The organism is Paenibacillus montanisoli, from assembly GCF_003268025.1.
Classification (GTDB): domain Bacteria; phylum Bacillota; class Bacilli; order Paenibacillales; family Paenibacillaceae; genus Paenibacillus_Z; species Paenibacillus_Z montanisoli.
Genome location: NZ_QLUW01000009.1, coordinates 1 through 54,227 on the forward strand (window position 1 = coordinate 1; position 54,227 = coordinate 54,227).

At 50.5% G+C, this 54,227-nt stretch carries 71 protein-coding genes and 1 other annotated feature (1 of these 72 running past the window's edge); of the genes, 3 read left to right on the top strand and 68 right to left on the bottom strand.

Going from position 1 to position 54,227, the window contains the following annotated elements; genetic code table 11:
* Nucleotides 1–191 precede the first annotated feature (191 nt).
* Complete coding sequence (locus DL346_RS28165; protein ID WP_112885733.1) at nt 192–413, bottom strand: hypothetical protein; 222 nt, start codon at nt 411–413, stop codon at nt 192–194.
* Nucleotides 414–581: 168 nt separating this feature from the next.
* Nucleotides 582–1,196: a stage II sporulation protein M gene (locus DL346_RS28170; protein ID WP_112885734.1), complete on the bottom strand. Its 615-nt coding sequence runs from the start codon at nt 1,194–1,196 to the stop codon at nt 582–584.
* 108 nt (nt 1,197–1,304) lie between these two features.
* On the opposite strand from DL346_RS28170, the gene pdaB reads away from it, so the two are divergent.
* The gene (gene pdaB, locus DL346_RS28175) at nt 1,305–2,108 is read left to right on the top strand and encodes a polysaccharide deacetylase family sporulation protein PdaB (RefSeq protein ID WP_112885735.1); all 804 of its coding nucleotides are present in this window, start codon (nt 1,305–1,307) and stop codon (nt 2,106–2,108) included.
* A gap of 13 nt (nt 2,109–2,121) precedes the next feature.
* On the opposite strand, the gene DL346_RS28180 is transcribed toward pdaB, so the two are convergent.
* The gene (locus DL346_RS28180; RefSeq protein WP_165822713.1) at nt 2,122–2,757 is read right to left on the bottom strand and encodes a KinB-signaling pathway activation protein; all 636 of its coding nucleotides are present in this window, start codon (nt 2,755–2,757) and stop codon (nt 2,122–2,124) included.
* 157 nt (nt 2,758–2,914) lie between these two features.
* Between DL346_RS28180 and gerD the strand changes: the two genes are divergently transcribed.
* Nucleotides 2,915–3,622, top strand: a complete 708-nt coding sequence (gene gerD / locus DL346_RS28185) for a spore germination lipoprotein GerD (protein WP_165822714.1) — start codon at nt 2,915–2,917, stop codon at nt 3,620–3,622.
* Nucleotides 3,623–3,698: 76 nt separating this feature from the next.
* Here the strand turns inward: gerD and DL346_RS28190 are convergent, their stop codons facing one another.
* From DL346_RS28190 to DL346_RS28500, 63 genes are all read right to left on the bottom strand, one after another.
* On the bottom strand, nt 3,699–4,832 hold the full coding sequence (locus DL346_RS28190; RefSeq protein ID WP_112885794.1) for a P-loop NTPase: 1,134 nt from the start codon (nt 4,830–4,832) through the stop codon (nt 3,699–3,701).
* A 103-nt stretch (nt 4,833–4,935) separates the two neighbouring features.
* Nucleotides 4,936–5,733, bottom strand: coding sequence for an N-acetylmuramoyl-L-alanine amidase CwlD (gene cwlD / locus DL346_RS28195; RefSeq protein WP_112885737.1), 798 nt, complete (start codon nt 5,731–5,733; stop codon nt 4,936–4,938).
* Nucleotides 5,734–5,836: 103 nt separating this feature from the next.
* The gene (gene sat, locus DL346_RS28200; RefSeq protein WP_112885738.1) at nt 5,837–7,003 is read right to left on the bottom strand and encodes a sulfate adenylyltransferase; all 1,167 of its coding nucleotides are present in this window, start codon (nt 7,001–7,003) and stop codon (nt 5,837–5,839) included.
* 34 nt (nt 7,004–7,037) lie between these two features.
* Complete coding sequence (locus tag DL346_RS28205) at nt 7,038–7,730, bottom strand: phosphoadenylyl-sulfate reductase (RefSeq protein WP_112885739.1); 693 nt, start codon at nt 7,728–7,730, stop codon at nt 7,038–7,040.
* A 148-nt stretch (nt 7,731–7,878) separates the two neighbouring features.
* The gene (gene rpsI, locus DL346_RS28210) at nt 7,879–8,271 is read right to left on the bottom strand and encodes a 30S ribosomal protein S9 (RefSeq protein ID WP_090986288.1); all 393 of its coding nucleotides are present in this window, start codon (nt 8,269–8,271) and stop codon (nt 7,879–7,881) included.
* A gap of 18 nt (nt 8,272–8,289) precedes the next feature.
* A complete protein-coding gene (gene rplM, locus DL346_RS28215; protein ID WP_112885740.1) occupies nt 8,290–8,727 on the bottom strand; it encodes a 50S ribosomal protein L13 in 438 nt (145 codons plus the stop codon).
* Between the two features lie 223 nt (nt 8,728–8,950).
* Entirely contained in the window at nt 8,951–9,691 is a 741-nt protein-coding gene (gene truA / locus DL346_RS28220; protein WP_112885741.1) for a tRNA pseudouridine(38-40) synthase TruA, read from the bottom strand.
* A 118-nt stretch (nt 9,692–9,809) separates the two neighbouring features.
* Nucleotides 9,810–10,172 (bottom strand): 50S ribosomal protein L17, encoded by a 363-nt coding sequence (gene rplQ / locus DL346_RS28225; protein WP_112885742.1) that lies wholly within the window; start codon nt 10,170–10,172, stop codon nt 9,810–9,812.
* 52 nt (nt 10,173–10,224) lie between these two features.
* Nucleotides 10,225–11,169, bottom strand: a complete 945-nt coding sequence (locus DL346_RS28230) for a DNA-directed RNA polymerase subunit alpha (protein WP_112885743.1) — start codon at nt 11,167–11,169, stop codon at nt 10,225–10,227.
* A 126-nt stretch (nt 11,170–11,295) separates the two neighbouring features.
* Nucleotides 11,296–11,691: a 30S ribosomal protein S11 gene (rpsK, locus tag DL346_RS28235; protein WP_112885744.1), complete on the bottom strand. Its 396-nt coding sequence runs from the start codon at nt 11,689–11,691 to the stop codon at nt 11,296–11,298.
* 19 nt (nt 11,692–11,710) lie between these two features.
* Nucleotides 11,711–12,079, bottom strand: a complete 369-nt coding sequence (gene rpsM / locus DL346_RS28240) for a 30S ribosomal protein S13 (protein ID WP_112885745.1) — start codon at nt 12,077–12,079, stop codon at nt 11,711–11,713.
* Between the two features lie 17 nt (nt 12,080–12,096).
* On the bottom strand, nt 12,097–12,210 hold the full coding sequence (rpmJ, locus tag DL346_RS28245; protein ID WP_003333770.1) for a 50S ribosomal protein L36: 114 nt from the start codon (nt 12,208–12,210) through the stop codon (nt 12,097–12,099).
* A gap of 50 nt (nt 12,211–12,260) precedes the next feature.
* Nucleotides 12,261–12,476, bottom strand: coding sequence for a translation initiation factor IF-1 (infA, locus tag DL346_RS28250; RefSeq protein WP_015847200.1), 216 nt, complete (start codon nt 12,474–12,476; stop codon nt 12,261–12,263).
* A gap of 2 nt (nt 12,477–12,478) precedes the next feature.
* Nucleotides 12,479–12,751: a KOW domain-containing RNA-binding protein gene (locus tag DL346_RS28255; protein WP_112885795.1), complete on the bottom strand. Its 273-nt coding sequence runs from the start codon at nt 12,749–12,751 to the stop codon at nt 12,479–12,481.
* Nucleotides 12,752–12,765: 14 nt separating this feature from the next.
* Nucleotides 12,766–13,527 carry a type I methionyl aminopeptidase gene (gene map, locus DL346_RS28260; RefSeq protein ID WP_112885746.1) on the bottom strand — a complete coding sequence of 254 codons (762 nt, stop codon included), beginning with the start codon at nt 13,525–13,527 and terminating at the stop codon, nt 12,766–12,768.
* Nucleotides 13,524–14,177, bottom strand: coding sequence for an adenylate kinase (locus tag DL346_RS28265; protein ID WP_112885747.1), 654 nt, complete (start codon nt 14,175–14,177; stop codon nt 13,524–13,526). The genes map and DL346_RS28265 overlap by 4 nt, the downstream gene beginning before the upstream one ends.
* A gap of 86 nt (nt 14,178–14,263) precedes the next feature.
* Nucleotides 14,264–15,562 carry a preprotein translocase subunit SecY gene (gene secY / locus DL346_RS28270; protein ID WP_112885748.1) on the bottom strand — a complete coding sequence of 433 codons (1,299 nt, stop codon included), beginning with the start codon at nt 15,560–15,562 and terminating at the stop codon, nt 14,264–14,266.
* Nucleotides 15,563–16,003 carry a 50S ribosomal protein L15 gene (rplO, locus tag DL346_RS28275; protein ID WP_112885749.1) on the bottom strand — a complete coding sequence of 147 codons (441 nt, stop codon included), beginning with the start codon at nt 16,001–16,003 and terminating at the stop codon, nt 15,563–15,565.
* Nucleotides 16,004–16,122: 119 nt separating this feature from the next.
* Nucleotides 16,123–16,308, bottom strand: a complete 186-nt coding sequence (gene rpmD, locus DL346_RS28280) for a 50S ribosomal protein L30 (protein ID WP_090986308.1) — start codon at nt 16,306–16,308, stop codon at nt 16,123–16,125.
* A 13-nt stretch (nt 16,309–16,321) separates the two neighbouring features.
* Nucleotides 16,322–16,819, bottom strand: coding sequence for a 30S ribosomal protein S5 (rpsE, locus tag DL346_RS28285; protein ID WP_112885750.1), 498 nt, complete (start codon nt 16,817–16,819; stop codon nt 16,322–16,324).
* 31 nt (nt 16,820–16,850) lie between these two features.
* Nucleotides 16,851–17,219, bottom strand: coding sequence for a 50S ribosomal protein L18 (gene rplR, locus DL346_RS28290; RefSeq protein WP_112885751.1), 369 nt, complete (start codon nt 17,217–17,219; stop codon nt 16,851–16,853).
* Nucleotides 17,220–17,284: 65 nt separating this feature from the next.
* Complete coding sequence (rplF, locus tag DL346_RS28295) at nt 17,285–17,827, bottom strand: 50S ribosomal protein L6 (protein ID WP_112885752.1); 543 nt, start codon at nt 17,825–17,827, stop codon at nt 17,285–17,287.
* Nucleotides 17,828–17,857: 30 nt separating this feature from the next.
* Entirely contained in the window at nt 17,858–18,256 is a 399-nt protein-coding gene (rpsH, locus tag DL346_RS28300; protein WP_112885753.1) for a 30S ribosomal protein S8, read from the bottom strand.
* 30 nt (nt 18,257–18,286) lie between these two features.
* Complete coding sequence (locus tag DL346_RS28305; protein ID WP_090583249.1) at nt 18,287–18,472, bottom strand: type Z 30S ribosomal protein S14; 186 nt, start codon at nt 18,470–18,472, stop codon at nt 18,287–18,289.
* 22 nt (nt 18,473–18,494) lie between these two features.
* A complete protein-coding gene (gene rplE / locus DL346_RS28310) occupies nt 18,495–19,037 on the bottom strand; it encodes a 50S ribosomal protein L5 (RefSeq protein ID WP_112885754.1) in 543 nt (180 codons plus the stop codon).
* A gap of 31 nt (nt 19,038–19,068) precedes the next feature.
* Complete coding sequence (rplX, locus tag DL346_RS28315; protein WP_112885755.1) at nt 19,069–19,422, bottom strand: 50S ribosomal protein L24; 354 nt, start codon at nt 19,420–19,422, stop codon at nt 19,069–19,071.
* Between the two features lie 45 nt (nt 19,423–19,467).
* Nucleotides 19,468–19,836: a 50S ribosomal protein L14 gene (gene rplN, locus DL346_RS28320; RefSeq protein ID WP_090583243.1), complete on the bottom strand. Its 369-nt coding sequence runs from the start codon at nt 19,834–19,836 to the stop codon at nt 19,468–19,470.
* Nucleotides 19,837–19,879: 43 nt separating this feature from the next.
* Nucleotides 19,880–20,143: a 30S ribosomal protein S17 gene (gene rpsQ, locus DL346_RS28325; protein ID WP_112885756.1), complete on the bottom strand. Its 264-nt coding sequence runs from the start codon at nt 20,141–20,143 to the stop codon at nt 19,880–19,882.
* 48 nt (nt 20,144–20,191) lie between these two features.
* Entirely contained in the window at nt 20,192–20,392 is a 201-nt protein-coding gene (gene rpmC, locus DL346_RS28330; RefSeq protein WP_090583239.1) for a 50S ribosomal protein L29, read from the bottom strand.
* A complete protein-coding gene (gene rplP / locus DL346_RS28335; protein ID WP_112885757.1) occupies nt 20,382–20,816 on the bottom strand; it encodes a 50S ribosomal protein L16 in 435 nt (144 codons plus the stop codon). Before rplP ends, rpmC begins: the two co-directional genes overlap by 11 nt.
* Before the next feature lie 2 nt (nt 20,817–20,818).
* Entirely contained in the window at nt 20,819–21,481 is a 663-nt protein-coding gene (rpsC, locus tag DL346_RS28340) for a 30S ribosomal protein S3 (RefSeq protein ID WP_112885758.1), read from the bottom strand.
* A 13-nt stretch (nt 21,482–21,494) separates the two neighbouring features.
* A complete protein-coding gene (gene rplV, locus DL346_RS28345; protein WP_112885759.1) occupies nt 21,495–21,830 on the bottom strand; it encodes a 50S ribosomal protein L22 in 336 nt (111 codons plus the stop codon).
* 44 nt (nt 21,831–21,874) lie between these two features.
* Entirely contained in the window at nt 21,875–22,156 is a 282-nt protein-coding gene (rpsS, locus tag DL346_RS28350; RefSeq protein ID WP_112885760.1) for a 30S ribosomal protein S19, read from the bottom strand.
* Nucleotides 22,157–22,224: 68 nt separating this feature from the next.
* Nucleotides 22,225–23,055, bottom strand: a complete 831-nt coding sequence (gene rplB / locus DL346_RS28355) for a 50S ribosomal protein L2 (protein ID WP_112885761.1) — start codon at nt 23,053–23,055, stop codon at nt 22,225–22,227.
* 64 nt (nt 23,056–23,119) lie between these two features.
* Complete coding sequence (gene rplW, locus DL346_RS28360; protein WP_112885762.1) at nt 23,120–23,410, bottom strand: 50S ribosomal protein L23; 291 nt, start codon at nt 23,408–23,410, stop codon at nt 23,120–23,122.
* Nucleotides 23,410–24,033 (bottom strand): 50S ribosomal protein L4, encoded by a 624-nt coding sequence (gene rplD / locus DL346_RS28365; protein WP_112885763.1) that lies wholly within the window; start codon nt 24,031–24,033, stop codon nt 23,410–23,412. The genes rplW and rplD overlap by 1 nt, the downstream gene beginning before the upstream one ends.
* Before the next feature lie 25 nt (nt 24,034–24,058).
* Complete coding sequence (gene rplC, locus DL346_RS28370) at nt 24,059–24,676, bottom strand: 50S ribosomal protein L3 (RefSeq protein WP_112885764.1); 618 nt, start codon at nt 24,674–24,676, stop codon at nt 24,059–24,061.
* 40 nt (nt 24,677–24,716) lie between these two features.
* Nucleotides 24,717–25,025 (bottom strand): 30S ribosomal protein S10, encoded by a 309-nt coding sequence (rpsJ, locus tag DL346_RS28375; protein WP_005544556.1) that lies wholly within the window; start codon nt 25,023–25,025, stop codon nt 24,717–24,719.
* 588 nt (nt 25,026–25,613) lie between these two features.
* Nucleotides 25,614–26,804: an elongation factor Tu gene (gene tuf, locus DL346_RS28380; protein WP_112885765.1), complete on the bottom strand. Its 1,191-nt coding sequence runs from the start codon at nt 26,802–26,804 to the stop codon at nt 25,614–25,616.
* A gap of 115 nt (nt 26,805–26,919) precedes the next feature.
* Complete coding sequence (gene fusA / locus DL346_RS28385; protein WP_112885766.1) at nt 26,920–28,998, bottom strand: elongation factor G; 2,079 nt, start codon at nt 28,996–28,998, stop codon at nt 26,920–26,922.
* Nucleotides 28,999–29,027: 29 nt separating this feature from the next.
* Nucleotides 29,028–29,498, bottom strand: coding sequence for a 30S ribosomal protein S7 (gene rpsG, locus DL346_RS28390; protein WP_112885767.1), 471 nt, complete (start codon nt 29,496–29,498; stop codon nt 29,028–29,030).
* Between the two features lie 68 nt (nt 29,499–29,566).
* Nucleotides 29,567–29,986, bottom strand: a complete 420-nt coding sequence (rpsL, locus tag DL346_RS28395; protein WP_090583216.1) for a 30S ribosomal protein S12 — start codon at nt 29,984–29,986, stop codon at nt 29,567–29,569.
* A gap of 134 nt (nt 29,987–30,120) precedes the next feature.
* Nucleotides 30,121–30,351: a ribosomal L7Ae/L30e/S12e/Gadd45 family protein gene (locus DL346_RS28400; protein ID WP_112885768.1), complete on the bottom strand. Its 231-nt coding sequence runs from the start codon at nt 30,349–30,351 to the stop codon at nt 30,121–30,123.
* Between the two features lie 231 nt (nt 30,352–30,582).
* Nucleotides 30,583–34,230: a DNA-directed RNA polymerase subunit beta' gene (rpoC, locus tag DL346_RS28405; protein WP_476739442.1), complete on the bottom strand. Its 3,648-nt coding sequence runs from the start codon at nt 34,228–34,230 to the stop codon at nt 30,583–30,585.
* A 133-nt stretch (nt 34,231–34,363) separates the two neighbouring features.
* On the bottom strand, nt 34,364–37,927 hold the full coding sequence (rpoB, locus tag DL346_RS28410) for a DNA-directed RNA polymerase subunit beta (RefSeq protein WP_206098600.1): 3,564 nt from the start codon (nt 37,925–37,927) through the stop codon (nt 34,364–34,366).
* 403 nt (nt 37,928–38,330) lie between these two features.
* Nucleotides 38,331–38,933 carry a class I SAM-dependent methyltransferase gene (locus DL346_RS28415; RefSeq protein ID WP_112885771.1) on the bottom strand — a complete coding sequence of 201 codons (603 nt, stop codon included), beginning with the start codon at nt 38,931–38,933 and terminating at the stop codon, nt 38,331–38,333.
* 93 nt (nt 38,934–39,026) lie between these two features.
* Nucleotides 39,027–39,389 carry a 50S ribosomal protein L7/L12 gene (rplL, locus tag DL346_RS28420; protein ID WP_112885772.1) on the bottom strand — a complete coding sequence of 121 codons (363 nt, stop codon included), beginning with the start codon at nt 39,387–39,389 and terminating at the stop codon, nt 39,027–39,029.
* Nucleotides 39,390–39,540: 151 nt separating this feature from the next.
* The gene (gene rplJ / locus DL346_RS28425) at nt 39,541–40,038 is read right to left on the bottom strand and encodes a 50S ribosomal protein L10 (RefSeq protein ID WP_112885773.1); all 498 of its coding nucleotides are present in this window, start codon (nt 40,036–40,038) and stop codon (nt 39,541–39,543) included.
* A gap of 59 nt (nt 40,039–40,097) precedes the next feature.
* Nucleotides 40,098–40,258 (bottom strand) — a sequence feature (ribosomal protein L10 leader region).
* Between the two features lie 15 nt (nt 40,259–40,273).
* A complete protein-coding gene (rplA, locus tag DL346_RS28430) occupies nt 40,274–40,966 on the bottom strand; it encodes a 50S ribosomal protein L1 (protein ID WP_112885774.1) in 693 nt (230 codons plus the stop codon).
* A gap of 136 nt (nt 40,967–41,102) precedes the next feature.
* Nucleotides 41,103–41,528 carry a 50S ribosomal protein L11 gene (gene rplK, locus DL346_RS28435; protein ID WP_090583195.1) on the bottom strand — a complete coding sequence of 142 codons (426 nt, stop codon included), beginning with the start codon at nt 41,526–41,528 and terminating at the stop codon, nt 41,103–41,105.
* A gap of 51 nt (nt 41,529–41,579) precedes the next feature.
* Nucleotides 41,580–42,113: a transcription termination/antitermination protein NusG gene (gene nusG / locus DL346_RS28440; RefSeq protein WP_112885796.1), complete on the bottom strand. Its 534-nt coding sequence runs from the start codon at nt 42,111–42,113 to the stop codon at nt 41,580–41,582.
* A 32-nt stretch (nt 42,114–42,145) separates the two neighbouring features.
* Complete coding sequence (gene secE, locus DL346_RS28445) at nt 42,146–42,355, bottom strand: preprotein translocase subunit SecE (protein WP_112885775.1); 210 nt, start codon at nt 42,353–42,355, stop codon at nt 42,146–42,148.
* Between the two features lie 23 nt (nt 42,356–42,378).
* Entirely contained in the window at nt 42,379–42,528 is a 150-nt protein-coding gene (gene rpmG, locus DL346_RS28450) for a 50S ribosomal protein L33 (RefSeq protein ID WP_090583192.1), read from the bottom strand.
* 332 nt (nt 42,529–42,860) lie between these two features.
* Complete coding sequence (sigH, locus tag DL346_RS28455; RefSeq protein ID WP_112885776.1) at nt 42,861–43,511, bottom strand: RNA polymerase sporulation sigma factor SigH; 651 nt, start codon at nt 43,509–43,511, stop codon at nt 42,861–42,863.
* Nucleotides 43,512–43,793: 282 nt separating this feature from the next.
* Nucleotides 43,794–44,315: an NYN domain-containing protein gene (locus tag DL346_RS28460; RefSeq protein ID WP_112885777.1), complete on the bottom strand. Its 522-nt coding sequence runs from the start codon at nt 44,313–44,315 to the stop codon at nt 43,794–43,796.
* A gap of 2 nt (nt 44,316–44,317) precedes the next feature.
* Nucleotides 44,318–45,085, bottom strand: coding sequence for a 23S rRNA (guanosine(2251)-2'-O)-methyltransferase RlmB (gene rlmB / locus DL346_RS28465; protein ID WP_112885778.1), 768 nt, complete (start codon nt 45,083–45,085; stop codon nt 44,318–44,320).
* Between the two features lie 15 nt (nt 45,086–45,100).
* Entirely contained in the window at nt 45,101–45,559 is a 459-nt protein-coding gene (locus tag DL346_RS28470; protein WP_112885779.1) for a Mini-ribonuclease 3, read from the bottom strand.
* Nucleotides 45,556–46,959, bottom strand: coding sequence for a cysteine--tRNA ligase (gene cysS, locus DL346_RS28475; RefSeq protein ID WP_112885780.1), 1,404 nt, complete (start codon nt 46,957–46,959; stop codon nt 45,556–45,558). Before cysS ends, DL346_RS28470 begins: the two co-directional genes overlap by 4 nt.
* Nucleotides 46,940–47,623 carry a serine O-acetyltransferase EpsC gene (gene epsC / locus DL346_RS28480; RefSeq protein WP_112885781.1) on the bottom strand — a complete coding sequence of 228 codons (684 nt, stop codon included), beginning with the start codon at nt 47,621–47,623 and terminating at the stop codon, nt 46,940–46,942. Before epsC ends, cysS begins: the two co-directional genes overlap by 20 nt.
* A 407-nt stretch (nt 47,624–48,030) precedes the next feature.
* A complete protein-coding gene (gene gltX, locus DL346_RS28485; protein WP_112885782.1) occupies nt 48,031–49,488 on the bottom strand; it encodes a glutamate--tRNA ligase in 1,458 nt (485 codons plus the stop codon).
* A gap of 43 nt (nt 49,489–49,531) precedes the next feature.
* Nucleotides 49,532–50,017, bottom strand: coding sequence for a 2-C-methyl-D-erythritol 2,4-cyclodiphosphate synthase (gene ispF / locus DL346_RS28490; RefSeq protein ID WP_112885783.1), 486 nt, complete (start codon nt 50,015–50,017; stop codon nt 49,532–49,534).
* Entirely contained in the window at nt 50,014–50,736 is a 723-nt protein-coding gene (gene ispD, locus DL346_RS28495) for a 2-C-methyl-D-erythritol 4-phosphate cytidylyltransferase (protein WP_112885784.1), read from the bottom strand. The genes ispF and ispD overlap by 4 nt, the downstream gene beginning before the upstream one ends.
* Nucleotides 50,737–50,810: 74 nt before the next feature.
* Nucleotides 50,811–51,905: a PIN/TRAM domain-containing protein gene (locus DL346_RS28500; protein WP_112885785.1), complete on the bottom strand. Its 1,095-nt coding sequence runs from the start codon at nt 51,903–51,905 to the stop codon at nt 50,811–50,813.
* Between the two features lie 186 nt (nt 51,906–52,091).
* Between DL346_RS28500 and DL346_RS28505 the strand changes: the two genes are divergently transcribed.
* Nucleotides 52,092–52,487 carry a nucleoside triphosphate pyrophosphohydrolase family protein gene (locus DL346_RS28505; protein ID WP_112885786.1) on the top strand — a complete coding sequence of 132 codons (396 nt, stop codon included), beginning with the start codon at nt 52,092–52,094 and terminating at the stop codon, nt 52,485–52,487.
* Between the two features lie 91 nt (nt 52,488–52,578).
* Here DL346_RS28505 and pssA read toward each other — a convergent pair whose 3' ends face one another.
* On the bottom strand, nt 52,579–53,334 hold the full coding sequence (gene pssA, locus DL346_RS28510; protein WP_112885787.1) for a CDP-diacylglycerol--serine O-phosphatidyltransferase: 756 nt from the start codon (nt 53,332–53,334) through the stop codon (nt 52,579–52,581).
* A gap of 161 nt (nt 53,335–53,495) precedes the next feature.
* Nucleotides 53,496–54,227, bottom strand: partial view of a DNA integrity scanning diadenylate cyclase DisA gene (gene disA / locus DL346_RS28515; RefSeq protein ID WP_112885788.1) — the 3' portion only. The gene runs 345 nt beyond the window's last position; the window shows 732 of its 1,077 coding nt (coding positions 346–1,077); the start codon falls outside the window, past its right edge; its stop codon occupies nt 53,496–53,498.

Below are 54,227 nucleotides of genomic sequence, written 5' to 3' on the forward strand. Positions count from 1 at the left end.
AAGTGACTAACATCGTTTCACCGTTTTTAAAACCTTTTGACAGGTCGCTCATTGTTCAGTTTTCAAGGAACAAATTCATTCGTTTCGTTCGCCCATGTCTCAGCGGCGACTTGATTAATATATCACAGGGTTTATAAACAATGCAAGAGGTTTTTTAAAAAAATTATGCACATGTTCATAAACCTGTGATATCAGCGGTACGATCGCATATTCAGCGCATACCGCGACAGTTCCTTCGGTGAAGCAATCCGGGCATACATGCGGAAAATGACCTTATATCGTTTGGCGATCGCCGTTTTGATATCGCCGTCTAGCCGGGAATCGTTCAAATCGAGCAGCATTTCGTCAAGTTCTTTGCGTAGGACGTAGTCGAGTTCTTTACATTCTTTGTCGTTGAACAAAATTCCAAGCATAACGCCAGCGGCCCCCTTCAATTGATCAGCCGTAAACATCGGCCGATAAGATGAAACCCGCTTCTGTTCGAAAGGCTGTGCAAACCGGTTCCATCTTACAAAAACGGCGCTTATCGCATGTCGCGATAACCGCCGCTTTATTGTTATGCTCAATTAATTGGAAATTTATTACTTCCCGAGCAACCAAACTGTCACAGTGCTTTCAATAACGGCCGCAATTATTAACATGATTACAATTAGCACCATGACAGGCAGCGTTCGCAGAACATATTGCTCAAGCTCTTGTCCCCAGCCGCTGCGCCTTGTAAAGAGGGTTCCGAGCCCTTTTAGCATCATTCTGCCGAATCTAAGCCCGTACGCGCACGCTATAACAATGGCTGCAAGCTCGATGATTCCATGAGGAAGCAAGCCTTTGACCACAATCGTGAATAGTTCCGCGCTTCCTTGCTCCGCCATCTTGTTGATCAAATAGCCGAGCATCATTCCATTAATGGCCAAAAACACAATCGGCACGATGCCAAATAACGATCCTATGTACATGACGAGAATCGCTTTGATCGCATTATTAAAGAAAATAAACAGCATTAAATACAAGGTCGGATTGGAGCTTTCATTAATATTTTGCGCGATTTGCCGGAGGCCGCTCATCTGGCTGTTGATAAAGGCTTCCAAAGCTGGATTGGTCGCGCCTACAACGATGCCTGCCAATAGAAATATCGTACTGAACGCTATATAATGCCGCATCGACTGCAAATGACGAAACACTTCTCTCGGGGCGAACATGGCTTAAAATCACCTCTTTGGGCTGTTTTTAAGAAACGAAGAATAAGTTGGTGGTACGAGCATAGATTGTACTAGAACAAGCCCTAATCGGAGAGGAGCGCTAGTGGGATGAATATGTTTTATGTGATGAACGGACGAAAGCTGAAGCGTTATTTTCTTGCCACGGTCGGCATTTTGTTCGCTGCCGGTGTCATCTACGCGGAGAAAGACAATATTACCGTATTTGCCCCGAACCAGCCTGCGGCCATTTACAGTGTGCCGACCGACAAGAAGGTCATCGCTTTGACGTTTGATATCAGCTGGGGGGAGAAACGAACGGAACCGATTCTGGAGGTCTTGAAACAGAAAGAAGTGAAGAACGTGACGTTCTTCCTCTCCTCTCCTTGGAGCCAAACGCATCCGGATATCGTCAAAAAAATCGTGGATGCCGGCTACGAGATCGGCAGTCACGGCCACAAGCACGACAATTACAGCACATTTAGCGATGAAGAAATCCGCAATCAAATCGAGACGGCTCAAAATATTTTAACGTCCGTTACCGGCAAAACGCCGAGCTTGATCCGCTTGCCGAACGGCGATTTCGATAAACGGGTTCTACGCATCGCAGAACAGATGAATTATAAAGTAATCCAGTGGGATACCGATTCGCTCGACTGGATGAATATCGGTACGGAGAAAATCATTAACCGCGTGGTCAGCAAAGCTCACCCTGGCGATATTATTTTGATGCATGCCAGCGATTCCGTAAAGCAGACGCATGAAGCGCTGCCGGCGATTATCGATCAGCTGCGTTCCAAAGGCTATGAATTCGTCACGGTATCGGAGTTGATTGCCCAAACCGAAGTCCAAGGCAAAACGGTGCAGGATAAAACGACCATGTTCGAGCAGCTTGACGCTTCAGCCATGCAATAGTTCATCAGGTAAATTAAACAGCCGGCTTCGCATTCGATGCGGAGTCGGTTGTTTGTTCTTTGCGCACGAGCCGGTGCAGCAGCAGAATTTGGTAGGCATTACATGCGAACATCGGAATGATCATAAAGATGATTGCCGTCACGTTGCTCTCCTCGCCCCGAATGGTTTGCCATGATTCAAGCAGCGTCACCACAATCATAAGAAATAGCGTCGGAACAAACGCGTTTTTGTTCGTCAGCTTGGCCTTATAGGAAGCAACGGCCCATGATGCAAACAGCAAACCAAGCGGAAGCACCCAGTAAATCAAGTTGTTCTCCAGCTTAACGCGGTCTAGGTACAACAGGTACCCGATCATGCCGAGCATAAATAGCGTCGTGTAAGCCTGCAGCGCGTTCCAAAGGTAGTTTTTGCGAATAACGCCAAGGGCGATGTAATTCAAGGTTAAGTAGGCAAAGAAGCCCATTTGGCTGAAGGCACCAAACAGGAGGCCGACCAGCGCCATCATGAGAGCGTTAAAGCCCGCAGCCTCAAAGCCCATAAAGCCAAAGGAAGCATCGGTCCACTGCATCACGCTTCCGACAATCGTCGTGACGACTCCGCCTACTGCCATTGTGCTCCAAAATAAGAAGAACCATTTTCGTAAATTCACGTTTTTCCAACTCCACCATGTTCATAATGTCTACACTATCCTTCATTTTACCATGTCCGATGCAAAAAGCCATGTCGCTTCCATGATAATACGTTGAACATTGTCGCATACTACAAACACCAACATGCCGCAATTCCAGAAGGGAGACACTGACATCATGTTAAAACGATCTGCATGGCTTAGTGCCCTCATCGTCCTGACATTCATCCTGTCAAGCTGCGGTTCGGCGCCGACCAGCACAGCCAGCGAGCCCATCAGCTATAAAGACATGAAGTCCATGGTAATTGACATACTGAAGACCGAAGACGCCCAAAAGGCGCTCCAAGAGTCTGCTACCGCTTCGCTAGGAGGCAGCGGATCAGGTATAAAGCTGCTGTCCGTACAAGATCAGGAGCAAGTCCGATTAGCCGTTAAAGAAACGCTCGTTTCGCCGGAATACGATAAGGTGATCCAGAAGCTGATGACCGATCCCCGCTTCGCCGGTGAATTCTCGAAGGCCGTGAACAAGCAAAACAAACAAATTCATAAGGATTTATTGAAGGATCCTACGTACCAAAAAGACCTAATCCAGGTTATGAAAAGTCCAGAGATGGACAAAATGATCCTCGAAGTGCTGCAAAGCACCCAATATCGCAAGCAAGTGATGACCATTATGCAGGAATCGATGCAAAGCCCGCTTTTCCGTTTGGAAATTCTAGACCTTCTGAAGAAGGCCGTCAATGAAGAACTTAAACCGAAACCGGACGAGAAGGTTCAAAAGCAAAAAAGCGGCGGTGAAGGCGAAGGCCAAGGTGAAGGTGAAGGCGAAGGTGACGGCGGCGGCGAGGGCGAAGAAGGCGGTATGGGTGATCAAGGCGGCGGTTGATTAAGTCTAGATAGCAAAAAGCCAGTACTCCGCATGCGGAATACTGGCTTTTTTTGTTAAGGCTTGTATAAGGCTCTTAGGCCTCGCACTTGGCGATCACGCGCTCGGCGATGTCTAAGTATAGACGGCCTGTATCGGTATCGGCCTTGTATACGGATGGAGCAAAATCCGGCTCGGACACATGGTTGTCCGGCGCGCCGAGCGGAATTTGCGCCAGCAGCTCGGCATTGAGCGACTCCGCCAGCCTTGCCCCGCCCCCGCGGCCGAAGACGTATTCATGCTCGCCGCTTTTGCTTACGTAGTAGGACATGTTTTCCACGATCCCGATAATCTCGTGCTCGGTCTTAATCGCCATCGCGCCTGCGCGTGCCGCAACGAATGCGGCCGTTGCATGCGGCGTCGTCACGATGATTTCCTTGCTATGCGGAATCAGCTGATGCACATCCAATGCGACGTCGCCCGTACCCGGCGGCAGATCAAGCAGCAGGTAGTCGAGCTCGCCCCATTCAATTTCCGCAAAGAAATTGCGGAGCATCTTGCCGAGCATAGGGCCCCGCCAAACGATCGGCGCATTATCTTCGACGAAGAAGCCCATCGACATAACGCGAACGCCGAACTTCTCAATCGGAATGACGCGTTCGTTCACGACCTGCGGGCGCTCCTCGATGCCCATCATATCAGGTACGCTGAAGCCGTAAATGTCGGCATCGATTATGCCGACTCGCTTGCCCTTGCGGGCTAAGGCGACCGCGAGATTGACGGTCACCGTGGACTTGCCGACGCCGCCCTTGCCGCTGGCGACGGCAATGAACTGCACCCCGCTGCTGGCGTTCAGCAGCGGGTGTGCCTCCAGCCCGGCCCCGTGCCCTCGTACGGGGCCTGGGCCTGCGGCCTGCTGCGGCGCTGCCTTGGCGGCGCCGCCAGGGCCTGGGCCGCCCGCGGCGGCCTGCGCAGCCGCGGGCTGCTGCGCCGCAGGCGCGCCTTCGCCGGCGCGAAACCGGCAGTGCACGGTTTCGGCGCCGGCGGCTGCAAGCGCCGCTTGCAGCGCAGCCTCAAGCGCGTGCTGCGCGCCAGCGCCTGCTCCTAGGACCGTCAACGATACTTGACCGTCCTTAACCATCACATCGCGGAAGGTGATACGGCTGCCTTCCGCATTATATGGGGCCGCCGCAGCTTCGGCGGCCTCTAATGCTTCTACGCGGGTCAACATGATCATTCGTCTCCTCTTGTCCTTGAATAATTGCGCTTATATCAGCTCATAAGGATGTACTTGCTCCATTATATCAAGACCAAGACCCTGTTCCAAGCCGCGGTTATTCGCTGCCGGCCGCGTCAGCCCCGGCATCCGCCCCGGTGGAAGTCCCCCACTTCTCTCCTGCCGTAAACCGCAGGATACCCTGATAAATCGACGCGGCCACCTTTTTCTGGTATTCCGCATCCGCCAGCCTTGCCGCCTCGCCCGGATTGGACAGGAAGCCAACCTCCACGAGCGCGCTGGGCACCTCGTCCATCGCCTTGAGCAGATAGACGGTATTTACCGTAGCCGCAACCCGGTCCGTATTCGCCAGGTTCCTCCGGATCTCGTCTTGAATCAGCGAAGCGAGCACCGCATTTTCCGGCAGGTTCGGGTAGAAGAAGGTTTGCGCGCCGGACCATCGCGGCGATGGTATGCTGTTCATGTGAATGCTAAGCAGCAAGGAGGCGTTCTTGTCTTTAATGAATTTCACCCGATTGACGAGGTCCTGCGTCTTCCGCTTGCTGATCTTGGACGTCCCTTCATCCGCCAAATCATAATCGCCCTCCCGCGTCATGACGACGATCGCCCCGGCCTGCTGCAAGTAATCCCGCAGTTGCAAGGCAATGGCCAAATTGAGGTCCTTCTCCACCATCCCCTGCTTGCTGACCGCGCCTCCGTCTACACCGCCGTGTCCTGCATCAATCGCAATGATTTTGCCGGATAAAGGCAGTGTCCAGTACGTCCATGTTCGCGAGGCGGGCACTTTCTGCGTCAGCAGGATCACGGTTAACATCACCGCAACCACGCCCAAAGAAATGCGTACAGCTCCGCGGTACGTTATCCAGATGACGAAACGCTTTCGTACTCCACGCATACAAAAAGCCACCCCAATCTCCATGCGATGATCATGCACAGGAGTTGTCCTGTACTCTTTATCATCCTATGGGACGAGGTGGCCCGTTATGCGAACCTGGAAATTAATTCACTGGTTGTTCGGCCATGCCTTCAATCAAAATTTTCGCCACTTCCGGACGCGAGAATTCCGGAGGAGGGCAAACGCCGTCGCGCAGCAGCGCGCGTACTTTCGTACCGGACAGCGTCAAGTGGTCTTCTTTGCCGTGCGGGCACGTTTTGCTTGAAGCCATATTGCCGCACTTTGTGCAGAAGAAGCTGTGCTCGAAGTACAGCGGGGTAATGCCGAGCTCTTCAGGCGTAAACGTGCGGAGCAGCTCCTGCGCCTCGTACGTGCCGTAGTAGTCGCCTACGCCTGCGTGGTCGCGGCCTACGATAAAGTGCGTGCAGCCGTAATTTTTGCGCACCATCGCATGGAAAATCGCTTCGCGCGGGCCTGCATAGCGCATAGCCGCAGGGAATACGCCAAGGAACGTGCGATCGGCTGGGTAATAGTTCTCCAGCAAAGCAATGTAGCTTTTCATCCGAACGTTAGCAGGAACGTCATCCGATTTCGTTTCGCCAACAAGCGGATTCAGGAACAGCGCATCAACGATTTCCATTGCGCACTTCTGGATATACTCATGCGCGCGGTGTACCGGGTTGCGCGTTTGGAAACCGACAATCGTGCGCCAGCCTTTCTCTGCAAAGATTCTTCTCGTCTCAGCCGGATCAAAATAGAACTCATTGAACTTCTCCGGCACCGGACGGTTCAATACCGTGATTGGACCGCCTACATAGGTGTTAGGACGGCCGTAAAGCTTCGCAACGCCAGGGTGCGCAATATCGTCCGTCTTGAACACGTTCACCGCTTCGTGCTTCTGATCGACGCTGTAGATGCTTTCGATATCGATAGTGCCATATACAATGCCGTCTTCGCCAACTAGCGCAGCACGCTGTCCAGCGGAAAGCTCGGAAGCCTTCGCTTCTTCGACGGCAAGCGTGATCGGAATGCTCCAAACCGTTCCGTCAGCAAGGCGCATCCGCTCAACGACCGAACGGTAATCCGCTTCATTCAAAAAGCCGGTCAGCGGGGAAAACGCGCCGACGCCGATAAGATCCAAATCCGATACTGCCCAAGTATTCAAAATGATGACCGGTAGTGCTGCTGCCTCTGCCAGCAGCGCATCGCGCTCTGCTCCGCTTGCGACTCGGTTGACGAGTACGCCGCCGTGTGGCTTAATGCTGCTCATAGCTCCTGTTGCCTCCTAAAAGTTTTTCAATTTCTTATTTATGCAGTCCGCATTCAGTTTTCTCTTGACCCGACCAACGTCCGGCACGAGGATCTTCGCCCGGCATAACCTGGCGCGTGCAGTACTCGCAGCCGATGCTTGGATAGTGGTTGTCATGCAGCGGATTGTAGAAAACGTTATTTTCGCGGATGTATTGCCATACATCCTCGGATGTCCAGTTTGCAATTGGGTTGAATTTCACCAAACCGAATTTCGTATCGTACTCGATCTTCTTCGCATTCGCACGAGTAGGCGCTTGGTCGCGGCGGATGCCTGTGATCCAAGCTTCATATTTGGAAAGAATTTGCGTGAGCGGATCCACCTTGCGGATATTGCAGCAGTGTGTTGCATTCGATTTCCACAACTCTTCGCCAAATTGCGCGGCTTGCTCTTCCGGCGTAATCGCTGGAGATACGCGCACGAATTTCAGGTTGTAGATTTCCTCCAGCTTATCGCGCGTCTCATACGTTTCTTTGAAGTGAAAGTCCGTATCCAGATAGAAAATATCTGTCTTCGGGCTGATTTTTTGCAGCATATCGACAAGCACGACATCTTCCGCGCCAAAACTGCATGCGAAGGTAATGTTCGGGAATGTTTCAACGGCGAACTTAATAATTTCCTGTGGCGTCGCGGTTTCGAGTTCTTCCGCTTTTTGCTTGATGAGCGCTTCTTTTTCAAACAAGTTCATGATGATGCCCCTCCATATTAAATTCCTAGTAAATCAATCTACATTAAATTATACGTCCATTGCGCGAATTGTTCAATGTTTTAAATCAGCCAATATGATGAAAAAATGCCTCCTCTGCAAGCAGAGAAGGCATTCGAGTAAGGCTGTATTAACGTTTCGAGAATTGTGGCGCGCGACGTGCCGCTTTAAGACCGTATTTTTTACGTTCTTTCATACGTGGGTCACGAGTCAGGAAGCCCGCACGTTTAAGTGCTGGACGGAATTCCGGATCTGCTTTAAGCAGAGCGCGGGAGATGCCGTGACGGATAGCGCCGGCTTGACCGGAGATACCGCCGCCGTGTGCGATAACCAAGATGTCGTATTTGCTTGCTGTCTCAGTAAGAGCAAGCGGTTGTTTAACGATCAGCTTCAGTGTTTCCAAACCGAAGTAATCATTCAGGTCACGTTTGTTGATAATGATTCGTCCTTCACCCGGCACGAGACGTACACGTGCTACAGAGTGTTTACGACGACCGGTTCCATAGTATTGAACTTGTGCCATGAAACTGTCCTCCCCTTATTAACCGCGAAGTTCGTAAACTTCTGGATTTTGTGCTGCATGCGGGTGTTCCGATCCTGCGTATACTTTAAGCTTAAGCTTCATTTTGTCGCCCAAGCGGTTTTTTGGAAGCATGCCGTGGATCGCTTGCTCCAACACTTGCTCTGGCTTGTTCTTGATCATGTCCTGAGCCGGAGTTACTTTAAGTCCGCCTTGGTACATGGAGTGACGGTAGTACATTTTGTTTTGCAGTTTCTTACCTGTCAGGTGAATTTTCTCCGCGTTGATAACAACGACGAAATCGCCTGTGTCAACGTGTGGAGTAAATTGTGGTTTGTGCTTGCCGCGGATCAGGCTAGCAGCTTCGCTCGCAAGGCGGCCAAGCGTTTTGCCTTCTGCGTCAATGACGTACCATTTGCGTTCAACTTCATTTGGCTTAGCCATGTAGGTAGTGCGCATGGATGATCCTCCTTCTTCATTCAAACAATCGTTCTCATGTATAATGTTACATTACCGTTTTATACGGCTCATTTACTCTTTTAGATGTTGCAATTGGATGGCGATCTTAGTCGGGGCTGTGGGAGAGCCACTAAGAAAGCACAAGTTATATTCTACTACACTGAAGAGACAAGTGCAAGTAAATTATTTAGGCTTTATGCCATGAAAGGACTGGTAAACGAGGTTAATTATCGTATACGACTTCCCAAAGGGTCAGTCCATGAGACATGGCAGTCGGACCCGCCAAAGATCGATCCTTCGCCTCCAAGATCCGCTTGAAATCTGAAGCGTCAAGCTTGCCTTCCCCAACCCAAAGCAAGGTGCCCATAATGATTCTTACCATATTGTAGAGAAAGCCGTCACCTGTTATGAATAGCTCCAGCTTCCCTTCGCTATCCATCAGTTTCGCATCCGAGATCGTACGAACATGAGACACTTTCGTCGAACGAAGCGACGCAAAGGAAGTGAAATCATGTGTACCGATCAAGGCGGACAAGGCTTCTCTCATCTCCGGCAAACGAAGAGGCATGGGATAATGAAAACGGTAGTTCCTCTCGAACACGTCCGCAAACTTGTTCGTATCGATGGTATACCGATACGTTTTCTGTCTTGCGTTGTAGCTCGCATGAAAATCCAGCGGAACTTCATCGGCCTTCAAGACGGCAATGTCATCCGGCAGTCTGGCATTGAGCGCTAACGCCCAACGATCGATCGGAATACGCGAGGCGCACTGAAAATTAATCACTTGCCCCCGGGCATGCACGCCAGCATCCGTTCTGCCGGACGCAATGATGTGGACCTTCTCACCCGTCAACACGTAAATCGCTTTCGTCAGCACATCCTGAACCGTATTCCCGATCGGCTGTGTCTGAAAGCCATGATACGTCGTTCCGACGTAACTGATAACCATCCGTATGTTTCGCATCCCACACCTCCTCTCTGCTTTCGCTTAAGGGCAACAAAAAAAGGTGGCCGCTAGGTCCACCCTTTCCGAGAAGAAACAACTGCGACACCGAAAGTGCCGCAAGTGCCGTCCCTTCTTTCTACGCGCGATCAACCAGTTCCAAGTAAACCATAGGCGCCGCGTCGCCGCGACGAGGACCTAGTTTCAAGATACGCGTATATCCGCCCGCACGCTCCGAGTAACGGGTAGCCAGTTCGGAGAACAATTTTTGAATTGCATCCTGTTCACCAAGAGTCTCACGGCGAACGAAAGCTGCAACTTGACGACGCGCATGCAGATCGCCGCGCTTAGCAAGCGTGATCAGCTTCTCAGCGATTGGACGAAGCTCTTTCGCTTTCGCCTCAGTCGTTTGAATGCGCTCATACAAGAACAAGTCAGTGACGAGATCACGGAACAATGCTTTCCGGGAGCTAGCGTCACGGCTCAATTTAGAATATGCCATCGAAATTTCCCCTCCTTAAAACAGTCTTACGACCTTTAGTCTACGCTGCTTGTTATTCTTCCATGCGGAGGCCAAGACCGAGTTCTTCAAGCTTCTCTTGAACTTCTTCCAAAGACTTCCGACCCAGGTTACGCACCTTCATCATGTCTTCTTCCGTTTTCGTGATCAGCTCTTGGACGGTGTTGATTCCTGCACGCTTCAGACAGTTGTAAGAACGTACCGAGAGATCGAGCTCTTCGATCGTCATCTCAAGTACTTTCTCCTTCTTGTCTTCTTCCTTCTCAACCATGATCTCAGCATCTTTCGCTTCGTCGGTCAAGCCAACGAACAGATCCAGGTGCTCAGTCAAAATTTTGGCGCCGAGGCTAACCGCCTCTTCCGGTCGAATGCTTCCGTCGGTCCAAACTTCAAGTGTGAGCTTGTCGTAGTTGGTCACTTGACCAACACGAGTATTCTCAACAGTGTAGTTAACACGAGTAATCGGTGTGTAGATCGAATCTACTGGGATGACGCCGATCGGCTGATCTTCCCGCTTATTGCGATCTGCTTGCACATAACCGCGTCCGCGGTTTGCAAATACCCGCATATGGAGCCGTGCACCGGAGGCCAGCGTCGCGATATGAAGATCAGGGCTTAAAATCTCGACATCGCTGTCTGCGCGAATATCGCCAGCCGTAACGTTGCCTTCGCCTTCCGCATCAATTTCCAATACCTTCTCCTCGTCGGAATGGATCTTTAGCGAGAGGCCTTTGAGATTCAGGATGATTTCGGTTACGTCCTCCATCACTCCTGGAACCGTAGAGAACTCGTGAAGTACACCGTCGATTTGAACAGAGGTTACCGCTGCACCAGGCAGCGACGACAGCAGGATCCGGCGAAGGGAATTCCCGAGCGTCGCTCCGTATCCTCTTTCAAGCGGCTCTACAACGAACCGTCCGTACGTTCCATCCTCGTTAAGTTCTACGGTTTCGATTTTCGGCTTTTCGATCTCAATCACTAATAGTACCCTCCCTCAAAACGTCGCTCCGTTACCATTATCGCGTTTGCAGTCAAATCATGTAGTATGGCAAACCTTCACAACCATTATTCACAAGTTGCAGCAATTTGATACCACAAATTTTGACTATACGCGACGACGTTTTGGCGGGCGGCATCCGTTGTGCGGAACTGGAGTAACGTCTTTAATAAGGTTAACTTCCAGACCTGCGGCTTGAAGCGAACGGATTGCTGCTTCGCGGCCTGCGCCAGGACCTTTAACCATTACTTCGACAGTTTTCATGCCATGTTCCATAGCCGCTTTTGCTGCGGATTCAGCAGCCATTTGAGCCGCGAACGGCGTGCTCTTACGGGAACCTTTAAAGCCGAGGTTACCCGAGCTTGCCCAAGAAATCGCGTTTCCGTGCGGATCTGTAATCGTAACGATCGTATTATTGAATGTCGAGCGGATGTGTGCTACGCCGCTGTCAATATTTTTACGGTCACGACGTTTCGTACGAACCACTTTTTTTGGTTTAGCCATGTTCGGTTATCCCTCCTTCTTATTTCTTCTTGTTCGCTACAGTCCGGCGAGGACCTTTACGCGTACGAGCATTAGTTTTCGTGCGTTGACCACGAACCGGAAGACCACGACGGTGACGAACACCACGGTAGCAGCCGATCTCGATCAAACGTTTGATGTTAAGCGAGATTTCACGGCGAAGGTCGCCCTCTACTTTAACCGTTTTATCGATTGTTTCGCGCAGTTTGCTGACTTCATCTTCCGTCAGATCACGAACGCGAGTATTTTCGCTAATACCGGTTGTGCTCAGAATTTTATTAGCAGTAGTTCTGCCAATACCGAAGATGTACGTCAGAGCGATGACAACGCGCTTATCACGCGGTAAGTCTACACCAGCAATACGTGCCATGTACCGTTATCCCTCCTTTATCCTTGTTTTTGTTTGTGTTTCGGATTTTCACAAATAACCATAACATTGCCTTTGCGGCGAATGACTTTACATTTCTCGCAAATCGGCTTGACCGACGGTCTAACCTTCATTGTGATTACCTCCCGAATTCTTTCGGCGGCAGACCAGGCGCATGCGCGGCCTACTTCCGATAGGTAATGCGTCCTCTAGACAAATCATAAGGCGACAATTGAATGACTACTTTATCTCCCGTCAGAATGCGAATGAAATGCATTCTGAGCTTGCCCGAAACGTGGGCGAGGATTTGGTGTCCATTCTCAAGTTCAACCTTGAACATGGCGTTAGGTAGTGGTTCGATGACCGTACCTTCGACTTCAATGACGTCTTCTTTGGCCATAGTCATTCTCCTTTCCCTTGCACAGCCTTCTGAATAGCATAACGCAGCTTTGCGTTAGTAACACGGCCGGTTTCCCGCATGCTGTCAGCCACTTCATGACTGACGACCGGTTGCATCAGAAGATGCAGTACGTTCTTCTTCTTCGATTGATCGAAGCGCCGCTTGTCACCGTCTGCTACAAGGACAAAACGGTCATCCAGAACCTGAACGATCACGGCATATGAGCCTTCGTCTTTTCCTCTAAGCACCTTAACTACGCGGCCGATCTCCGGCATATATTCCAATGCACTCAACCTGCCTGCTCCCTGGATAGGGTTAAAATTTCGCAGCCATCCGCCGTGATGGCAACCGTGTGCTCGAAGTGAGCGCACCAGCTGTTATCCTGCGTAACGACTGTCCAATTGTCCTCCAGCGTACGCACATATCGCTCACCGATGTTGACCATCGGCTCTATCGCCAATACCATTCCTGGTTTAAGACGAGGTCCGCGATCGGGTAATCCATAGTTCGGAATTTGCGGTTCTTCGTGCAGATCTGCACCAATGCCATGCCCCACAAAATCACGAACGACCGAAAAACCAGCAGCTTCAATCACTTGTTGAATCGCATGCGAGATGGTAAACAAGCGAACATCCGGCTTCACGAGTGCGAGACCCGCATAAAGCGACTGTTCTGTAATGTCGAGCAGCCGCTGGGACTCTTCACTAATATTCCCTACACCGTAGGTCCAGGCGGAATCGCCATGGTAACCTTGATACTGTGCACCGATATCAATGCTGATGATGTCGCCATCGTTCAGCTTGCGTGAATCTGGAATGCCGTGAACCAGCTCATTGTTAACAGAAGCGCAGATGCTGGCAGGAAATTGATTGTACCCTTTGAAAGAAGGTATCGCGTCCTGACTGCGAATGTACGATTCAGCAATATCGTCCAACTCTTTGGTCGTAATGCCGGGACGAATAGCTTGCTTGAGCAAGCGATGCGTATCCGATACAATTCGGCCAGCTATTCTCATAAGTTGCAATTCCGATTCGGACTTGCAAATGATCATTCTGCTTTTCCCCGCAGGCAGCTAACGATGTCAGCTGTAACTTCGTCGATTTCCTTCTCGCCGTCTACTTCGCGCAAAACCGCTTTGCTTGAGTAGTAATCAAGCAATGGAGCTGTTTTGGAGATGTATTCGTCAAGACGCGTGCCTACTTTTGCTTCCGTATCGTCTGACCGCTGATACAGCTCGCCGCCGCATTTATCACAAACGCCTTCTTGCTTCGGCGGGTTGAACATGACATGGTAAGTGGAGCCGCATGCTTTACAAATGCGACGACCGGTCAGACGCGCAAGCAGCAGACCGCGGTCAACCTTCAAGTTAACAACGTGATCGATACTGCGTCCCATTTCAGCCAACATCCCGTCCAGCGCTTCGGCTTGCTGCAGCGTACGAGGAAATCCATCAAGCAGGAAGCCGCCGTTGCAATCCTCAAGCGCAAGGCGCTCACGAACGATGCCGTTCGTAATTTCATCGGGAACAAGAAGACCTTGATCCACGAATTCTTTTGCCTTAACGCCGAGAGGCGTGCCTTGCTTCATTGCCAAACGGAAAGCATCGCCAGTCGAAATGTGCGGCACTTTGAAAGTGTCCACGATCCGTTCCGCCTGTGTGCCTTTGCCAGCGCCCGGAGGGCCCATGAATAAGATGTTCATTAGCGTGTTCCTCGCTTTAAACATAATAGGCTCGGCCGGGTCCCGCCACATGGTAGATGTGCGGAAGCCCGCATGCGAACCTATTGTTATTTATTGATAAACCCTTTATAGTGGCGCTTGATCAATTGCGTCTCGATTTGCTTCATTGTATCCAGTGCAACACCGATTACGATAAGCAGCGAGGTTCCGCCTAACTGCACGTCACGAGGCAATCCAGCGAGCGAGCCGAATAGTACCGGCAAGATCGAGATGATCGACAGGAAGATCGCACCGCTGAGTGTGATCCGCGACATGACGCGAGTAATGTAGGAGGATGTTGGTTTACCTGGACGTATGCCCGGAATGTAACCACCATTCTTCTTCATTTGATCGGCCATCTGTACCGGATTGATTTGCACGAACGTGTAGAAGAACGTGAAAGCGATAATCAGAATTACGTACAACACCATGCCAAGCGGCTTGTCGTAGTACATATGAGTCTGAACCCATGTTGCCCAAGCTTGTGTCGACCAGAAGTTCGCGATCGTAACCGGGAACATCAGGAGCGAAACTGCGAAGATAACCGGGATAACACCTGCACCGTTAACTTTCAGCGGAATGTGGGTCGATTGACCACCGTACATTTTCCGGCCAACAACACGTTTAGCGTATTGAACCGGAATTTTCCGAATCCCTTGCTGTACGAAGATAACGCCGACAATAATTGCGATGACCGCAACTAAGATCAGAACTACCTTGAAGACGTTAAGGAAAAGGTTGCTTGCATCAACAAATTCCTGTGTGTAGATCGAACGAATGTGCCCAGGTATTGCTGCTACGATACCGGCAAAGATGAGGATCGAAATCCCGTTACCGATGCCTCTCTCCGTAATCTGCTCACCGAGCCACATTAGGAAGGCTGTTCCTGCTGTTAGGATTATCGCAATCATAATATAATCCGTGAACGTTGCACCAGGAATCATATCATACTGATATTGTCTGTTAAAACCGATTGCGGTACCGAAACCTTGTACAAGGCCTAGAACGATTGTACCGTAACGGGTGATTTGAGCAAGTTTGCGTTTTCCGTTCTCGCCTTCCTTCGCCCATTCAGCGAATTTAGGGATAACGTCCATCGACAAGAGCTGTACGATGATCGATGAGGTGATGTAAGGCATGATCCCGATCGCGAAAATCGAGAACTGGAACAGTGCACCACCGGAAAACGTATTGAGCAAACCAAACAATTCAGAACCGGCCTGATTCGTTGCTGTAAATACATCTTTGTTAACGCCCGGCACCGGAATGAAGGAACCGATACGATAAACTAACAAGATGAACAACGTGAACAGGATCCGCTTGCGAAGGTCTTCCACTTTCCAAATGTTGGACACGGTCTTGATCAATTAGATCACCTCGGTTTTACCGCCGGCAGCCTGGATTTTCTCTACCGCAGATTGAGAGAACTTGCTTGCTTTTACCGTAAGTTGAACTGTGATTTCGCCGTTACCCAAGATCTTGATTCCGCTCTGTGGGTTCTTAACGATACCTTGCTCAAGCAGCAGCTCAGGTGTTACTTCTGTGCCAGCTGCAAAGCCGTTCAACTCATCGATGTTCACAATCGCATACTCTTTACGGAACGGGTTATTGAAGCCGCGCTTAGGCAAACGACGGTACAATGGGTTCTGACCGCCCTCGAATCCTGGGCGAACGCCGCCGCCGGAACGAGCATTTTGACCTTTGTGACCGCGACCGGCTGTTTTACCGTTACCGCTACCGATACCACGGCCTTTACGGAAGCCCTCTTTACGAGAACCCGGTGCTGGTGAAAGTTCATGCAATTTCATCGTGCGTTGCACCTCCTTATGGTTTTGCGTTGCTTTCTGTACGAGTTCGGCCTTTCGTTAGGCAAAACTCGTCTTGAAAGCACACTTGTTGAAGCGATATATCTGGTTTAAGCCATTAATTAAGCTTGTACTTCTTCCACTTTAACCAAGTGGCTGACATGAGTGATCATGCCACGGATAGCTGGGCTGTCACTGTGGACAACCGATTGACGAATTTTGCGAAGACCGAGCGTAGCAACAGTCGCACGCTGTTTCTCGTTACGACCGATCAGGCTGCGAACGAGGGTGATTTGCAATTTTGCCATCGTATTCTCCTCCTTAGCCCAAAAGCTCTTTTACAGTTTTGCCACGAAGTTTAGCAACGTCCTCGGCACGCTTCAGACGGGAAAGTCCTTCGAGTGTCGCGTTAACCATGTTCATGGAGTTAGAAGAACCAAGCGATTTGGTCAGAATGTCGCCTACACCTGCAAGCTCAAGAACGGCACGAACCGGACCGCCTGCAATTACTCCAGTACCTTCAGATGCTGGTTTAAGCAATACGCGGCCAGCGCCGAAGTGTCCGAGCACTTGATGTGGGATTGTTGTTTTTACGAGTGGAACATGGATCAGGTTTTTCTTCGCATCTTCGATACCTTTGCGGATTGCATCCGGTACCTCGCCAGCTTTACCGATCCCTGCGCCGACATATCCTTTACCGTCACCTACAACTACCAGCGCGCTGAAGCTGAAACGGCGTCCGCCTTTTACTACTTTCGCTACACGGTTGATTTGAACTACTTTTTCAGATAGTTCCAACGTATTTGGATCGATACGCAAGTCGACTTACCTCCTTCATAAGTATTATCGTTTAAAACTCAAGTCCTGCTTCGCGAGCTGCATCAGCCAGTGCTTGAATTCTGCCATGGTACAAGTAACCTCCGCGGTCGAAAACCACTTGGTCAACGCCTTTCGCTTTAGCGCGAGCTGCGATGACTTCGCCGATTTTGCGAGCTGCCTCGATGTTGCCGCCATTGCTGAATTGCTCTGCGACTTCTTTGTCAAGCGTGGACGCAGATGCGACCGTTACGCCTTGAACATCATCAATCAGTTGAGCGTAGATGTGCTTGGAGGAACGGAATACAGAGAGACGCGGACGCTGCGTAGTTCCGTTGATTTTCTTACGCACACGCAGGTGACGTTTGAGACGCGCTTTGTTTTTATCGCCTTTTGTAATCATTCGTTGTACACTCCTTTCCTTGTGTCCTTATGAAGCTATCCGATCAAGCAGCTTTAAGCGGCTGCTTATTTCTTCTTACCAGCCTTACCTTCTTTACGAAGGATACGCTCGCCTTCGTACTTGATACCTTTGCCTTTATACGGCTCTGGCTCGCGTACGGAGCGGATCTTCGCAGCAGTTGCACCAACGAGTTCTTTGTCGATGCCTTTCACGATGATCTTCGTGTTCGAAGGAACTTCGAACTCGATGCCGCTCTCTGGCGTGATTTCAACTGGGTGCGAGTAACCAACGTTAAGTACGATTTTCTCGCCGGATTTGTTTGCACGGTAACCAACGCCTACAAGCTCAAGGTTTCTTACAAAACCTTCAGTTACACCGTTAACCATGTTAGCGATGATACTGCGAGTTGTACCGTGTAGGGAACGATGCAATTTATTGTCGGAAGGACGCTCAATTGTAATCACGTTGTCGGCGATCACCACTTTCATATCCTTGTGGATTTCGCGGCTCAGTGTACCTTTAGGTCCTTTGATAGTGATAAAGCTGTTGTCCAAGTCGATGTTTACGCCACCTGGAACTTGGATCGGTTTACGGCCAATACGAGACATTGTTACACCTCCAATCGTTGTGACAGTTAATTACCAAACGTAGCAGACGACTTCGCCGCCGGATTTCGATTGGCGAGCTTCTTTATCAGTCATAATTCCTTTGGACGTGGAAATGATCGCCATTCCCAAGCCACCAAGTACGCGAGGCACTTCAGTGCTCTTCGTGTAAACGCGCAGACCCGGTTTGCTGATACGTTTCAGCCCCGTAATTACACGCTCTTGGTTAGGGCCGTATTTCAAGAAAACACGGATAATCCCTTGTTTGTTATCTTCGATATACTCGGCATCGCGGATAAAGCCCTCGCGTTTCAAAATTTCAGCGATTTGCTTCTTCACTTTCGAAGCAGGCATTTCTACGGTCTCATGACGCACAACGTTTGCGTTGCGAATGCGTGTAAGCATATCTGCGATCGGATCAGACATAACCATTGTGTAAACCTCCTTCCCGAACTAGGCTGATTACCAGCTTGCTTTTTTAACGCCAGGAATCTGGCCTTTGTATGCTAATTCACGGAAACAAATCCGGCAAATTTTAAACTTTTGCAAAACGGAATGCGGACGACCGCAACGTTCGCAGCGTGTATAAGCCTGCACTTTGAATTTAGGAGCACGTTGCTGCTTAACCTTCATCGAAGTTTTTGCCACTTGGTATTACACCTCCTGTGGATTACTTCGTAAACGGCATGCCCAGTTGGGTCAGCAGTTCACGAGCTTCTTCGTCCGATTTTGCCGTCGTGACGATGACGACGTCCATACCGCGCACTTTGTCGACTTTATCATACTCGATCTCCGGGAAGATCAGCTGCTCTTTCAAGCCGAGTGTGTAGTTGCCGCGACCGTCGAACGCTTTGTTCGATACGCCGCGGAAGTCACGTACGCGTGGAAGTGTGACATTGAACAGTTTATCAAGGAAGTAGTACATACGCTCGCCGCGCAGCGTTACTTTAACCCCGATCGGCATGTTCTCGCGAAGTTTGAAACCTGCGATCGATTTCTTCGAGCGAGTTACAACCGGCTTTTGACCAGCGATCAAACGCATGTCTTCAACAGCAGCGTCAAGTACTTTCGAGTTAGCAACAGCTTCACCAACACCCATGTTGATAACAACCTTCTCGATTTTAGGCACTTGCATTACTGTTGTATAGTTGAACTTCTGCATAAGAGCAGGAGTGATTTCATTCAGGAAACGATCCTTCATTCTTGCTGCCATGTAACGTGGTCCTCCTTTCCGTTTCGGTCAATTAATCAATTACCTCGCCGGATTTTTTCGCGATCCGGACTTTATTACCGTTATCCAACACTTTGTAGCCGATCCGAGTTACTTTACCGCTCTTAGGATCGATGTGCATAACGTTGGAAACATGAATCGCCGCTTCTTGCTCGATAATGCCGCCTTGCGGATTAGCTTGCGAAGGACGAGTATGCTTCTTCACCATATTGACGCCTTCGACGAGTACGCGGTTTTGGCGAGGATACGCAGCAATTACGCGGCCTTTTTTGCCTTTGTCTTTACCGGTAATGACCATAACCGTGTCGTCTTTTTTCACGTGCAATTTATTGTTGTGGGATTCCAACACTTTTTTCAACCGTGGCATGAGTTACACCTCCTGCTTCCCTGCGCGGAATGCGCAAAGTACATATTAGATAACTTCCGGAGCTAGCGATACGATTTTCATGAAGTCGCGGTCGCGAAGTTCACGAGCAACTGGTCCAAAAATACGTGTGCCGCGCGGGCTTTTGTCTTCTTTAACGATAACCGCTGCATTCTCATCGAATGCGATGTAAGAACCGTCTTTACGGCGTACAGCGCGCTTCGTACGAACGATAACCGCTTTAACTACATCACCCTTTTTGACAACGCCACCGGGTGTTGCTTGTTTGACGGAGCAGACGATCAAATCGCCGATATGGCCAACACGACGTCCAGTACCACCTAGTACACGGATGCACATCAGTTCTTTTGCGCCGGAGTTGTCAGCGACAGCCAAACGTGTAAATGGTTGAATCATTTCAACGTCCTCCTTTCGGGAAAATGCTTACTACGAAGCATTTTTACAAAATAACAGCAGATTCAACGATCTCGACTAAACGGAACCGTTTGTCTTTCGAAAGCGGGCGAGTTTCCATGACTTTGACGATATCGCCGATCTTCGCCTGGTTGTTCTCGTCATGCGCTTTGAATTTCTTCGTATATTTAATACGTTTGTGGTACAGCTCATGTTTTTTGTAAGTCTCAATGGCAACAACGATTGTTTTGTCCATTTTGTCACTTACTACTTTACCGATTTGAACTTTGCGGTTATTACGTTCGCTCATGTTCATCCTCCTTCCATACATTCGTTATCGGTCACGGATGTAAGCAGATTAGCTGCTGATTCCGAGTTCTCTTTCACGAAGAACGGTTTTGGCACGAGCTATATCCTTACGAACATCACGGATGCGTGTTGGGTTTTCCAGTTGGCCGGTAGCCAATTGAAAACGAAGGTTGAATAGCTCTTCTTTGAATCCAGCGACTTTTTGTTCGAGTTCAACAGAGGTAAGGTTGCGGAAATCATTAGCTTTCATTTGCTTCACCACCCACTTCTTCGCGTTTCACGAACTTCGTTTTAACTGGGAGTTTGTGCGATGCAAGACGCATAGCTTCGCGTGCGATCTCTTCGGATACGCCAGCAAGCTCGAACATTATTTTGCCCGGTTTTACGACTGCAACCCACTTCTCAACGTTACCTTTACCGCTACCCATCCGCACTTCAAGAGGCTTTTGAGTAATCGGCTTATCAGGGAAAATCTTGATCCAAACTTTACCGCCACGTTTGATGTAACGAGTCATCGCGATACGCGCTGCTTCGATTTGACGGTTCGTGATCCATGAAGGCTCAAGAGCTTGCAGGCCGTATTCGCCGAATGCTACTTCAACGCCGCCTTTAGCGCGACCTTTCATGTGACCGCGTTGTTGCTTACGATGTTTGACACGTTTTGGGACCAACATGATTAGTTGCCTCCTTCCTGTGGAGCTTTCTTCTTAGTTGGAAGGATTTCACCACGGTAGATCCATACTTTTACGCCAATACGGCCGTAAGTTGTATGAGCTTCCGCTGTTCCATAGTCAATGTCCGCACGTAGCGTATGAAGTGGAACTGTACCTTCGCTATAGCCTTCTTGACGAGCAATCTCAGCGCCGCCCAAACGACCGCTAACGGAAGTTTTGATTCCTTTCGCGCCCGAACGGACCGTACGTTGGATGGATTGTTTCATTGCACGACGGAACGAAATCCGACGCTCAAGTTGTTGTGCGATGCTTTCAGCTACGAGAACCGCATCCAGCTCAGGATGTTTAATCTCGGAGATGTTGATGTGCACTTTTTTGCCTTTAGCAATTTTCGAAAGCTCGGAACGAAGGTTTTCAACTTCAGAACCGCCTTTACCGATTACCATACCAGGCTTAGCTGTATGAATTGTAACGTTAACGCGGTTAGCAGCACGCTCGATTTCGAACTTGGAAACTGCCGCGTCTTTCAATTTGTTTTTGAGGTACTCACGGATTTTAACGTCTTCCATGAGCAATTCGCCAAAGTCCTTGCCTGCGTACCATTTGGATTCCCAATCACGGATAATACCGACACGTAGACCGACCGGATTTACCTTTTGTCCCACACGTTTTCCCTCCTTATTTTTCGGATACCACCAATGTGATGTGGCTGGTTCTTTTGTTAATCCGGCTAGCGCGACCCATTGCGCGCGGGCGGAAACGTTTCATAGTTGGTCCTTGGTTCACAAACACTTGTGTAATGACCAATTTGTTCACGTCCAGTTGGAAGTTGTGCTCCGCATTTGCAATTGCGGAATTGAGCAACTTCTCAACGATTGGAGATGCCGATTTTGGCGTGTGACGCAGAATCGCGATTGCTTCGCCGACTTGCTTGCCACGGATCAGATCAACAACCAACTGAGCTTTACGAGGTGCAATGCGGACGTGGTTAGCGAACGCTTTAGCTTGTTGCATGGATGTGCCTCCTCTCGACCTTTATCACGTAACTATTTTACCGATTAACGACGGCCTGTTTTCTTGTCGTCGTTACCGTGTCCTTTGTACGAACGCGTTGGCGCGAACTCACCGAGTTTGTGGCCAACCATATCTTCCGTCACATAAACCGGCACGTGCTTCTTGCCGTCATAAACAGCGAAAGTGTGTCCGATGAATTGCGGGAAAATTGTAGAACGGCGCGACCAAGTTTTGACGACTGTCTTTTTGTTCGTCTCGTTCAGAACTTCAACCTTTTTCAGCAGGTAACCGTCAATAAACGGCCCTTTCTTCAAACTGCGACCCATGGATGATCCTCCCTTCACGCTAGCGTTACGCGACGCAGCGCGTCACGCTTATGACGCCGAGGCGCCTATTACTTCGTACGACGACGAATAATGTATTGGCTCGATGCTTTTTTCTTTTTGCGTGTTTTCATGCCGAGTGTCGGTTTGCCCCATGGAGACATTGGGGATTTACGTCCGATTGGTGCACGGCCTTCACCACCACCGTGTGGGTGATCGTTCGGGTTCATTACAACACCACGTACTTCAGGACGCTTGCCCATCCAACGGGAACGGCCGGCTTTACCGATTTTCACGAGCTCGTGATCTTCGTTGCCAACAGCGCCGATTGTTGCACGGCATTTTTTCAGAATACGACGAACTTCGCCAGAGGTCAAGCGAATTGTCACGTATTGCTCTTCTTTACCAAGAAGTTGCGCTTCTGTACCAGCAGCACGAACCAATTGTCCGCCTTTGCCTGGTTTCAGCTCGATGTTGTGGATAACTGTACCTACAGGGATGTTCTCAAGCGGCAATGCGTTACCGATCTTGATATCAGCGTCTGCTCCGGATACGATTTTATCCCCAACTTTAAGACCTTTAGGCGCGATGATGTAGGCTTTCTCGCCATCCACGTAGTGGATTAGTGCGATGTTGGACGTACGGTTCGGATCGTATTCGATCGTCGCTACGTTACCTACGATACCATCCTTGTTACGTTTGAAGTCGATGATACGGTATTTACGTTTATGGCCGCCACCGTGATGACGAACCGTAATTTTACCTTGGTTGTTACGGCCGGCTTTCTTGAAAAGCGGCGCAAGAAGCGATTTCTCCGGTGTGCTTGTGGTGATCTCTTCGAATGTCGAGACGGACATACCACGACGCGCTGGAGATGTCGGTTTATACTTCTTAACTGGCACTTCGATTCCCTCCTTAACCGATATCTGACGTTTGTTCACGCGAAGCCCAAGGCTTCGGCGCTACTTAAACTGTTTCGAAAAACTCTAGCTCGTTGCTGTCAGCGCTCAATTGAACAACAGCTTTTTTCCACTCGGAAGTGTATCCGCTGTGTCTGCCGTAACGCTTAGGCTTAGCCGGCATGCGAAGCGTGTTAACGCTCGTTACTTTTACTTTGAAGATCGATTGGATCGCGAGTTTGATCTCGGTTTTGTTAGCACGAAGATCAACTTCGAACACATAGCATTTGTTAGCCATGAGATCGCTCGTTTGTTCCGTAATGATCGGGCGCTTGATAATATCGCGTGGATTTTTCATTACGCAAGCACCTCCTGTACTTTTTCGACAGCTTCCTTAGTGATAATCAGCTTGTCGTATTTCATAACGTCTAGAACATTGATGCCATCGGCTGCAACGAACTTCACGTTAGGGATGTTACGAGCTGCAAGCGCTACGTTATCTTCGTAGTTAGCTGTAACAACCAGTGCTTTGCGAGCCACTTTCAGGTTGTTCAGGATCGCTGCAAATTCTTTAGTCTTCGGTTGCGCGAACGCCAATTGATCCAGAACGATGATTTCGTTGTCGATCACTTTGGAAGACAAAGCGGATTTGATTGCCAAGCGACGAACTTTCTTAGGAAGTTTGAAGCTGTAGCTGCGTGGAGTCGGACCAAATACCGTACCACCACCAACCCATTGCGGGGAGCGGATGCTGCCTTGACGTGCGCGGCCTGTACCTTTTTGTTTCCAAGGTTTACGACCACCGCCGCGTACTTCGGAGCGACCTTTTGTCTTGTGCGTGCCTCTGCGCTCAGAAGCTTGCTGAAGCAATACTGCGCTGTGCAAGACGTGAACGTTAGGCTCAATTCCGAATACGGATTCGGACAATTCAACCTCGCCAACTTGCGAACCATTCACGCTATAAAGTGCTACTTTCGGCATTTCATGTTCCTCCTTTCTTTAACGATTATTTCTTCACCGTAGATTTAACTTTTACGAAGCTATTTTTAGGACCCGGAATGGAGCCTTTAACGAGCAATACGTTGCGTTCTGCATCGACACGTACGATTTCAAGGTTTTGAATCGTAACGGTTTCGTTGCCCATGTGACCTGGAAGGTGTTTACCTTTTGGTACGCGGTTCGCTTGAATCGAACCCATCGAACCTGGTCCACGGTGGTAACGCGAGCCGTGCGCCATAGGACCGCGGCTTTGGTTCCAACGCTTGATGTTACCTTGGAAGCCTTTACCTTTGGAAGTGGCTGTAACGTCAACAAATTCTCCAGCCGCGAATACGTCAACCTTAATTTCTTGGCCAACTTCGTACTCGTTGATGCCTTTGAACTCACGAACGTAGCGCTTAGGAGCCGTTTCGGCTTTTTTCGCGTGGCCAATTTCTGGCTTGTTTGCTCTGCTTTCTTTCTTGTCAGAGAAACCTACTTGAATGGATACATATCCATCATTCTCTTGGTCTTTCTTCTGCAAAACAACACAAGGACCTGCTTCGATTACCGTTACTGGTACAACGTTACCATCAGCAGAAAACACTTGCGTCATCCCTAGTTTTTTACCTAAGATACCTTTCATGTTGACACCTCATTCCCTTTCCATATTCAAGTATGCAAACTTACAGTTTGATTTCGATATCTACACCGGATGGCAGATCCAAGCGCATCAATGCATCAACCGTTTGCGGCGTTGGGTTAACAATGTCGATCAAACGCTTGTGTGTGCGCATTTCGAATTGCTCCCGAGAATCCTTGTACTTGTGTACCGCACGCAGGATGGTGATGATTTGCTTCTCAGTTGGAAGCGGAATCGGCCCGGAAACACCTGCACCGGAACGTTTCGCAGTTTCAACAATCTTCTCTGCGGACTGATCCAGAATTCTATGATCGTATGCTTTCAAACGAATACGAATCTTTTGCTTAGCCATTTTAGTCCCTCCTTCTATCGCCCAATTTAGTATCGGACATACTCCGCGAGAAAACCCGACTTGCCCCTCATGGCAAAGGAGCCTGGTGTGTCGGCAACCTCTCACATCATCGCAACGTCACAGACCAACGTTCACTATTATATCTGAAACGATGGGCAAATGCAACAAAAATGTCGACTTTGTTGGGATGAATTGTTTGGGAAACCAAATCCGTTACACTCCATGAAATATGGCCTGCGGCTGCTGTTGAAATTGAGTTTCTTCATTAATAAATGAAGCTTCTGTGGAAACTCAATTTCAAAGGCAGCACGTAAACTCTCCGGCTCATATTTCATTCCGTTCCACTTCGTGCTTTCCGAAACAAATTCAAAATCAATAAAGCCGATCGAGAAAAAATCACAATAAAAAATGGCTTATATAATGAAGCCATTTTTTTGTACCTGCATGAACTTAGTTCTCTTTGTTTCTGCGCGTCTTTGTCTTCATTTATATTAGTGAAATTCGATCGATTACGCAAACATCAAAATATAGAAAAAACCCTCACCGAAGTGAGGGTTTTCATGAGCTGCAGCTAATGCTGCAGGTTTATTATTTTTGGATGGAAGCTACAGCGCCGGCGCCTACAGTACGGCCGCCTTCACGGATCGCGAAGCGAGTACCATCTTCCAGAGCGATTGGAGCGATAAGCTCAACCGTTACTGTGATGTTGTCGCCTGGCATAACCATCTCAGTACCTTCAGGCAAGCTGATGATACCAGTTACGTCAGTTGTACGGAAGTAGAACTGTGGACGGTAGCCTGTGAAGAAAGGCTTGTGACGGCCACCCTCTTCTTTAGTCAGAACGTAGATTTGAGCTGTAAAGTTCGTGTGTGGTTTAACGGAACCTGGCTTAGCAAGTACTTGGCCACGCTCGATGTCTTTACGGTCAACACCACGAAGCAATGCGCCGATGTTGTCACCAGCTTGAGCGGAGTCAAGCAGTTTACGGAACATCTCAACGCCTGTTACAACGCATTTACGAGTGTCTTCAACAAGACCAATGATTTCGATCTCATCGGAAACTTTAACTACGCCACGCTCAACGCGTCCTGTAGCAACAGTACCACGACCTGTGATCGTGAACACGTCCTCGACTGGCATAAGGAACGGCTTGTCAGTGTCACGTTGTGGAGTTGGGATGTAAGTGTCAACTTGCTCGAACAGCTCAATGATTTTGTCAGCCCATGGGCCATCTGGGTTTTGAAGTGCTTCACGAGCAGCGCCGTGGATGATTGGAGTATCATCGCCTGGGAACTCGTATTCGCTAAGAAGGTCGCGAACTTCCATCTCAACGAGTTCAAGCAACTCTGCATCTTCAACCATGTCGCATTTGTTCAGGAATACGACGATGTAAGGTACGCCTACTTGGCGGGACAGAAGGATGTGCTCACGAGTTTGCGGCATTGGGCCGTCAGCTGCGGATACAACCAGGATTGCTCCGTCCATTTGTGCAGCACCAGTGATCATGTTTTTAACATAGTCGGCGTGACCTGGGCAGTCAACGTGTGCGTAGTGACGGTTAGGCGTCTCGTACTCAACGTGTGCTGTGGAGATTGTGATACCGCGCTCGCGCTCTTCTGGCGCTTTGTCGATTTGGTCGAATGCTACAGCCGCGCCACCGTATCTTTTGGAAAGAACAGTAGTGATTGCAGCAGTCAATGTTGTTTTACCATGGTCAACGTGACCGATAGTACCGATATTAACGTGCGGTTTATTACGTTCAAATTTAGCCTTAGCCATTGAACTGATTCCTCCTCAATATCATGAGATTATGTGATCGGCCGGATGGCCGCTGCTTAAAGCGTCCATCACCCGGCCAAAGTAAAGCTTATGACTCTTTGCCAAGGGCCCGTTATTAGTTGGAGCCTTTGGATTTGGAGATGATCTCTTCGGAGATCGAACGCGGTACTTCTTCATAGTGCGAAAGCTCCATGGAGAATACGCCGCGGCCTTGCGTACCGGAACGAAGTACTGTGGAGTAACCGAACATCTCAGCCAGAGGCACCTTAGCACGAACGATCAACGCGCCATGGCGTGTGTCCGAACCTTCGATACGGCCGCGGCGGGAGCTCAGCATACCCATTACGTCGCCCATGTACTCTTCAGGAACGCTTACTTCTACCTTCATGATAGGCTCAAGCAGAATTGGAGCACATTTGTCCTTCGCTGCTTTAAGCGCCATCGAGCCGGCAATTTTAAACGCCATCTCGGAGGAGTCGACGTCGTGGTAGGAACCGTCGAATACCGTTGCCTTAATGTCAACCATAGGGAAGCCAGCAAGGACACCGTTCTTCATCGATTCTTCGATACCAGCTTGAACTGGGGCGATGTATTCACGAGGAATCGCACCACCAACGACTTTGTTTTCGAATACAAAGCCGGAGCCTGCTTCAAGCGGTTCGAACTCAACCCAACAGTGACCGAATTGACCGCGTCCGCCGGATTGACGAACGAATTTACCTTCGACCTTCGCAGCCTGTTTAAACGTTTCGCGGTAAGCAACTTGTGGTTTACCAACGTTTGTTTCGACTTTGAATTCACGAAGCATACGGTCAACTAGAATCTCAAGGTGGAGCTCACCCATACCTGCGATGATGGTTTGGCCGGTCTCTTCGTCCGTGTGTGCACGGAACGTAGGATCTTCCTCAGCCAGCTTTTGAAGAGCAATACCCATTTTGTCTTGGTCAGCTTTTGTCTTAGGCTCAACCGCGAGCTGGATAACCGGCTCAGGGAAGTTCATCGACTCAAGGATAACCGGGTGTTTCTCATCACAAAGCGTATCGCCTGTAGTTGTATCTTTCAAACCTACCGCAGCCGCGATATCACCGGAGTAAACTTCGCTGATCTCTTGACGGCTGTTAGCATGCATTTGAAGGATACGGCCGATCCGCTCACGTTTGTTTTTCGTTGCATTCAATACGTACGAACCGGAGTTCAAGATACCGGAGTATACGCGGAAGAACGTCAACTTACCTACGTAAGGGTCAGTCATGATTTTGAACGCCAATGCTGCGAACGGTTGGTCGTCGGCAGACTTGCGAATCGTCTCGGAACCATCTTCAAGGTGACCCTTGATGTCCGGTACATCGATTGGAGCAGGCAAGTAGTCGACAACTGCGTCCAGCATCAATTGAACGCCTTTGTTACGGTACGAAGAACCAGCAACGACAGGGAAGATCTTAACTTCGCAAACGCCTTTGCGAAGTGCAGCTTTGATTTCAGCTACGCTAATCTCTTCGCCTTCGAGATACTTCATTGTGAGCTCTTCGTCAAGCTCAGCAACTTTCTCTACAAGCTCCATACGAAGCTCTTCGACTTGTTCTTTGTACTCTTCAGGAATTTCAATCTTCTCCGGATCTTTACCAAGATCGTCTTTATATTTGTAAGCTACCCGTTCAACGAGGTCGATTACGCCGATAAAGTGGTTCTCAGCACCGATCGGAAGCTGGATCGCAACAGCGTTTGCTTGCAGACGCGAGCGCATATCGCTAACAACGTTAAGGAAGTCTGCGCCGATAATGTCCATCTTGTTGACGTATGCGATACGCGGTACGCCGTAACGGTCAGCTTGACGCCATACTGTTTCGGATTGCGGCTCTACGCCTTCTTTTGCACTGAATACACCTACGGCCCCGTCCAATACGCGAAGGGAACGTTCAACTTCTACTGTGAAGTCAACGTGACCTGGGGTGTCGATAATATTGATGCGGTGACCATTCCATTGAGCAGTTGTAGCAGCGGATGTAATTGTGATACCGCGCTCTTGTTCTTGCTCCATCCAGTCCATCGTAGCTGCACCTTCGTGCACCTCACCGATTTTGTGGGTACGGCCTGTGTAGAACAGAATCCGTTCAGTCGTGGTTGTTTTACCAGCGTCAATATGCGCCATGATCCCGATGTTGCGCGTATTTTTCAAGGAGAACTCTCTTGCCATAATTCAGTCTCCTTTCGATTATGCGAATCCTACCAACGGTAGTGAGCGAAAGCTTTGTTCGCTTCTGCCATTTTGTGCGTGTCTTCGCGTTTTTTCACGGATGAACCAGTGTTGTTGGAAGCATCAATGATTTCAGCTGCCAAACGCTCTTCCATCGTTTTCTCACCGCGGTTACGTGAATAGTTCACGAGCCAGCGGAGACCAAGCGATGTACGACGCTCTGGCTTAACTTCGATCGGTACTTGATAGTTAGAACCACCTACACGGCGTGCTTTAACTTCAAGTACTGGCATGATGTTCTTAATTGCTGCTTCAAAAACTTCCATCGGGTCTTTGCCTGTACGCTCGTTGATGAGTTTGAACGCATCATACAGAATCGTTTGAGCAACACCGCGCTTACCGTCGATCATGATACGGTTGATCAGACGAGTAACCAGCTTGCTGCTGTATACCGGATCTGGCAACACATCACGTTTCGTTACTGGACCTTTACGTGGCATGTGGAAGTCCCCCTTTCTTCTAGTTTTACATTTTAGGATGAGGTTAACCGTATCCGGCTATGCCTTCATTATTTTTTAACTTTAGGACGTTTAGTTCCGTATTTGGAACGAGCTTGTTTACGGTTGTTAACACCAGCTGTGTCAAGCGCACCGCGAACGATGTGGTAACGTACACCCGGAAGGTCTTTTACCCGGCCGCCGCGCACCAATACTACGCTGTGCTCTTGCAGGTTGTGGCCGATACCGCCGATGTATGCTGTAACCTCTACGCGGTTCGTCAAACGCACACGCGCATATTTCCGCAAAGCGGAGTTCGGTTTTTTCGGAGTCATTGTACCTACACGCGTACAAACACCGCGCTTTTGAGGTGAGCTCAGGTTTGTTTCTTCACGTTTCAGTGCGTTGAAACCTCTTTGCAGGGCTGGCGATTTCGATTTAACGACCTTCGCTTCACGGCCTTTGCGAACGAGTTGGTTAATTGTTGGCATGTTGCATCCCCCTTCCTCACTTAATAAACATTCAAGACATATCGGCTTATTTAAGCCCACAGATCCAGGCGGTTCATAAAGAAACAAACGAAAGTTTCTACCTTGTCTTTCAACTCAGTAAAAACGATAGTTGCTTATTCGATTTCCGGTATAACCGCTGCCATCGCTGCGCCAACGTCAATGCCGCAGGTTTCCCCAAGGCTTTTCATTGTATCGGACCAGATAATTGGCACTCCCGCTGTCTCGCAAAGCCGAACAATATTGTTCTTCAGCCGCGGATCTGCATCTTGCGCAACATAGACTAGAGTAGCTAAGCGTCGCTCAACCATCTTCGTCGTTTGCTTACTACCTATAACAAATCGCAATATAATCACCCTCTGTACAGAGGTTGTGCGATCAGGCACACTACGACATATTAGCACTTACCTTTATCCAATGTCAAGCATGACTCGCCATGAAATTCAGGAGAAAATGGATTTTCATGGCAAGGCATGACGATGCAAAGAGCGGCCGGCTGCCGGTTTTATGGTGCTTCGGCTGCCATGCTCGCTCTTTGTCCGCACGCAATTTAACAAAATCTTCGTAATCGCGTCACATTAAGATTCAACCGGTACGCTCTCGGCTTCTACTTGAAGCTCTTCCAAGGTTTGCTCATCATCCATGCCGGCAACATGCACGCTGCGATAGCGTTGCATGCCTGTACCTGCAGGAATGAGCTTACCGATGATAACATTCTCTTTCAAACCGAGCAATTGGTCGACTTTTCCTTTGATCGCGGCATCCGTCAAGACACGTGTCGTCTCTTGGAAGGAAGCTGCGGACAAGAAGGAGTCCGTCTCCAGCGAGGCTTTCGTAATACCAAGCAATACCGGCTTCGCAACAGCCGGCTCTTTGCCGGACAAGATTGCTTCGCGGTTCGCGGCTTCATACTCGTGAATATCAACAAATGCGCCCGGCAACAGCGTTGTGTCGCCTGCATCTACGATACGGATTTTGCGAAGCATCTGCTTCACCATAACCTCGATGTGCTTATCGTTGATTTCTACACCTTGGTTCCGGTAAACGCGCTGAACTTCCTGTAGAATGTAGTTCTGTACGCCACGGATCCCTTTAATGCGGAGCATATCCTTCGGATCGATCGAACCGTCTGTGAGCTCGTCACCTGCTTCGATTTGTCTTCCTTTGACTGCGCGGATACGCGAGCCATAGCTGACCGCGTACACTTTCGATTCTGCTTCGCCTTGGACTTCGATTTCACGGCGATCCTTCGTTTCGCGGATATCTTTAATAACCCCGTCGATTTCGGAAATGATCGCTTGGCCTTTCGGGTTACGCGCTTCGAAAAGCTCTTGGATACGCGGCAAACCTTGCGTGATGTCATCGCCGGCTACACCGCCGGTGTGGAACGTACGCATCGTGAGCTGCGTTCCCGGCTCCCCGATCGATTGGGCGGCGATAATGCCGACCGCTTCGCCGATCTCAACGAATTTGCCTGTAGCCAGGTTGCGTCCGTAGCAAATCTTACATACGCCATGGCGGGCACGGCAGCTAAGAACGGAACGGATTTGCAGGCTCTCAACGCCGGCAGCAATGAGTTCCTCCGCTTTGTTGGAGTCAATCAGCTGGTTGCGATGAAGAATAACTTCGCCGGTTTGCGGATTACGGACAGTTTCGAAGGAGTAGCGGCCTTCAATACGGTCGTACAGATCCTCGATGACCTCTTTACCGTCTTGAATTTTGCTAACCCGGAAGCCTTTATCCGTACCGCAATCGTCTTCGCGAACGATAACGTCCTGCGCAACGTCGACGAGACGGCGGGTCAGGTAACCGGAGTCCGCGGTACGAAGCGCCGTATCGGCAAGACCTTTACGCGCACCGTGCGTCGAGATGAAGTACTCGAGTACCGTCAGGCCTTCACGGAAGTTCGATTTGATTGGCAACTCGATGATCCGGCCGGATGGGTTGGCCATCAGACCACGCATGCCGCCTAGCTGCGTAATTTGCGATTTGTTACCCCGTGCTTTAGAGTCCACCATGAGCATGATGGAATTGTAACGATCCATCGATTTCATGAGAATATCCGTAATTTGATCTTTGGTTTTGCTCCAAATCTCAATTACACGGTCATAACGTTCTTCGTTCGTAATCAAACCGCGGCGGTATTGATTCGAAACGACTTTAACCTTATCTTCGGATTCCTTCAAGATATCTTGCTTCTCAGGAGGTACGACAACGTCAGCAACCGCAACCGTTATGCCTGCGCGAGTCGAGTACGTAAAGCCGAGTTCCTTGATCTTGTCAAGCATCATCGAAGTTTTAGTTGTATGGTATTGACGGAAACACTCCGCGATAATTTGTCCGAGGTACTCTTTGCCGACGCCGCCGACTTGCGGCAAAGCATCCATAAACTTCAGCAAATCTGCGCCTTTATCATGGACAAAATATTTATCCGGGGTTCCCTGCAGCAAGTTCACCTTGGAAGGCTCGTTGATGTAAGGGAAGTCAGCCGGGTAAATTTCATTGAAGATTACTTTACCGACCGTTGTGCAAATCAGCGCCTTCTGCTGTGCATCCGTGAAGGACGTTTTCTTCAACACTTTAACCGGAATAAAGATCCTAGCATGCAACGAGACGATACCGCGCTGGTAAGCCGAAATGGCTTCGTTAACGGTAGCAAATACCGAGCCGCTGCCTTTGCCATCTTTGTTATCCATCGTCAAGTAGAAGCTGCCGAGAACCATATCCTGCGATGGCGTTACGACCGGCTTGCCGTCTTTCGGGTTCAAAATGTTGCCCGATGCCAGCATCAGCAAACGCGCTTCTGCTTGCGCTTCAGCGGAAAGCGGTACGTGCACGGCCATTTGGTCACCGTCGAAGTCAGCGTTATACGCCGTACAAACGAGCGGATGAAGTTTAATGGCCTTACCTTCTACAAGGATCGGTTCAAACGCTTGGATACCCAAACGGTGAAGGGTCGGGGCACGGTTCAGGAGAACCGGGTGTTCCTTGATGACCTCTTCAAGCACATCCCACACTTCAGGGCTTACGCGTTCAACTTTGCGCTTCGCGCTCTTGATGTTATGGGCAAGGCCTTTATTCACAAGCTCTTTCATGACGAACGGCTTGAACAGCTCAAGCGCCATTTCCTTTGGCAAGCCGCATTGGAACATTTTCAGGTTTGGACCTACGACGATAACGGAACGACCGGAATAGTCAACCCGTTTACCGAGCAAGTTCTGACGGAAACGTCCTTGCTTACCTTTCAGCATGTGGCTGAGCGATTTCAACGGACGGTTACCCGGGCCCGTTACCGGACGGCCGCGGCGGCCGTTATCGATCAATGCGTCAACCGCTTCTTGAAGCATACGCTTCTCGTTCTGCACGATAATATCCGGCGCACCGAGATCGAGCAAACGTTTCAGACGGTTGTTGCGGTTAATAACACGACGATACAAGTCATTCAAGTCGGACGTTGCGAAACGTCCGCCATCAAGCTGTACCATTGGACGAAGCTCCGGCGGAATAACCGGCAGCACATCAAGGATCATCCATTCCGGCATATTGCCTGAGTTGCGGAATGCTTCGATTACTTCAAGGCGCTTGATCGCACGGTTGCGGCGCTGGCCTTGAGCGGTACGAAGATCTTCTTTCAGTGTTTCAAGCTCACGCTCAACATCAATGTCTTGAAGCAGCTTCTTGACCGCTTCCGCACCCATGCCAGCATGGAAGCCATAGCCGTACTTCTCGCGGTAGCTGCGGTATTCCTTCTCGGAGAGCAGTTGCTTTTTCTCAAGCGGCGTATCTCCTGGATCCGTTACCACATATGATGCAAAATAGATGATCTCTTCAAGCGAACGAGGCGACATATCCAGCGCCAGCCCCATACGGCTTGGAATCCCTTTGAAATACCAGATATGGGATACAGGAGCAGCAAGCTCGATATGGCCCATACGCTCACGGCGAACTTTCGCGCGGGTTACTTCAACGCCGCAACGGTCACAAACGACGCCTTTATAGCGAACGCGCTTGTATTTGCCGCAATGACATTCCCAGTCTTTCGTCGGTCCGAAAATCTTTTCGCAGAAAAGACCTTCTTTCTCCGGTTTCAACGTCCTGTAATTGATCGTTTCCGGTTTCTTTACTTCTCCGCGGGACCACGATCGGATTTTATCCGGAGATGCCAATCCAATCTTCATATACTCGAAGTTGTTCACGTCCAACAAGGAGCAACCCTCCTTCGTCATGGTTCACTAATATGCTGTATTTAATGCCGTTTAAGGCTAAAGGAGCGCTGCACAGCGGCTCCCTCAGCTTTCATATCCGCCCGTGAAGTTGGATCGGCATGCTTATGACTTTCGGCAGGCAAGGCAGCAGCGATTACTCGACGCCGACTTCCGCGCCTTCCAGATTGAGGTTCAGCTTGTCAGTCGCCGCATCGTCCTCATCGTCGATCTCTTTCATTTCGATCTCTTCTTCGTTCTCGGTCAGGATTTTAACGTCCATGCCCAAGCTTTGAAGCTCTTTGATCAAAACTTTGAAGGATTCCGGAACGCCCGGTTCAGGTACGTTCTCGCCTTTCACGATCGATTCGTACGTTTTGACACGGCCGACGACGTCATCGGATTTCACGGTCAAAATTTCTTGCAGCGTATAGGCGGCGCCGTAAGCTTCAAGCGCCCATACTTCCATCTCCCCGAAACGCTGGCCGCCGAACTGTGCTTTACCACCCAGCGGCTGCTGCGTAACAAGCGAGTAAGGGCCAGTGGAACGAGCATGGATTTTATCGTCAACCATGTGCGCCAGCTTGATCATGTACATGACGCCGACCGTAACTTCACGCTCAAACGGCTCACCGGAGCGTCCGTCGTAAAGAATAGTCTTACCGTTGCGCTGCATGCCCGATTCTTCCATCGTATCGAACACGTCATACTCGCGCGCTCCGTCGAATACAGGCGTTGCAGAATGGATGCCAAGACGTTTGCAAGCCATACCCAAGTGAACTTCAAGCACTTGACCGATGTTCATACGGGATGGTACGCCGAGCGGGTTAAGAACAACCTCTACAGGCGTGCCGTCCGGCAGGAATGGCATATCTTCTTCCGGAAGGATACGGGCGATAACCCCTTTGTTACCATGGCGTCCCGCCATTTTGTCGCCTTCGGAGATTTTACGTTTTTGAGCGATATAAGCGCGAACCAGCTGATTTACGCCCGGCGGCAGTTCGTCGCCATTCTCGCGGGTAAATACTTTCACGTCGACAACGATACCGTCGGTACCATGCGGTACGCGCAAGCTCGTGTCACGCACTTCGCGTGCCTTCTCACCGAAAATCGCATGCAGCAAACGCTCTTCCGCCGTCAGCTCCGTTACGCCTTTAGGCGTTACTTTACCGACAAGGATGTCGCCAGCATTGATTTCGGCACCGACACGGATAATGCCGCGCTCATCCAAATTGCGAAGCGCTTCTTCGCCGACATTCGGAATATCGCGCGTAATTTCTTCCGGTCCGAGCTTCGTGTCACGCGCTTCCGATTCATATTCCTCGATATGAATGGAGGTGTACACATCCTCTTTGACCAGTTTCTCGCTCAGCAGGATCGCATCCTCGTAGTTGTAGCCTTCCCACGTCATGAATGCAACGACAACGTTGCGGCCGAGCGCCAATTCGCCCATTTCGGTGGAAGGACCGTCAGCCAGGATGTCACCTTTCTTCACGATGTCGCCTTTATGGCAAATTGGACGTTGGTTGATGCACGTACCTTGGTTGGAGCGCATAAATTTATGCAGCTTCATCTTCACAAGGTCGCCGGTAACCGGCTTGCCGTCCACCGTCTCGACGCGGCGCAGCCAAATTTCGTTGGCCGATACGCGCTCGATGACGCCGTCATATTTCGAAACGATACATACGCCCGAGTCTTTAGCAGACTTATGCTCCATCCCCGTACCGACAAGCGGCGACTTCGGAATGAGAAGCGGTACGGCCTGCCGCTGCATGTTGGATCCCATGAGCGCACGGTTGGAGTCATCGTTCTCGAGGAACGGAATGAGCGCCGTAGCGACGGAAACAACCTGTTTAGGCGATACGTCCATATAGTCAACGCGTTCAGTAGGCATGGTCAAAATGTTGTCTGCCTGCTTATTGTAACGAACGATTACAGCGTCATCGAGGAACTTGCCCTCATCGGTAAGCTTCGCGTTCGCTTGCGCGATGACGTAGTTATCTTCTTCATCCGCAGTCAGGTAGGCAATTTGCTCCGTTACGATAGCCGTCTTAGGATCTACCCAGCGGTAAGGAGCTTCGATAAAGCCGTATTCGTTGATTCGCGCGAAAGTCGACAAGGAGTTGATTAGACCAATGTTCGGTCCCTCCGGCGTCTCGATCGGACACATACGGCCGTAGTGAGAATTATGAACGTCACGAACCTCGAAGCCCGCGCGCTCACGCGTCAAACCGCCCGGTCCTAGAGCAGACAAACGTCGTTTGTGCGTCAACTCGGCAAGCGGGTTCGTTTGGTCCATAAACTGCGACAGCTGGGACGAACCGAAGAACTCTTTAATCGACGCAATGACTGGACGGATATTGATCAGTGCCTGCGGAGTAATCGCATTGGCGTCCTGAATGGACATCCGCTCGCGAACAACGCGTTCCATACGGGACAAACCGATCCGGAACTGGTTCTGAAGCAGCTCGCCGACAGAACGAAGACGACGGTTGCCCAGGTGGTCAATATCATCCGTGCTTCCAACGCCATGCAGCAGGTTGATGAAATAGTTAATGGAAGCAATTATATCAGCAGGAGTAATATGCTTTACTGCCTTGTCTATGATGCCATTGGCAATAATCTTGATGACTTTGCTCTCATCCTCTGGTGAGAATACACTCACAGTTTGAAGAGGAATACTATCCGCATCAAGCACGCCATTTGCCACATTATAGGTTTTGAAGCCTACGTCACTCTCCAAATGCGGGATGAGCTCATCCAGCAAACGACGGTCAACAAGCTGACCGGCCTCCGCCAAAATTTCACCCGTAGCCGGATCGAACAACGTTTCCGCCAACCGTTGGTTAAACAAACGGTTTTTGATGTGCAGCTTCTTATTGATTTTGTATCGGCCTACGTTAGCCAAATCGTAACGCTTCGGATCAAAGAAGCGCGCTACTAGCAGGCTCTTTGCGTTATCCAATGTCGGCGGCTCGCCCGGACGGAGTCTTTCGTAAATCTCGATAAGAGCTTTTTCCGTGGAATCGGTGTTATCCTTATCCAGGGTGTTGCGAATATATTCGTCATGGCCCAGCAATTCCAAAATCTCGGCGTCCGTGCCATAGCCAAGCGCGCGAAGCAGAACCGTAACCGGAATCTTCCGAGTGCGGTCGATCCGGACATAGATGATGTCCTTCGCATCGGTTTCAAGTTCCAGCCATGCGCCGCGGTTCGGGATGACCGTAGCCGTGTAATTTCTCTTGCCGTTTTTGTCCACTTTCGTGCTAAAGTAAACGCTAGGTGAACGTACCAATTGGCTGACGATAACGCGTTCCGCGCCATTAATAATAAATGTGCCCGTCTCGGTCATCAGCGGGAAATCGCCCATGAACACTTCTTGCTCTTTCACTTCGCCGGTTTCCTTGTTAATGAGTCGAACCTTCACACGCAGCGGTGCTGCATAGGTCACGTCGCGTTCTTTCGACTCATCGACAGAATACTTAGGCTCGCCAAGTGAATAGTCGATGAACTCAAGCATCAAATTTCCTGTAAAATCCTGAATCGGCGAGATGTCTTGGAAAAGCTCTAGCAAGTCCTTCTCCAAAAACTTCTCATACGATTTTTGTTGGATTTCAATCAGGTTCGGAACTTCGAGCACCTCGCGGATGCGGGCATAGCTTCTACGCGTGCGACGCCCATACTGAACAAGTTGTCCTGCCAACTTAACCTCACCCCTCATGTCTGCTTCACAGAAAGTGAACAATGACCTTGTATAAACAAGCTAAAACATCCACATAGCCCGCCCAAAAATGAAGCAGGAATGCGAACGTCTATCACATTGTTAAAACCAGAATGTGCAGCAGGCAAATTCTGATTCAAATAAAGAAAAGCCCTTATCGAGAATTCGAAAAAAGAGCATGCTTCTGTCAGCCGCAACTCTGTGGTACAATAGACCACAACAGTCTCATATCAAGTAATTTTGACGCAAAATGTAAACATTATACGTCAAATCCGCTTATTCTATACATTAAAATTAGCGCTTGACATTTTAGCGGACTAAAGAGAATGTGCCCATTTTAATGCTGACATTTTATAATGATATCACATTAGAAGATTCGAGTCAACTAAATGTTGCTCGTTGCTCAGACTTCCTTTTGTGCCCTTAATATGCGATATCCTTTGTCTTTCGTAACCTCTTCTACGTTCCCAAAAACCGCTTCGAGCTTCGCCGCAGCTGACGGCGCCCCCTGCTTCTTCTGGATCACAACCCACATCGAACCTCCCGGTACCAGCAATTCGGCCCCTTCTTCAAAGATTCGGTGAACGACTTCCTTGCCGGCCCGAATCGGCGGATTCGTGATGATTGTGTCAAAGGCTTGACCCTTAACCCGTTCATAAATATCGCTTTGCAGCACGGTTGCATTTATGATGCCGTTCAGCTTCACATTCTCCGCTGCCAACGCCACTGCGCGTTCGTTGATGTCCATCATCGTCACATGGCCTTTCGGAGCCAGCTTTGCAGCCGTAATCCCCATCGGCCCGTATCCGCAGCCGACATCTAGCACCCTAGCATTGTACGAAATTTGAAGCGCATCGACTAGGACTCTGCTGCCAAAATCAATGCCGCTCTTGGAGAAAACGCCCGAATCCGTCACAAATCGCAGTTTATAGCCGCGCAGCTCGGTTTCAAGGAGATGCCGATCATGTGCGGTATTAGGCGTGCGTGTGTAGTAATGGTCTGACATCTTGTCCCTCCCTCCTTGAATCGATAGAATCCGTAAAATCAAGGAAACCCCTTGAAGCCATGGCTTCAAGGGGTTTGCCGCTATAAGCGGTTATTACTTCACTTCTACGGAAGCGCCTGCTTCTTCAAGCTTAGCTTTAACTGCTTCAGCGTCTTCTTTCGATACTTTTTCTTTGATTGCTTTTGGAGCGCCGTCAACAAGGTCTTTCGCTTCTTTCAGGCCAAGACCTGTGATTTCGCGAACAACTTTGATAACGTTGATTTTGGAAGCGCCAGCGTTGTTCAGGATTACGTCGAACTCAGTTTGCTCTTCAACTACAGCTGCTGCTGCGCCGCCGCCCATTGCTACAGGTGCTGCTGCTGTTACGCCGAATTCTTCTTCGATTGCTTTAACTAGGTCGTTCAGTTCCAGAACGTTCATGCCTTTAATGGCTTCCAAGATTTGCTCTTTACTCATGAGATAAACCTCCAATAGTTTGTTTTGTTGTTTTTTAGATCCGGTATGCCGGTATATTTAGATGAATGCCAAGCCGCCCAAAGGGCGACTCACGCCAATCATCGTCAGATGATTGCTGTGTCGAGCCGAGCTCGACACACAGCATTCATCATTAAGCTTCTTGTTTCTCTGCAACAGCTTTAACTGCAAGAGCAAAGTTGCGCATTGGAGCTTGAAGCACGCTGAGAAGCATGGAGAGCAAACCTTCGCGGGACGGAAGATCCGCCAGCGCTTTGATTTGGTCCGCGTTGAAGACTTGACCTTCAACTACGCCGCCCTTCAGTTTAAGTGCGTCGTTCTTCTTAGCGAAGTCCGCCAAAATTTTGGCTGGAGCAACCGCGTCGTCTTTGCTGAATGCTACAGCTGTAGGGCCAGCAAGAACAGCGTCCAATTCAGTCAGTTCCGCGTTAGCAGTCGCACGGCGAACGAGCGAGTTTTTCAGTACTTGGAACTCGACGTTAGCTTCGCGCAATTGTTTACGGAGTTCAGTGACTTGTTTTACGTTAAGACCACGGTAATCAGCAACAACTGTGCTCGAGCTCTCGCGAAGTTTCGCTGTGATCTCAGCAACAGCAGCTTCTTTACCTTGAATGATTTTTGCGTTTGCCAAAATGTACACCTCCCGTTATGTTGTCAACATCCCGATTAATGCAGCGGAATCCTTCCACGCGATGCATGAGAAAGGCCCCCGCAGACGAGCGAAGGCCATGATGGTCGTTGATCACTTCAGCCATTGCGGCAAAAGCGCACAAACACGTTTATCATAACACCTCGGTAGGAAATTAAGCCGTGCGGGCACCTACTGTCTTCGGTATGCATATTCGTTTATCAAATTTCGTTTACTCTTAGCGGTACGAAGCAGCGTTCAAACGCGCGCCAGGACCCATTGTCGAGGAAACGGAAATGTTTTTCAGGTAAACCCCTTTAGCTGCAGCCGGTTTTGCACGGTTGAGCGCATCGATCAGTGCTTTCAAGTTGTCGTTCAGCTTTTCAGTGTCGAACGATACTTTACCGATTGGTGCGTGGATTTGACCTGCTCTGTCAAGACGGTATTCAATCTTACCAGCCTTGATCTCTTGAACGGCTTTAGTAACGTCGAACGTTACTGTACCCGCTTTAGGGTTAGGCATAAGGCCTTTACCGCCGAGGATACGGCCGAGCTTACCAACTTCAGCCATCATGTCCGGAGTCGCAACGCAAACGTCGAACTCGAACCAGCCTTGTTGGATTTTAGCGATTACGTCAGCATCGCCGACATAATCCGCGCCTGCCGCTTCTGCTTCTTTGGCTTTATCGCCTTTCGCAAAAACGAGAACGCGCTTAGTTTTACCAGTACCGTGAGGAAGTACAACTACGCCACGAACTGCTTGGTCTTGTTTCTTAGGGTCTACGCCGAGACGCACAGCAACTTCAACGGTTTCGTCGAACTTCGCTGTAGCGGCTTTCTTAACGAGCTCAATCGCTTCAAGAGACTCGTAAGTCGCTTCAGTATCAATCAGCTTTGCAGCTTCAAGATATTTTTTGCCGTGTTTAGCCATTACAATTCTCCTCCTTGTGTGGTAGTAACGGAAAATACCCCAGACGAAACCGGAGATCCTCCCACCTAAACGAAAACGATGTTTCGCTTAGTTCAGACAACGCCATCTGGCGTGTCTCTTGTTTGCCATCAGCGAATTAGTCTTCGATGACAACGCCCATGCTGCGCGCTGTACCTTCAACCATGCGCATAGCTGCTTCTACAGAAGCTGCGTTGAGGTCAGGCATTTTTTGTTCAGCGATCTCGCGAACGACAGAACGTTTAACCGTCGCAACTTTCTTCTTGTTCGGCTCACCGGAACCTTTAGCAATCTTAGCAGCTACGCGAAGAAGTACTGCAGCCGGCGGCGTTTTCGTTTCGAAAGTGAACGAGCGATCTTCAAAAACAGTGATTACAACCGGGATAATCAAACCAGCTTGATCTGCAGTACGAGCGTTGAACTCTTTACAGAAAGCCATGATGTTAACCCCTGCTTGACCTAGCGCTGGACCGATCGGCGGAGCCGGATTCGCTTTACCCGCTGGAACTTGCAGTTTAACCAACTTGATGACCTTTTTTGCCATGATGAACACCTCCTTGCCGTAGTAATCACATGACGGAACAAGAAACTAGCGTTAAACCTTCTCTACTTGACCGTAGTCCAGCTCAACCGGCGTCTCTCTGCCGAACATGTTGACATGCACCTTCAGCTTGCTTTTGTCGAGCAGAATTTCTTCCACCGTTCCGACAAAATTAGCGAATGGCCCGACTTTAACACGTACCGTCTCCTTCAGATCGAATTCGATCTTCGGCTTCGGCTCTTCCATGCCCATATGGCGCAAAATCTGTTCCACTTCATCAGGCAAAAGCGGAGTAGGTTTCGAGCCCGAGCCGGTTGAACCGACAAATCCGGTTACGCCGGGAGTGTTGCGAACGACATACCAGGAATCATCCGTTTGAATCATTTCCACCAGAACATAGCCGGGGTAAACTTTACGCATGACGGTCTTTTTCTTGCCGTCTTTGTTTACCACTTCTTCTTCCATCGGAACAAGCACACGGAAGATCTTGTCCTCCATGCCCATGGATTCAACGCGCTTCTCCAGGTTTGCCTTTACTTTGTTCTCATACCCTGAGTAGGTGTGAACAACATACCATCTTTTCTCCATCGTTTCCATAACCAGCCACCCTTGGCCCCTTCTTAAACAATCAGTTCGACCAATGCGGAAATCCCGATGTCAAGAACCCAGAAGTAAATTGTTACCGCTATAATCGTGACTAACACAACGAGTGTATAGCTTGTCAATTCCTTACGGCTCGGCCAGCGGACTTTCTTCAGTTCCGCGAAGCTGTCGGTGAAGAAGGAAAAAGTCGACCCGAAGCTCTGCTTCAGTTTAGCTAAAAATGCCACGTCCACCACACCTCCATATTGACCTATCGAGTTTCGCGATGAGGAGTATGCTCGTTACAATACTTGCAAAACTTCTTCATCTCAATACGGTCGGGGTGATTCCGTTTGTTCTTGCTGGAAGCATAGTTTCTTTGTTTGCAGTTTGTGCAAGCCAACGTAATAATTACCCGCATTGCTGACACCTCCCGTGCTAACCATAGATAAATAAAGTGTGAAACGTTGTATGTGAAACAAGCCTGATCCAGAACCCATAATAAAAAAAGACCTATTTAGGGCTACCAAAACACTTTATCACAAGCAATAGGTAGTGTCAACGGAAAACTGTTCCTGCACATACGCCATTCTCTTGCCGCTTGTACACAACGAGAACAGGACAACAACAACGCAAATAAGCCGAAATCTTCCATTCCGCACTATTCATTATTGTCCAACAGCGAGGGTTTTCAAACCGCAAAAGACCCTCCCATTAAAAAAAGAGCCGATTCCGGCTCCCTCGTTAATGCCACTAACTGCCAATATCGCGCAGCTCCAAGTACCGCTCGAGCTTACGCTTGACGCGCTGCAGCGCGTTATCGATGGATTTCACATGTCTGTCCAAATCTACCGCGATTTCCTGATAGGATCTGCCGTCCAGATAAAGCATCAGCACCTTGCGTTCTAGATCGCTAAGGATTTCGGACATTTTATCTTCGAGACCGACAAACTCCTCCTGATTAATAATCAGCTCTTCCGGATCCGACACCCTTGTCCCGCAAATGACGTCAAGCAGCGTGCGGTCGGAGTCCTCATCATAGATTGGCTTGTCCAGCGAAACATATGAGTTGAGAGGAATATGCTTCTGTCGCGTCGCCGTCTTAATGGCCGTAATAATTTGCCGGGTAATGCACAGTTCGGCAAAGGCCTTGAACGACGCAAGCTTGTCGCCTTTGAAATCTCTGATCGCCTTGTAAAGGCCGATCATGCCCTCTTGAACGATATCTTCGCGGTCGGCCCCAATCAGGAAGTAGGAACGCGCTTTGGCACGGACAAAGTTCTTGTACTTATTGATTAAATACTCCAGCGCTTCGCCGTCACCCTCGCGAACCGTCTCGACAATGTCTTCGTCCGTTTTGCAGTCATAGTCCAGCGTTTTCCAATCTCTGAGGTCGATGCTCACGAACAATCCCTCCGGCTCGAAAGGCGTACAATGCCCAAAACTTCAGTAGCTTAATCTATATACCGGCGCGCACAATAAGAGCAATTAACAATTCTGGATTACGATTCTAGCACGTAACCTGCGAGTAGAAACTTAGAATCAGTATACATTATGTAACCTAAAACCGTCAATGACGATCACGCCGAAAACATGCTAAGTATCTAGCAAAACTGGGAATTCGAACCGTTTCAATCGGACAACGATGTCATCTATCATGACGTGTAATTGCCAGCGTTTTAACGCTTACATTTGACCTCTGCGCCATTTCTCCAGTTTCATTCGCACATCCATGCTAAGATTCCCGTCGAGCTCGTTTCGGACGCCCGAGCTCTGTTCGACTTTTCGCTCGATCGCTTTCCGGTTCTGCTGAATTTCTATCAGCAGCTCCCTAGCGGATTTACGCAGAGCGCCCTGTCCGAAGGTCACGGCCTGCTCTGCCATATCCGAGGTGGCAACGTGAATATTGCGGCTGCGCAGCCTTAGCTCCGACGCCAAGCGTTCAATGCAGGCGTCGGCCGTTTCCTTCTCCTTCGTAAACACCACGGTGATTCTGTGCTGTTTGAACGTTTTGCCTACTCCCGGCACTTGATGCGCATCAAACACGACGATGACCTTCATGCCCGTAAAGCCTTGATAGTCCGCAAGCATCTCCAGCAGCCGGTCTCGCGCATCCTCCAGATCGATGTCGCTCAATTTAGATAGCATCGGCCAAGCTCCGATCATGTTATAACCGTCGACCAGCAGAACATCATCCCGCCGCCGCATCGCTACCGAGTAAGAGCGAGACGCTGCCGCAGCACTTCATACATGAGCACGCCCGCCGCTACCGAGGCATTCAGGGAATTCAATTGGCCGTTCATCGGAAGCTTGATCAGAAAATCGCACTTTTCGCGAATAAGCCGTCCGATGCCCTTCGCTTCATTGCCGATGACAATCGCAAGCGGCATATCGAATTTGGTGGAGGAGGCATATACGTCCTGCTTCGCGCCAACGTCCGCGCCGGCTACCCAAACGCCCGCTTCCTTCAGTTTATCGATCGTTTGGGCCATATTCGTAATCCGAGCTACCGGGACGTATTCCACAGCGCCTGCCGATGTCTTCGAAACCGTTGCCGTCAGCGAGGCGGATCGGCGCTTCGGGATGATGACGCCATGCACGCCTGTACATTCCGCCGTACGCAGAATGGATCCCAGGTTATGCGGATCCTCGATTTCGTCCAACAGCAAGAAGAACGGCATTTCGCCGCTTTCCTGGGCTCGCTGAAGCAGCTCCTCGACTTCGTAATACCGGTAAGCCGCCGCTTGAGCGATTACGCCTTGGTGGGGCACGCCTTCCACCATTTGGTCCAGCTTCCGCTTATCTACGATTTGGACGATGAGCCCTGCCTTCTTCGCTTCCAGAATGATCGGCTGGGCTGCCTTTTGCGCTTGCTCGGCTACCCAAATTTTATTGATTTCACGCCCGGAGCGCAGCGCCTCCATTACTGGATGCTTGCCTGCAATCCACTCTTGTGTCTCTTCTTCACGCTCGCGCATCCTTAACCTCCTTAACTATGTCGTCGTTCTGACTTCGTCGAAAGCGATAGCCATTAGCTCTCGCAGACGATCGATCCGCTTATTGTAGTATAGATACCCGATCAAGCACTCCAGCGCCGTCGCCTGCTGATAATCGGCGGGATCCGCGTTCTTCGGCATCGATCCGGATTTGGCGTTCCGGCCCCGCCGTACGATGTCCGCTTCCTCCTCCGTCAACAGCGGCTGCCATTTCTCCAGCAGCACGCGCTGCGCCTTCGCCGAGACAAACCGCGTCGCCTGGCGGTGCAGATGATGCGGCTTATGCGAAGGCTGCGAGATCAGGAATTGTCTCACCAAAACCTCGAACACCGCATCCCCGATATAAGCCAGCACGATGGGATTCATTAAATTCACCGGCTTGGATGGAGCGTGAAACCACAATCCCGCTTCAAGCCCCAAGCCGGCGCGCCTGTTGTCATCGCCGCCCGTGATCATTTCCGGCGCCACCGGATACCTTGCGGCGTATCCTCCAGCACGATGCCGAGTGCCGACAGCTGGTCGCGGATCTCATCCGCCCGTTTCCAGTCCTTGTTGGCACGGGCCTCCGTCCGCTGAACGATGAGCGCATCGATATCGGCGTCAAGCAACTCCTCTTCCGCTGCCAGCAAGCCAAGCACGCGGTCAAAGGCCTGGAAGGCCTCAAGCAGCAGCTCGAGCGCTTCTGCCGAAACGACCGGACGCTGCAAGTGCAGGTTCGCTTCGCTGACAAGATCGAACAACGCCGTAATGGCATCCGGAGTGTTGAAATCGTCGTTCATCTTCGCATTGAACTGCTCGCGGATTTCGCCGATGCGCGCTTTCAGTGCCGCAAGCTCAGCTTCATCCGGCGCGCTCACCGCCACGGATAGCCGATGCTTCACGTTCGATACTGAATTCGCGATCCGCTCCACGCTGTTCTCCGCTTGCGCAATCGTCTCGTCGCTGAAATTCAGCGGGCTTCTATAATGCGCGGACAGCATGAAATAGCGGATGACGGCCGGCTTGATGCGCGTCAAAATCTCCTGAACGGTAATGCCGTTGCTAAGCGACTTGGACATTTTTTCATTATTGATGTTAATGAAACCGTTATGCATCCAGTAGTTGGCGAGCGGCTTGCCCGTTACCGATTCGGACTGGGCGATTTCGCACTCATGGTGCGGGAACTGCAGGTCGTGGCCGCCGCCGTGAATATCGAGCGTATCGCCCAAGTATTTGCGCGCCATCGCGGAGCATTCGATATGCCAGCCCGGACGTCCCGGTCCCCATGGGCTATCCCATTTGATTTCGCCAGGCTTCGCAGCCTTCCACAATACAAAGTCTTGTCCGCTTTCCTTCCGTTCATCCACGCCGATCCGGATGCCAAGCTGCAGCTCTTCCATGTTCTGATGGGACAGCTTGCCGTAGTCCGCGAACGTGCTCGTGCGGAAATACACATCGCCGCCGCTCTCGTACGCATGGCCGCCGTCAATCAGCGCCCCGATAAAAGCGAGGATCTCATCGATATGGTCCGTAACGCGCGGATTCATCGTAGCCGGGTTTATGCGCAGGCCTTCGATATTTTCCTTAAAGGCGTTAATAAACCGTTCGGCCACTTCCGGCACCGTCGTGCCGAGCTGCTCGGCTTTGCGGATCAGCTTGTCGTCCACGTCGGTAAAATTAACGATATAAGTAACGTCGTAATCGACCGACTCCAGATAACGGCGCACCACATCGAAGAAGATGGCCGGACGGGCGTTCCCGATATGGATGTAGTCGTAAACCGTCGGTCCGCACACGTACATCTTCACTTTACCCGGCTCAAGCGGCTTGAAGAGTTCCTTTTCGCGCGTTAGGGTATTATAAATTCGCAAGCTCATTTTCTCGTTTCTCCTCCAGCGTTCGCTGTTTGCTTCTTTCCCGCTCCAGCTCTACTCTTAAATCGGACACTTCCTTCTGCATCGCCCGCAGCATCTCGATGACGGGGTCGGGCAGCTGCGTATGATCAAGCCGGTCGCCTACGCGCGCCCCGTCGCGTTTGATCACCCTGCCGGGAATGCCGACTACCGTGCTGTTCGGCGGGACTTCCCGCAGCACGACGGAATTGGCGCCGATATTCACATTGTCTCCAACCTTGAAAGACCCTAGAACCTTGGCTCCGGAAGCGATGACGACATTGTTGCCGATCGTCGGATGCCGTTTGCCTTTTTCCTTGCCGGTTCCGCCGAGCGTTACGCCTTGATAAATAACGACATTGTCGCCGATTTCGCAGGTTTCGCCGATAACGACGCCCATGCCGTGGTCGATAAACAGCTTTTGCCCGATTGTCGCGCCCGGGTGGATCTCGATGCCGGTAAAGAATCGGCTCGTCTGCGAAATGACGCGTGCCAATGTAAACAACTTACGCTTAAACAACGCATGCGCAATGCGATGCGACCATATCGCGTGAAGGCCGGAGTACGTGAAGATTACTTCCAGCTTATTGCGTGCGGCAGGGTCGTTCTCCAGTATAGTCTCAATGTCGGATACCAAGCTTCGAAACATCTCCACAACTACCTCCCCATCTGACAAATATAAAAAACCTCCGCAGCCAATAGGCTGCAGAGGCGTGTTTACGCGGTCCCACTCTGCTTCGGAACGATTGCATGCCGGGCATGAACCGTCCGTCTCATTTCGTCCGTAACGTGGACTCTCCGTCACCACCCACCCTGCCGGACATCGGCAGTTCGGAGGCGCGGCTCCCAGGCGCAACGTTTATTCCCAAGAATAAGCGACTCACACCCAACAAGCCAAGTACCGCCCAATCTGCCGCGGACTCCGTTTGAAGGTCGCCCTCTCTGGTCATTCCTGTGGTGAAATAAACAATCCTGTTCCAAGCCTTTTCATTCAAAGTTAAATTAACTCAAGTATAGCCGAGGCGCAACCAACTGGCAAGTAGTCAAATGACCGGCTTATCCTAAGCGCCCCTGCAAGCGCTGCTCCACCTTCGCTTGGCCGAGCAAAGCGATCGTTTGGTTCAGATCCGGGCCGTGGGTTTGTCCCGTCAGCGCCGCGCGGATCGGCATAAACAGCTGCTTGCCTTTGAAGCCAGTCGCTTGCTGCACCGATTTAATCGCCGCTTTGATGCTCTCCACATCGAATGTAGCCATCGCTTTCACTTGCTCCAGGAACGCTTGCAGCACGACCGGTACTTGCTCTTCCGCCAGCACGGTCTTCGCGTCATCCTCATCCGCAGCTTCCGTAAGGAAGAACAACTCCGTCAAAGGCACAATGTCAGCCGCGTAACGCAGCTTATCCTGATAGAGGGCAATAAGGTCGCGCGCCCAATCATGTTCGCCATCGCTAAGCGCCGCAGGCAGCCGTCCCGCTCCCTGCAGATGTGGAATGCATAGCTCCACGATCCGCGGCAGCTCCGATTTTTTCATATATTCGTTGTTCATCCAGCTCAGCTTGTTCGTATCGAATACGGCAGGGCTCTTGCTCAAGCGGCTTGCGTTAAAGACTTGAATCAATTCCTCGCGAGAGAAAATCTCCTGCTCGCCCTCCGGCGACCAGCCCAGCAGCGTAATGAAGTTAAACATAGCCTCCGGCAAATAGCCAAGCTTATCGTATTGCTCGATAAACTGGATAATGGATTCGTCGCGCTTGCTCAGCTTCTTGCGGCTCTCGTTCACGATCAGCGTCATATGCCCGAACACCGGCGGCTCCCAGCCGAACGCTTCATAGATCATCAGCTGGCGCGGGGTGTTGGAAATATGGTCCTCGCCGCGCAGCACGTGGCTGATGGCCATCAGGTGGTCATCCAGGGCAACGGCAAAGTTATAGGTCGGAATGCCATCCTTCTTCACGATGACGAAATCGCCGATGCCATCCGATTCAAAGCTGATTTGGCCTTTAACGAGGTCATTGAAGGTATAAGTCTTATTTTCCGGCACCCGGAAACGGATGCTCGGAATACGGCCTTCGGCTTCGTAAGCCGCACGCTGTTCCTCCGTTAGGCTCCGGTGCTTGCCGGAATACCGCGGCATCTCGCCGCGAGCCGTCTGCTCTTCCCGCTCCTGCTCGAGCTCTTCTTCCGAGCAATAGCATTTGTAAGCTAGGCCTTTGTCCAGCAGCTCCTGCCAATATTCACGGTAAATGTCCAGACGCTCCGTTTGGCGGTAAGGACCGTAGCCTCCGCCGACGTCGATGCTCTCGTCCCAATCGATGCCAAGCCACTTCAAATAGGTGAGCTGGTTCTCTTCCCCGCCAGCTACGTTCCGTTTAACGTCGGTATCCTCGATCCGGATGATAAATTTGCCGCCTAAATTGCGCGCAAACAAGTAATTGAATAAGGCCGTTCTGGCGTTGCCGATGTGGAGATGACCTGTAGGCGACGGCGCATACCGCACCCTGATTTGTTCTGACATTTCGCGTAAGCTCCTTCCGGGCGTTTCTATATGTATTGCAGAATCATAGCACAACTTTTACGAGGCAGACAACCGACTGCGCGGCAATTCCTTCGCCGCGTCCGGTAAAGCCAAGCTGCTCGGTCGTCGTCGCCTTCACGTTCACCTGCGAGCTGTCCTCCGCTTCGAGCGCTCCGGCAATAACGTCGATCATTTGCGGAATGTAAGGCAGCATTTTAGGCCGCTGCGCAATGATCGTCGAATCGATGTTGCCAAGCTTGTATCCGCGCTCCTTCGCCAGCCCCCAAATATGCTGCAGCAGCTTCAGGCTGTCCGCGTCCTTGAACGCCGGATCGGTATCCGGAAAATGCTTCCCGATATCGCCAAGCCCAAGCGCGCCCAGTATCGCATCGCTGATGGCATGCAGCAGCACGTCCGCATCGGAGTGCCCGAGCAGCCCGCGTTCATATGGAATCGTCACGCCGCCGATAATGCACGGACGGCCCTCCACCAACTGATGCACATCAAAGCCATTGCCTACCCGTATCATGATTCCTTGCCCCTCTCCCGTTCCCGGCTTGCCAGCAGAAATTCCGCATAAGGCAAATCCTCGGGTGTCGTCATTTTAATGTTCGTATAATCCCCTTCTGCAACGTACACCGAGACCCCTAGCCGCTCGACGGCCATGGCGTCGTCCGTTCCGAGAAATCCGTCCTTCGCCGCTTGGTCCAGCGCCTGCTGCAGCAAAGAACGACGAAAAGCCTGCGGCGTTTGAATCGCCCACAAGCTTCGCCGATCCGGTGTCGCGGTAATGACCCCGGCTTCATTCACTTGCTTAATAGTATCTTTAACAGGCACAGCCAGCACTGCTGCCTCGGTCTGTAGAGCCCCGTTCATGCAAGCCCGGACGGCTCGCTCCGTAACGAGCGGACGAACGCCGTCATGGACCATGACCCAATCGACCGCTCCGCTCAGTGCGGCAAGTCCGCGATGCACCGAATGCTGCCGCTCGCTGCCGCCGGCTGCAACCTGCTTCACTTTATGGAGACCATACTCCCGCACGAACGCCCGGCATCGGTCTACATCATGCTCACCGACGACCAGCGTCACTTCGGCAATGTCGTCCATCGCCTGAAACCGTTCCAAGGTATGGACAAGAATAGGCTTGTCCCGCAAGAGCAGGTACTGCTTGCTCTCCGCAGTTCCCATCCTCGTTCCGCGGCCCGCCGCCACGACGACGACGCCCCAATTTGCACCTGCTGCTTCCATCCTTCAACCGCCCCGCGTGTATACTTCAAACAGATTTCCGGCTCCGGAAATCATCCGTTTTCTATCATACCGCGTTACAGCGCTTTTTCCAACAATTTCGGCTTCGCAAAAATCATCCGGCCCGCAGACGTTTGCAGCACGCTCGTCACGAGCACCTCCATCGTCGTTCCGATGTAGTCCCTGCCGCCTTCCACCACGATCATCGTGCCGTCATCCAAATAAGCGACGCCTTGACCATGTTCCTTGCCGTCCTTAATTACCTGCACGACGATTTCCTCGCCCGGTAGCACCACCGGCTTCACTGCATTGGCAAGATCGTTAATGTTCAAGACGGATACGCCTTGCAGTTCGCACACTTTGTTCAAGTTGAAATCGTTCGTGACGACTTTGCCATGCAGCACCTTCGCCAGCTTCACGAGCTTGCTGTCCACTTCGCCCTCTTCCGAATCGCCTTCGTAGATCAGCACTTTCACGTCGAGCTCTTTTTGGATTTTGTTCAAAATATCGAGTCCTCTGCGGCCTCTGTTGCGCTTGAGCAAATCCGACGAATCCGCAATATGCTGCAGCTCCTCCAGCACGAATTCCGGGATGACCAGCGTGCCTTCGATAAAGCCGGTCTTGCAAATATCCGCAATACGGCCGTCGATGATGACGCTCGTGTCCAAAATCTTATGCTCCTCGTAGCTGCTCTCCTCTTCCACGCGGATCGCGCCGCCGCGGCGCTCGAACAGCGCTTTGACCTGCTCGGCGACTTCCTCGCGTTTGTTTAACCCAATCCGCATTCCTGCATAACCTAAGAAGAGTGTGAGCGCTAGCGGAATAAAGAGTCCAACTCCCGACAATCCGGATAAAACAGGGTAAACAAGCGCGGACAGCAGAAGCCCGCTAAGCAAGCCGATCCCGCCGGCGATCAGTTCTCCCGTTGGAATAGCGGAAACCCGTTCCGCGCCTTGGCGCATCCATTTCAGGATCGGGCCCGCCAATACGGTTGCGGCCGCTGCGCCGCATAGCGCGCCAATGCCTACGTTCATGTAATAGCTTCCTGAATGCTGCATAAGACCGGTTGTCGATTCTGCCCAGCTTACTCCGCCGTTAAAGGAGCCGTACATTTGTGCGCCCAAAAATCCACCGAAAACAAGACCAATCAGTTGAATCATTCGTTTCATCATATAAATCCACCTCCATTACAATTATGTTCCAATTGTGGGTACGTTAATCGCCTGTCCAAGCGAAAGCATTAGAAATTATTAACTTGCCTTAGAAAACGGTCAAAACGCAGAAATCCATTTTGAAATGGACCGCAGTGAGGCTTATAATAAAAGAAAGCAGTCCATTCCTGAAATGAGGTGGAATCGATGAACGCACCAACACTGGAGCAATTTCAGCAGCAGGTCTCCGAACTGCTGCTAAGGCATCGCAGTTTGCTGGACGTCATGTCCAAGTACGGCCAGTCCGGCGCTTCCGTCAATCGGGCCGTTGCAAAATCGGTAACGGAATGCGGATGCATCGAATTAAACGCCCGGAAGCAGCAGTTCGCGGATGACTTTAATCTCGAGCAAGCCAAAACGAAGCTTCATCATCACATTTCAGGCGAGCTCTGCGAACACTGCAAGGAAGCCATTCAGAACGAGCTTGGCCGCAACCTGTTCTATATGTCCGCCATGGCTAACCTGTTGGATATCAAGCTGGAGGACGTCATTAAGCGCGAAGCGGATAAGTGCAGCACGCTCGGCTTGTTCAACCTCACCTAACTGTCGCCCGATCATAGAAAACAACGCAAAAAAAACCGCCTTGTATGCTCCCACGATGGGAACATACAAGGCGGTTTTCTTATTGTACGCGTTAAGCGCTATGCTCGCTTTGTACCGATGAGTCCTCTTGCAGCTGTTTTTCCAATAAACGTTTCCTCTTCCTGCCCGGAAGCCGGCGATCAACGTTTTTTTTTAAGCCATACAGCGCGTAAAGTACGAGCGGTATAAAGATGATCTTCGATAGGTGGTTCGGAAACAGAATGCCGAGTACGACGGCGATGGCCACGACGATCGGGACTACCCAAATGGCGTTTTTCGGAATGCCGAGCTTCTTGAAGTTCGGATAACGAATGGTGCTGACCATCAGAAACGATAAGATAAGCGTGCTAGCCATAAGTACGGAAACGGCAATATCTTTGTGGAACAGCGCCAAGGTGGCAAGAACGCCGCCTGCGGCTGGAATCGGCAACCCGATGAAATACCCCGGCATGCTGGAGATCACGTTGAATCTCGCGAGACGCAATGCGCCGCAAATCGGGAACAAAGCTGTAATAATCCAAGCCGGAGCCGGATTGAGTTCTTGGAAAGCGACACTATACATAATAAAAGCAGGTGCAACTCCGAAGGAAATTACATCCGACAATGAATCCAATTCTTTGCCAAACTCGCTTTGCGCATTAAGCGCACGGGCGACCCGGCCGTCTACTCCGTCCATCAGCATCGCGATAATGACCATCATGGCCGCGACTTCAGGCTTCGCATTCTCAGGAAAAACGAGAATAATGGCGACAATACCCAGAAATAAATTCGCCACCGTAAAAAGACTCGGTATTGATTTCGTAATCATTTTGCTCCACCTCATCTTTACTATGCCCCAAAACCGCAATTTGCAGTAATGCCGGCAAACTGAGAATCACAAATTCCGCAAGAAGTTTAAGGGGTGCAATACGGGAAATGTCAGTTATATCCAGCGCCCGCGTCCGTCTGCATTCCCTCATTGTATTGGATTTAAATTTGTCTGTCAATGAACATCTGTTCCTGAATCCGTTTCAAGCCTTCCTTAATCGTGCGCGCGCGTACCTCGCCGATGCCGTCCACTGCGTCCAATTCTTCAATCGTCGCCATCAAAATATGCGGCAGATAGCCGAAACGCTCTACCAGGTTGTTCATAATGACCTGCGGGAGCCTTGGAATCCGGCTCAGCAGCCGGTAGCCGCGCGGCGCTACCATATCTTCCGAAGCGGCGCTCGTGCCGCTGTAGCCGAGAAGCTTGATGATTTGCGGCAGCTCCAGCAATTCCTCTGAGCTTAGCCTCCGGATGCTTCCGCGGATATCGCGAATCCGGTCTTCGTTCGGATCCTTCACGTAATCCTTAAGGAGGAACCAAGCTTCCTCCTCCACGCCGCCGACCAGCTCTTCCATTTGCATGCTGATCAAACGGCCTTCCGTGCCCAGTTCGTTGACATAGCGCTTGATTTCCATTTTGACGCGGATGACCATCTCCATCCGCTTAATAACGTGAGCGACCTCTTGCAGCGTCACCATCTCTTCGAATTCCAACGCCGATAAATTGGTGAACGATTGATTCAGTACGACTTTGTATTTTTCAAGCGTTTGAATCGCCTGATTGGCTTTGGTCAGAATGACGCCCATTTCCTTCAGCGCATACCGGAAATTGCCTTGGTACAGCGTGATGACGTTTCGCCGCTGGGAAATGGAGACGACCAGCTTCCCGGTCTG

What these genes read in the sequence shown, in the direction of transcription:
- rplK (WP_090583195.1), bottom strand. Translation starts at nt 41,528, where the DNA reads ATGGCAAAAAAGGTCATCAAGTTGGTTAAACTGCAAGTTCCAGCGGGT.
- rpsI (WP_090986288.1), bottom strand. Translation starts at nt 8,271, where the DNA reads ATGGCACAAGTTCAATACTATGGAACCGGTCGTCGTAAACACTCTGTA.
- rpsG (WP_112885767.1), bottom strand. Translation starts at nt 29,498, where the DNA reads ATGCCACGTAAAGGTCCAGTAACGAAACGTGATGTGTTGCCAGATCCG.
- rplP (WP_112885757.1), bottom strand. Translation starts at nt 20,816, where the DNA reads ATGTTGGTCCCAAAACGTGTCAAACATCGTAAGCAACAACGCGGTCAC.
- rplX (WP_112885755.1), bottom strand. Translation starts at nt 19,422, where the DNA reads ATGCCACGGTTGAAAAAAGTGTTGGAATCCCACAACAATAAATTGCAC.
- rplF (WP_112885752.1), bottom strand. Translation starts at nt 17,827, where the DNA reads ATGTCTCGTATTGGCCGTAAACCGATCCAAGTTCCAGGTGGCGTAAAC.
- DL346_RS28170 (WP_112885734.1), bottom strand. Translation starts at nt 1,196, where the DNA reads ATGTTCGCCCCGAGAGAAGTGTTTCGTCATTTGCAGTCGATGCGGCAT.
- rpsQ (WP_112885756.1), bottom strand. Translation starts at nt 20,143, where the DNA reads ATGAGCGAACGTAATAACCGCAAAGTTCAAATCGGTAAAGTAGTAAGT.
- DL346_RS28265 (WP_112885747.1), bottom strand. Translation starts at nt 14,177, where the DNA reads ATGAACATCTTATTCATGGGCCCTCCGGGCGCTGGCAAAGGCACACAG.
- pdaB (WP_112885735.1), top strand. Translation starts at nt 1,305, where the DNA reads ATGAATATGTTTTATGTGATGAACGGACGAAAGCTGAAGCGTTATTTT.
- rpoC (WP_476739442.1), bottom strand. Translation starts at nt 34,230, where the DNA reads ATGACGAAGGAGGGTTGCTCCTTGTTGGACGTGAACAACTTCGAGTAT.
- rpsL (WP_090583216.1), bottom strand. Translation starts at nt 29,986, where the DNA reads ATGCCAACAATTAACCAACTCGTTCGCAAAGGCCGTGAAGCGAAGGTC.
- rpmD (WP_090986308.1), bottom strand. Translation starts at nt 16,308, where the DNA reads ATGGCAAAATTGCAAATCACCCTCGTTCGCAGCCTGATCGGTCGTAAC.
- rpmJ (WP_003333770.1), bottom strand. Translation starts at nt 12,210, where the DNA reads ATGAAGGTTAGACCGTCGGTCAAGCCGATTTGCGAGAAATGTAAAGTC.
- rpmG (WP_090583192.1), bottom strand. Translation starts at nt 42,528, where the DNA reads ATGCGGGTAATTATTACGTTGGCTTGCACAAACTGCAAACAAAGAAAC.
- tuf (WP_112885765.1), bottom strand. Translation starts at nt 26,804, where the DNA reads ATGGCTAAGGCTAAATTTGAACGTAATAAACCGCACGTTAATATCGGT.
- rplV (WP_112885759.1), bottom strand. Translation starts at nt 21,830, where the DNA reads ATGCAACAAGCTAAAGCGTTCGCTAACCACGTCCGCATTGCACCTCGT.
- fusA (WP_112885766.1), bottom strand. Translation starts at nt 28,998, where the DNA reads ATGGCAAGAGAGTTCTCCTTGAAAAATACGCGCAACATCGGGATCATG.
- rpoB (WP_206098600.1), bottom strand. Translation starts at nt 37,927, where the DNA reads ATGAGGGGTGAGGTTAAGTTGGCAGGACAACTTGTTCAGTATGGGCGT.
- DL346_RS28255 (WP_112885795.1), bottom strand. Translation starts at nt 12,751, where the DNA reads ATGCCGGAGATCGGCCGCGTAGTTAAGGTGCTTAGAGGAAAAGACGAA.
- rpsM (WP_112885745.1), bottom strand. Translation starts at nt 12,079, where the DNA reads ATGGCACGTATTGCTGGTGTAGACTTACCGCGTGATAAGCGCGTTGTC.
- truA (WP_112885741.1), bottom strand. Translation starts at nt 9,691, where the DNA reads ATGCGAAACATACGGATGGTTATCAGTTACGTCGGAACGACGTATCAT.
- DL346_RS28190 (WP_112885794.1), bottom strand. Translation starts at nt 4,832, where the DNA reads ATGTTGACCCGCGTAGAAGCATTAGAGGCCGCCGAAGCTGCGGCGGCC.
- DL346_RS28205 (WP_112885739.1), bottom strand. Translation starts at nt 7,730, where the DNA reads ATGAACTTGTTTGAAAAAGAAGCGCTCATCAAGCAAAAAGCGGAAGAA.
- rplM (WP_112885740.1), bottom strand. Translation starts at nt 8,727, where the DNA reads ATGCGCACTACCTACATGGCTAAGCCAAATGAAGTTGAACGCAAATGG.
- infA (WP_015847200.1), bottom strand. Translation starts at nt 12,476, where the DNA reads ATGGCCAAAGAAGACGTCATTGAAGTCGAAGGTACGGTCATCGAACCA.
- DL346_RS28460 (WP_112885777.1), bottom strand. Translation starts at nt 44,315, where the DNA reads ATGCGGCGGCGGGATGATGTTCTGCTGGTCGACGGTTATAACATGATC.
- rplN (WP_090583243.1), bottom strand. Translation starts at nt 19,836, where the DNA reads ATGATTCAACCATTTACACGTTTGGCTGTCGCTGACAACTCCGGCGCA.
- gerD (WP_165822714.1), top strand. Translation starts at nt 2,915, where the DNA reads ATGTTAAAACGATCTGCATGGCTTAGTGCCCTCATCGTCCTGACATTC.
- gltX (WP_112885782.1), bottom strand. Translation starts at nt 49,488, where the DNA reads ATGTCAGAACAAATCAGGGTGCGGTATGCGCCGTCGCCTACAGGTCAT.
- rplW (WP_112885762.1), bottom strand. Translation starts at nt 23,410, where the DNA reads ATGAAAAATCCACGCGATATTATCAAGCGCCCGATCATTACGGAACAA.
- rplR (WP_112885751.1), bottom strand. Translation starts at nt 17,219, where the DNA reads ATGATTACAAAAGGCGATAAAAACAAAGCGCGTCTCAAACGTCACCTG.
- DL346_RS28505 (WP_112885786.1), top strand. Translation starts at nt 52,092, where the DNA reads ATGAACGCACCAACACTGGAGCAATTTCAGCAGCAGGTCTCCGAACTG.
- DL346_RS28415 (WP_112885771.1), bottom strand. Translation starts at nt 38,933, where the DNA reads ATGTCAGACCATTACTACACACGCACGCCTAATACCGCACATGATCGG.
- rplL (WP_112885772.1), bottom strand. Translation starts at nt 39,389, where the DNA reads ATGAGTAAAGAGCAAATCTTGGAAGCCATTAAAGGCATGAACGTTCTG.
- rpsH (WP_112885753.1), bottom strand. Translation starts at nt 18,256, where the DNA reads ATGGTTATGTCTGATCCGATCGCAGATATGCTTACACGCATTCGCAAC.
- rplO (WP_112885749.1), bottom strand. Translation starts at nt 16,003, where the DNA reads ATGAAATTGCATGAACTTTCACCAGCACCGGGTTCTCGTAAAGAGGGC.
- DL346_RS28500 (WP_112885785.1), bottom strand. Translation starts at nt 51,905, where the DNA reads ATGATGAAACGAATGATTCAACTGATTGGTCTTGTTTTCGGTGGATTT.
- rpmC (WP_090583239.1), bottom strand. Translation starts at nt 20,392, where the DNA reads ATGAAAGCTAATGATTTCCGCAACCTTACCTCTGTTGAACTCGAACAA.
- epsC (WP_112885781.1), bottom strand. Translation starts at nt 47,623, where the DNA reads ATGTTTCGAAGCTTGGTATCCGACATTGAGACTATACTGGAGAACGAC.
- rpsK (WP_112885744.1), bottom strand. Translation starts at nt 11,691, where the DNA reads ATGGCTAAACCAAAAAAAGTGGTTCGTACGAAACGTCGTGACCGTAAA.
- rplQ (WP_112885742.1), bottom strand. Translation starts at nt 10,172, where the DNA reads ATGGCATATTCTAAATTGAGCCGTGACGCTAGCTCCCGGAAAGCATTG.
- rplE (WP_112885754.1), bottom strand. Translation starts at nt 19,037, where the DNA reads ATGGCAGCAAGAATGAAGGATCGTTTCCTGAATGAAATCACTCCTGCT.
- rplA (WP_112885774.1), bottom strand. Translation starts at nt 40,966, where the DNA reads ATGGCTAAACACGGCAAAAAATATCTTGAAGCTGCAAAGCTGATTGAT.
- ispF (WP_112885783.1), bottom strand. Translation starts at nt 50,017, where the DNA reads ATGATACGGGTAGGCAATGGCTTTGATGTGCATCAGTTGGTGGAGGGC.
- rpsJ (WP_005544556.1), bottom strand. Translation starts at nt 25,025, where the DNA reads ATGGCTAAGCAAAAGATTCGTATTCGTTTGAAAGCATACGATCATAGA.
- rplC (WP_112885764.1), bottom strand. Translation starts at nt 24,676, where the DNA reads ATGAAAGGTATCTTAGGTAAAAAACTAGGGATGACGCAAGTGTTTTCT.
- rpsS (WP_112885760.1), bottom strand. Translation starts at nt 22,156, where the DNA reads ATGGGTCGCAGTTTGAAGAAAGGGCCGTTTATTGACGGTTACCTGCTG.
- DL346_RS28470 (WP_112885779.1), bottom strand. Translation starts at nt 45,559, where the DNA reads ATGATCACGGGCGGCGATGACAACAGGCGCGCCGGCTTGGGGCTTGAA.
- map (WP_112885746.1), bottom strand. Translation starts at nt 13,527, where the DNA reads ATGATCATTTGCAAGTCCGAATCGGAATTGCAACTTATGAGAATAGCT.
- DL346_RS28165 (WP_112885733.1), bottom strand. Translation starts at nt 413, where the DNA reads ATGCTTGGAATTTTGTTCAACGACAAAGAATGTAAAGAACTCGACTAC.
- cwlD (WP_112885737.1), bottom strand. Translation starts at nt 5,733, where the DNA reads ATGCGTGGAGTACGAAAGCGTTTCGTCATCTGGATAACGTACCGCGGA.
- rlmB (WP_112885778.1), bottom strand. Translation starts at nt 45,085, where the DNA reads ATGCGCGAGCGTGAAGAAGAGACACAAGAGTGGATTGCAGGCAAGCAT.
- pssA (WP_112885787.1), bottom strand. Translation starts at nt 53,334, where the DNA reads ATGATTACGAAATCAATACCGAGTCTTTTTACGGTGGCGAATTTATTT.
- rplD (WP_112885763.1), bottom strand. Translation starts at nt 24,033, where the DNA reads ATGCCGAAAGTAGCACTTTATAGCGTGAATGGTTCGCAAGTTGGCGAG.
- sat (WP_112885738.1), bottom strand. Translation starts at nt 7,003, where the DNA reads ATGAGCAGCATTAAGCCACACGGCGGCGTACTCGTCAACCGAGTCGCA.
- nusG (WP_112885796.1), bottom strand. Translation starts at nt 42,113, where the DNA reads ATGGAGAAAAGATGGTATGTTGTTCACACCTACTCAGGGTATGAGAAC.
- ispD (WP_112885784.1), bottom strand. Translation starts at nt 50,736, where the DNA reads ATGGAAGCAGCAGGTGCAAATTGGGGCGTCGTCGTCGTGGCGGCGGGC.
- cysS (WP_112885780.1), bottom strand. Translation starts at nt 46,959, where the DNA reads ATGAGCTTGCGAATTTATAATACCCTAACGCGCGAAAAGGAACTCTTC.